Source organism: Cyclobacterium sp. (assembly GCF_014762705.1).
In the GTDB taxonomy this organism is placed as follows: Bacteria; Bacteroidota; Bacteroidia; order Cytophagales; family Cyclobacteriaceae; genus Cyclobacterium.
The window spans coordinates 1-40,676 of record NZ_JABURL010000077.1 but is presented as its reverse complement, the minus strand read 5'-3'; the positions used below and the strand labels follow the sequence as shown (position 1 = coordinate 40,676).

Here is a 40,676-nt window from a genome sequence, read left to right as displayed (position 1 = left end):
AAGCATACAACTAAAAATTACCATTCATAAAAATTGTCCATAAATAATTTTATGAGACCTTAAAAAAAAATTGATTTGTCCCTTTTCAAGGTAATTTTCTTATTGAATCAGGCACATCATAAATGAAATTTTATAAACTGATTGCCAATATATTTAAAACTTTCCTTTTTAAGTAAAACACAAAAATTTGGATCCTGGGAAATTAATTTGAAAATAGTTCTCCTTTTTAAGGAAATTGACTAAGAATAAATTTTGAATGGCAGTCTACCTCAAATTTTCCTTAAGTCAATGGTTAACTAAATAGAATCATTGATACGGACCATTTGATACCTAACCTATAAGCCAAATTGCCTCAAATGGTGGTCAACATGCATCCATACCACGCGGCCCCACTCCCTGGTATTTAAAGGACCAAAATAAGGATGAGGAGCCGAAAAAATTTTCCCTGGTTCGGTAAATTCAATCAAAGCAGTTTTAAAAAGTTCTTTTTCTTTGTCAAATGCCTCCGGATTGATTTTTCCCCTGGTCTCAAACGGAGCTGCCGTTTTGACATTTCTCGGAAAGCCAGGCATAACATACAGGACAAAAAATTTCATTAATTTTTGTTTCAAAGTTCCGGGTAGGACAGGTTTGTTCCAGGATAAAATCCTTTGATTGGCCAAATTACAATGGTGGAGCATTTCTGTGGCGTTCATCTTACCCCAAAATGGCTGTTTGTCAGGAGCCAAAGAATTTACACGTGTGATTAATTTGGTTATTGCAGTTTTATCCAGGACCGTTTGCCGCATCGCTATACTAAAACATCTTTGACCACATGACCATGCACATCTGTCAATCTAAAATCCCTGCCTCCAAAATGATAGGTAAGCATTTTGTGATCCACACCAAGCAAGTGCAGCATAGTAGCGTGCAGATCATGGATGGTGACCGGATTTTCGGCTACCCTATACCCGTATTCATCTGTTTGTCCATAAATGGTACCCCCCCTGATCCCTGCTCCTGCCATCCACATACTGAAGGCTGAGGGATTGTGGTCCCGGCCATCCTGGCCCTGAGCAAATGGGGTTCGCCCAAATTCTCCAGTCCAAACTACCAGGGTTTCCTCCAGGAGACCTCTGGATTTCAAGTCTTTCAACAAGCCTGCAATAGGCTGGTCTACGGCATGTGCATTCCGCTCATGCCCATTCTTCAGGCCATGGTGTTGGTCCCAGCGATCGATACCAGCAAGGCTTGGACAGGTCAATTCCACAAACCTCACCCCTCTTTCTACCAATCTCCTGGCCATCAGGCATTGTGCACCATAATTTCGGGTGTGGGGATCTTCATCATATAAGCCGTACAAATTCCGGGTAGCTTTAGTCTCGGATTGGAACTCAGTCAATTCAGGTACGGAAGCCTGCATCTGATAGGCCAGTTCATAATTCCGGATCGCCGCTTCCAATTCATCCGATTTATCCTGGTTTTTTTCGTCCATCTGCTGGATAAAATCCAATTTTTTTCTTTGATGAGCGGAAAGGCTGCTGTCGGACTTGATATTGGCTACAGGGGTGTCACCTGTTTTCATGATGGAGGCCTGAAAGTCAGCAGGCAAAAACCCATTTTTAAAATTATCCACCCCTCCGGGAGGCACCAAACCTCCATCCAGGACCACATATCCCGGCAAATTACTGTTTTCCGATCCCAAGCCATAATTCACCCAGGCGCCCATACTTGGCCGACCCTGCAACCCGCTTCCTGTATGTAAAAAGTAATTCGCATTGGTATGTTCAGGAAAATTGGACACCATCGACCGGATGAGGGCCAAATCATCCACACAAGAAGCTATATGAGGAAAGAGTTCGCTCACTGCCATACCTGATTCACCATATCTTTTGAAAGCCCAGGGACTTTGAAGGATTTTTCCGTTATTGTTAAACTGGGTAGCATCTATTTTGAACTTTGGATCCTGGCCATTCTCCCGGGCCAGGCGGGGCTTGGGATCAAAGGAATCCACCTGAGAAACGCCACCATCCATATATAGAAAAATGATGTTTTTAGCTTTGGGCAAATGGTGGGGAGCATGTGCTAATTTGGACAACAAATCCCGTGAACTTTTATCAGTGGATTTGCATGCCGATCCCAGAGAACCCATCATGCCCATTAAAGCCATTGACCCAAATCCACACCTGCAGATTTCGAGCATCTTTCTGCGGCTAATGGGCTGATTCATTAGGGGTTTATGCTTATTCATGGGATTACATTAAGTAAATAAATGATTTCATATTGAACAGGGCATGGCAATACTCCTTCCAAACCTGAACTTGTTTTTCATCGGGCACAATACCTTCAGCTGACTCCAGTGAATGTTCAATTTCTCCAATAAACGCCAGCCCCTCTTTCCGTTCAAAATCAGAAGCAGGCCGGGCAAATGCCCGCAAGTAAGCTTCATTAATCCGCTGCTCCGGATTTAATTCAGTTGCCGAAACCAGGTTTGTTGCCATGATCTCTGCCTGTTCTTCTACAAAAGGGTCGTTCATTAAAAAAAGAGACTGCGCCGGGACATTGGTCACGTCACGTTTTCCAAAAGTTGTAAAAGGAGTGGGTCGGTCAAAAGCCGTCATCATCCTATCCAGAAAGTTTCTTCTGACTTCAAGGTAAATGGACCTGCGACCTGCTCCGTCCAAAGGCCCTGATTTTCCCGGTCTTCCCCTACCCTGCATAAAGGAGGTTAAATATACGGGTACAGGCGGTCCGTAAAGGGTAGTGTCTAATGCTCCAGAGGCTGATAGCATGGCATCTCTTATGGCTTCCGCCTCCAAACGCCTTACCGGATAACGGGCCAAATAATGGTTATCAGGGTCTTTGATGCTGTCGGTTGTCCGCGTACTCCTTTGGAAGGCCGCTGTCATGACCATGGACTTTATCATTTTCTTTACGGACCAGTTTTCTTCCTGAAATTTTATGGCAAGAAAATCAAGCAATTCAGGATGGCTGGGAAGTTTACCCTGCAGCCCAAAATTATCCACTGTCTCTACAAGCCCCCTCCCAAACACATGGTACCAAAGCCGGTTCACCATTACCCTTGCGGTCAAAGGGTTTTTAGCATCCAGAATTGTTTCTGTCATTTCAATTCTCCCACTTCCTTTTCCTTCAATAGGTTCCTGCCATTCCAATATTTCCGAAAGAAAATTCCTGTCAACAACCTGGCTTTCTGTATCTAAATGATTCCCCCTTTTAAACACAGGGCTTTCTCTGGCAAAACCATCTGTTACCCCCTGAAAAAATAAAGTATCTTTAAAGGTAGCCAACAGGAGGTCCTTTCTCAAGATCAATTGACGTAGTTCCGGCAAATCTATTACTAATTCACCGCTTGAAATCTTTTCGTTGAGTTCGGTCACTTCCGCTACTGTACTTTTTCCAGCCTGCCAATTGCCAATCATGCCGGAAAGGGAATATGCAGGTCGTTCGCTATCCCGTACAGGTTCATACCAGGATTCATCATAAGCGATGGCATAAGCCGCTTCGATATAGGCCTCCTGGTCTTGCTGGTATTGATGGCGTACATAGCTGCCAGGTAATATCTCCAAATAGGCTTCGTGCCCCTGCCAATCCCCTACGTCAAATACGTAATTTTTCCATTCCTCTTCATTTACTTTCTGATCAAGCCCACCATAAATCGGATAACTGATCAATTGAAAATTATCCATGACAAGGCGTATACTTGCCCCCTTTCCTCTTGCCCTTACACCCAAATACTGGTGGTCCAATTTAAAATCAGGGGAACGGAGTGCCCCGAATATTCCTGTCCCATATTTCCGGCTTGAAGCCATTCCCGATTGCAAACCTGATATTTCCCTGGTTTTCTCTTGTATCATTGGGTCACCTAGCGTGGTGGTCTGCCCAAAAGCCCAACCATCTGGCATCCAACCCTGTAAATCCTGTCCTCTAAAATCTCCCAATACCTTAACAAAAGCAGCAGCTTCACTTTCTCCTGCGGGTTGATGATCATTTACCAAAAAAGCAGGGACGGAATCCTGAGATTCTGTATCCCAGGAGGCAGCCAGCATTTCCTTGATTTGGTTTTTTAACCGCTGAACTTCATTAATTTGAGTAGCTTTTTTCTGGGTATCCCCTAGCGGAACAGGGCTAAAACGGGTACTACCCAAAATCCCGTACATGGCATAGTAATCCGAAGTAGGAATGGGGTCAAACTTGTGGTCGTGACACCTGGCACAAGCGACGGTAAGTCCCTGAAAACTTTTTCCGATCACATCAATCATGTTATCAATGCGATCGGCTTCATCTTTTTTGGTATCCACGGGACTGTGGGTTCCCTCTGTCATGGTCAAAAACAGGGTGCCTAAGACAGATTCATTTTGGCCGGACTCAGGATGCAGTCTGGGTGCCGGTATCAGGTCTCCCATCAAATGCTCTTTCACCATTTGGTCATAGGGCAAATCCGCATTGAAAGCCCGGATCAAATAATCCCTGTACCTCCATGCTCCCTGTATGGCAAAATCAAATTCATGCCCTTTGGTTTCTGCATATCGGACCACATCCATCCAGTGGCTGGCCCATTTTTCTCCATAAGCAGGACTATCCAGGTAATGGTCCACCATTCTTTCATAGGCATCCGGCCTGTTATCCGAAACAAATGCTTTGATGGTTTCCGGAGCAGGAGGCAATCCTGTCAGCACAAAAGAAAGCCTTTTGAGCAAGGTGTATTTATCCGCCTTTTCGCTCACTTCCAGTCCCATGCCCTGAATTTTTTCATGGATAAATTCATCTATACGCTGATGGGTAGCTGTATTAGTAGATACCCGCTCAGATTGAGCGGGTATAAAAGACCAGTGTGGCTGATAATCTGCTCCCTGATTGATCCATTTTTTTAACAATGCAATCTCCTTCTCAGTCAACTCCATTTTGGATGAAGGTGGAGGCATTCTTAATTCAGGGTCATTTTGGGTAATGCGGTCCAGCAAAGCACTCTTCGATGCAGAACCGGGTACAATAGCTGCATGTCCGCTTTCCAACAGCTTGGTTGCCCCTTCTGCGACATCCAATCGCAGTCCGGCCTCCCTGCTGCTGGGATCCGGCCCATGGCACAAATAACATTTTTGTACCAAAATGGGCTTTATATGGAAATTGAAATCCACCTGGGCAGGGATCTCATCCTTCAATTGATTAGGTTGACAGGAAAAAAATACCAACAGTCCTGTGCATAAAATCAAAGTCAGACCAAAGACCTGCATCCACTTTTTCCATATAACATACAATAACATAACCTTCAAAACGAATTGAAACACTTTATTTTAAATTTAGTGATATTAACAACAATTTCAATAGACAGCAATAAAATTTTAAACAATTGGTGAAATTTATCTCTTTAATGCAATGGTACAAAACCTCTTATTCGGGTATCATTTATGGGTGTACCTGTTATCTAGATTTTAATTATCTTTATACCAAATAAATTATAAAATGTATATTTAATTCGTTTTTAATTACTTTTTAATTTTTTTTAATAAAAAAAATACAACAAAAATAAATATTTTTAAAGGGCTGTTGCCCTAATTTCCAAAACATATTTCGAAAGATGCTCTCAATCGGGCATCCCATTTAAAATCCTAAATTTTTCTTATAAATATTAAAAAATTAAATTTTGTATTTTCATAATTTATTGCACTATAAAAATATAATTTTTTATTGTAACCCATTATTATATTAATGAAACCGATTGCATTGTCTATAAAATATCCTTATGTTAGGCGATTATTGGCTTGAATAGGAACATTTTTCAAGCTGATATACAGGGTCAAAAGCCTGAAAACAAAACAATTATTCATTAATTCTAACCCAAAAAAAATGAAAGAATGCTTACAAATGTCAGGCGTCAAAGGGATAGGCCATTTAGGTCTTGGTCTTTGTGTCAGCCTGTTGTTTGCCGCAAACACTTTTGCGGCAAACATAGCTAAAAATGAGCCATTTGAGAAGCCCCGGGAGGAAACCCGCCTTTTGGCGAATCCCAGGGCGGAAGACGTTACCGTATCGGGTGTGGTCACCGATGAATCCGGCGAAGGAATTCCGGGCGTTACTGTTTTTATAGCCGGAACCGGAACAGGCACTGTGACAGACATTGATGGCAGTTATTCCTTGTCGGTACCCGAAGGGGCGGATTTGACCTTTTCCTATGTCGGATTTGTATCACAAACAATAACCGTAGGAAACCAATCCGAAATCAATGTCACCCTTCTGATGGATACCGCTTCTCTGGAAGAGGTGGTCGTCATTGGTTATGGTACGGCAAGGAAAAGAGATTTAACCGGAGCGGTTTCTTCTGTTACCGCTACCCGGCTGGAAAATGAAAACCCCAATTCAGTACAGGATGTACTTCGGGGTAACATTGCCGGTCTGAATGTTGGTTTGAATACGGATGCAAAAGGTGGTGGTAGCCTGGAAGTGAGGGGTAGAACCTCCCTTAATGCCGGGTCAAGTCCACTAATCGTATTGGATGGGGCCATTTATTATGGGCAGTTAGCGGATATCAACCCAAATGATATCGAAAGCATCGATGTGCTGAAAGATGCAAGCTCGGCGGCTGTGTTTGGAGCAAAAGCGGCCAACGGGGTTGTGTTGGTCAATACCAAAAAGGGAGCTTTAGGCAAACCTCAGATTAAAATCAATACCAACTGGGGAATGGCTACCATGGCCAAAAATGAGCCTGTTTACGGTCCTCAGGGCTTTTTGTCCTGGAGGGAAGATGTGATGGAAAGTATCAACGCCGGAGGATTCGAACCTTACCGCTTTTCCAATCCCAACACCCTCCCTTCTGACATTTCTTTGGAAACCTGGTTGAATTATGACGGTTCTGATGGCGACCCGGAAACAGTCTGGTTGCAAAGACTGAACATGCAACCTCTGGAAATAGCCAACTACAAAGCGGGGGAAAGTGTAAATTGGTACAATATGATGTTTCAGAATGGTCTGCGCCAGGATCACACTGTCAGCCTTTCTGGTAGAAGTGAAGACTTTAGGTATTATTGGTCCATGGGCTACCTGGACAACGAAGGGCTTGTCGTTGGGGATAAATTTACTACCATCAGAAGCCGGTTCAACATAGAGGGGAATGTCAACGAATGGTTAACCGTAGGAATGAACACCCAATTTGCGGACAGGGATGAAAGCCAGATCCCTGTAAACTGGGGAGATATGACCAACCTATCTCCATGGGGTGAACCATTTCTTGAAGATGGTGTCAGCCTTAGATTCAGGCCAAATGAAGAGGTAAGTGGAGGTCGCCATCCTTATTATACACCCAGCTTTACCGATCGCCTGCAAAAGGAAACCACCATCAACTCTACTCTTTTTGCAGCTATAGAACTGCCCTTTGGTATCAAGTTCAGAACCAATTTCACTCCCAGGTATGAATTCTATGAGCGATACAACCATGAAATGGCCGCCCATCAGGATTTTGAAAACATGGGAGGAAGGGCCAGCAGGCAACAAAGAAAAGTGTATTTCTGGCAAGTGGATAATATCCTGAGCTGGAATAAAAATTTCAACAACATCCATAATTTCGATGTGACACTTTTGGCTAATGCGGAAAAATTCCAGAGTTGGGACAATTCCATGCAAAATGTTGGTTTCGAGCCACATGACCGATTGGGTTACCACAATATCGGCGCAGGTATCAATCCCATCATTTCAAGCAATGATCAGCAGCATACCGCAGATGCATTGATGGGAAGGGTGATTTATACCTTATCCGACAAATACATCACCACCCTTTCCGTTAGAAGGGATGGATATTCTGCCTTTGGCCAAAGTAATCCAAGAGCTACCTTTACTTCAGCGGCTTTTGGCTGGGTATTTACGGATGAAGACTTCGTCAATATTCCCTGGCTTGACTATGGTAAGTTAAGGGCTTCATGGGGAGTAAATGGTAACAGGGATATAGGCCGCTATGCTGCCCTGTCCGATTTACAAACCGGAAAATATTTTTACCAAAGACCAAGTGGGGAATTGTATTTTGTCAGCCAGTTGTATGTAAACACCATGCAAAATGCAAACCTGCGCTGGGAAAAAACCACTTCCACCAACCTGGGATTGGATTTCTCCTTGTTCAACAGTATACTGGATGGTACCATTGAAGTATATGACATGTCCACCACTGACCTTTTGGTAGAAAGAAGTCTTCCGGATATTCTGGGATTTAATTTTGTGTATGACAACCTGGGTGAAGTAAGAAACCGGGGTGTCGAAGTCAGCTTAAACAGTCTCTTGGTAAACCGCTCCAATGTGACCTGGCGGACCAGCCTGAATTTCCAAATGAACCGTAACCGGATAGTAAGCTTGTATGGTGATCTGGATGAGAATGGGGAAGAATTGGACGATATCGGTAACCGTTGGTTTATTGACAGGGCCATAGATGCTGTTTGGAATTACAAAACAGACGGTATTTGGCAAACTCCCGAAGCCGATGAGGCCAGCGATTATGGGGTAAAACCAGGCGATTTTAAAATCGAAGATGTCAATAATGACGGATTATACACCAATGCCGACCGGCAGTTTCTGGGATTCTCTGAGCCCAGATCCAGATGGAGTTTTAGAAATGAATTTAAAATTTGGAAAAATTTCGATGTATCCTTTATGATGTACGCCTACTTGGGCCATATAGGTACTTTTAACCAAAGGAAAAACCGACAGGGCTTTCTGGACCGTTCCAATTCCTATATCCTACCCTATTGGACCGAGGAAAATCCCAGCAATGAATGGGCAAGATTGTATTCCAGTGAAGGCGGCGCCGGTGGTTTCAATGTATACCAAAGCAGGTCTTTCGTAAGGTTGGAAAATATTTCCATGGCCTATACGGTTCCCCAAACCATTCTGGAAAGAGCAAAAATTGAGAATTTAAGGCTGTACATGAATGTGCGTAACGTAGGCTTTTACGCCCCCGAAATGAACTTCTGGGACCCTGAGTCTGGAGGACCAACCCCAAGGATTTTTACCCTGGGACTTGATTTGACGCTTTAATGGTTGACTATTTAAAAGAATTAATCATGAAAATAAACATAAAAAGATCTTCATTTTACCTGGGCCTCCTGGCTTCAGGTATGATGCTAACTACCACAGGATGTGATGAATCCTGGTTGGAACCCAAGCCATTATCCTTTTACGCTCCGGAAAACACTTTCAACTCCGCCAGCGGACTTTGGGGTGCGCTGGTTGCCTGTGAGCGAAATATGCGCCATGAGTATACCGGGGATGGACCTCCTATCCTAACCGAACATATATTCACTGAAGTGGCCATAGAAGGTACCACGGATAAATCAGGACCTGCCCAGGACATGAACTTGCTGATCACCCCTGATGCCAACCTGAACAGTACCAACACCAATAGAATCGGGTGGTATTGGTATGAAGGTTTTAAAGGCATCAAATATGCCAATACGGTTATTTCCAGGATCGATGATCCCACAGACTACGAATCAGAAGCAGAACGCAACCACATTCTGGGTACGGCCTATTTTCACCGGGCTTTGCGCTACTACCGGCTAACCAATCAATTTGGGGATGTGCCTTTGATTCTGGAAGAGATACTGGAACCCAGACTTGATTTTTATTCCACCGACCGGGAAGTAATTCTCCGGAAGATGAAAGAAGATCTGGAATGGGCGGAACCTTGGGTGCCCGAAGTAATGGACCGCGGACAGGTTCCCAAGGGAGCCATTCAACACCTGCTAACCAAGGTAAACCTTGCTCTGGGAGAATTTGATGATGCCATTGCTTCTGCCAGCCGCCTGATTGACGGAGGTACCCATGCCCTGATGACAGAAAGATTTGGTTCTACCGGCAACGATCCGGACAGAAACCTGATCTGGGACTTGCATCGTCCTGAAAACAAATCGTCAAGTGCCAATACAGAGGCCATACTGATGGTAATGGACAGAATGGATACCGATGGAAATTCCGGTGGGATGTCATCCATGCGACAGGCTGTTCCCTTCTGGATCACCAACATCAATACACCGAATGGCAATAGAGGAACCATAGATCAACCAGGAATAGAGATTGACCATGTAACCCGTTATGGTCGGGGCATTGGACGTCTGAGAGGTACCTGGTACCATCAAAGCATGATCTGGGATGATGAAAATGACTTGCGTCATGCACCTGGAAACTGGATGGATATGACCGATCTGGTCTATAACAATCCCGCTCTGGTCGATCTGGGGGATGAGTATTATGGAAAACCCCTACAATTCAGGAATGACGAAGGAACTGTATTGGTAGTAGACACTATCCGTAGCTGGTTTTCCTGGCCACACTACAAATTATATATCCCTGATCCACAAAATATCCGGCCAAGTGGTGGACACAGTGACTGGTACATATTCCGGCTGGCAGAAACCTACTTGCTTCGTGCTGAAGCCTATGTATGGAAAGGGGATATGGCCAATGCTGCGGCAGATGTAAATGCGGTTAGGACACGTGCCGGTGCCGCCCCATATGGTCCTGAAGAGATGAACATAGGGACTATTCTGGATGAAAGAGCGAGAGAACTTTACTATGAAGAACCCAGAAAAACGGAACTGACCCGTATGGCTTATATTTTTGCCAATACCGGTATTCAGGCCTACAATGGAAAAACCTATTCCATAGATAATTTCTCCGAAGAAAATTTCCTGTACGACAGGATCATGGAATTTACGGATTATTACAACAAAGGTGTTTTTACACGTCATGGTGATACCTATACCTATAGCCCTTACCATGTGCTTTGGCCCATTCCTGCCGATGCCATCAATACCAATACAAAAGGAATCATCAATCAAAATAAGGGGTACTCAGGTTTCGAAAACAATGTTCCGCCGCTTACCACGGTAGATGGAAACCACAGCAGTACTGAAGATTAAAATCAACCAATTCACAATTACAAAAACCCGGAAATTCCTTCCGGGTTTTTTTATATATCAGCAACCATTTCCTACTATTGGTGATATGTAGTTACCTGATTTTGAACTGATTTCAGAAAAAAATATTGTTAAATTTTGTTTGAAAATACTTGTATAAGAAACATCTGCCTGGTCCCATTGGGAGCAATTCCGGGAACCAGAATGGCATCATTGGTACGGTTCCACCTCGGTGCAGGATCTATCCGGATATCGCCGCTGTAATCTCCTTTACCAATGCCTTCACTTTTGGCCCATACACCATCATTTCGTCTTAAAATGGTATAATAGTTCTTACCATTTTTTCCGAATCCGTTGGCAAACCAGTTCGCATCCGGAGAAAGGGAAATATCTCCTTCCGGATTGGGAAACAAAACTGAGTCGCCCATGTATCCCTGGATTTGCTTATGCTCCACATCGTATAACACTTGCCTTTTCTTCCCCAAATCATCAGGGGCGCTTCCTATCAGAATATTTCCTTCATCCCATTCCGGGTGTCCCCCAACAAAAATACTATGGAGGGTTAACCCTGTGCCATCTGAATTGATGGTAAATGGAACATTAACCCGATTGCTACTGTCGTCTCCCGGACCCCATCCGGCACGGGCAAAAAAATAAATACGGTCACTATTTCTGTTCCACAGCGTATGGTTAATAAAGAGACCGCTGTGCTGCAAATCCGGAATTGATTCTCTGATCTTTTCATCTAATTGATGGTAAGAAACCAATAAATTCTTTTCGCCGGTTTTCACATCAATAATAAAAATCCCATCGTTTTTTGGGGCAATTTCTTCTTCAGACCAGTCTGGTACTCCGGGATAACCAGTTACAGGCCTCAACCTGGCAAGTCTTCCATAATTTAGTCCGAGCCAGGCCGTTCCGTTGACAGCAACACCGCCGTTTGCAATAGGCGTGTCTTCATACCGGTATTCCTTTACACGTTTCCTTTCCTTAATGTCATAAATTACAGTGAAGATTTTCCCTGTTTCGAGATCCCGGTCATTGAAAAAAAATTGAGTTTCAGGAGCTAGCGGGTTCCAGTAAAACATGGTTCCCTGCTGTGGATTCCAGGCGTAGGTTTGATCAAGGGGAATAATGTTGTTTTCATCCTCTGTGTCTATTACAAAAATCATCGCAGGTTCATCTGGTCTGGGCATCCGGCTGATGGTGTCAATCTCCATTCCCAGGATGTATTGTCCCGATTCATTCCAGGGTATGGTCTGGCATTGCCCGATATAGCCAAAAAAATGATGCTTTGTGCCTGAAGTAAGTTGCTCTATTTGCAGGGAAAAGGCTGAATCTGCCTGATCTTTTTCCGTCTTGCACCCGCTGCAAAAAAAAACTACAATTGTCAGGGCAAGTAATGGAATTTCAAAGTTACCGAAGCTGGTACTGATGGATAGTTTCATGGGTTTATTGGGTCAAGGCTCCTAAATTAGAAATTATTTTTAGAAAAGGCGATTTTTATTCGGTTTTGAAAGGGTATTCATACCTATTACCGATCCATGCATTTCCATTTTAACCTGAGTTCGATTCTAGAAAAGGACGATTTGTTTATAGTTTTCCTTCCTAAGCAAATGGGTAATTTTCTGAAATCGAAAGTTGTCTAAGAATCAACTTTAAACTCATTTCCAGCTTCTAATAACAATTTATAACCATTAGAAATTTGGAGCGTTTACGAAAAAATCCCCCTAGCCCTCCGCCGCGGCGGAGGGATTTTATGAAGTCTGAGTCATTTTACAAGGATGGAATCGCTGCCCCCCTTTGTCCCCCACCCGAGTCATACTTTTTTAAAAAACTAAAAAAGCCGCTGGATAAAAATTATCCAGCGGCTTTTGATTGATTCGAACGCATTGTTATAATCCAAATAAACCGGGAAGCCACAGCGTCAGCTCCGGAACGAGTGTAATCACCAGCAATCCGAGAATCATGGCCAGGAAAAAAGGCAACAAGGGAAGAAATACCTTGGCAATACTGGTTCTGGCCACCCCTACTCCAATAAACAACACGGAGCCCACCGGAGGTGTACAGATTCCTATGCAAAGGTTTAGTACCATCATGATCCCAAAGTGTACCGGATCGATACCCAATGTAACTACAGCCGGAAGAAAAATCGGCGTAAAAATAAGTACTGCGGGAGTCATGTCCATAAAGGTTCCTACAAACAACAGGATCAGATTAATCATGATCAGAATGACGAATTTATTGTCACTAAGTGCCAATAAAGCAGCACTTATGGACTGAGGAATGTTCTCGCTGGACATGGCCCAGGACATGCTCATGGAAGTAGCAATCAGCAACATTACAATGGCGGTTGTTTCGGAAGATTTCAACAAAACCCCAGGAAGGTCCTTTATTTTGATTTCTCCATAAATAAAAGACAAGACCAGGGTGTAAATCACCGCTATGGCCGATGCCTCTGTTGCTGTGAAAATGCCAATCACAATACCTCCAATGACCACTACCAAAAGCATCAAGCTGGGAAAAGCTGCCAGGAACTTTTTTGTCAGTTCCTTCAGGCTGGTGATTTCCCCTCCTTTAAGATTGTGTTTTTTAATAAATATAGCAGCTGTGATCATCAAAAACATACCGATGAGCAATCCCGGAATATAGCCTGCCACAAATAGGGCAGCAATAGATACTCCTCCACTGGCCAGGGAATATACAATCAAAACATTGGAAGGGGGTATGATCAATCCTGTAGTGGAAGATGTAATGTTGACTGCAGCGCCCAACTCCCTTGGGTAACCCTCTTTTTCCATTCTTGGCCCCAAAATCCCACCAATAGCAGAAGCTGCCGCAGCAGCAGAACCTGCAATGGCACCAAAGAGCATGGCGGCAATCACATTCACATATAACAATCCACCAGGCAAGCGTCCAGTCATGGCTTTGGCCAGGTTAATTAACCGGTTGGCAATGCCTCCCTTGTTCATGATCTCTCCGGCAAGGATAAAAAAAGGAATGGCCAGCAGGGCAAAACTATCCAAACCCACCCCCATTCTTTGGGCGATGGTGGTGGCGGAAGGTACGGTGGCAATGGTAACGGTAAGGGTCAAAAAACTGGAAAAGCCCAGGGCCCAGGCTACCGGTACCCCAATGCCCATTAGGGTAATGAAACTGACTACTAATATGAGTATACTTAAATATTCTTCCATTTCGATTAAATTTGGGCTTTTGATTTATTCATTAAGGTTTTCAGGCCTACCAATTGGTAAAAAAATACCAAAAGACCGCTCAGAGGGATCATGGTGTAGACATAGGCCAGGGGCAGTTGAAGCGTAGCTGATTTTTGCTCCAGGGTATAGGTGATAAAAACCAGGTTAGCCCCTCCCAGAATCATGACAGGAATGACAAAAAGCACGATCACCACCCGGATCAATATCATTAATTTTCTATGTGCTTCTCCCTTCAGCTTGGTGGGCAGCAGGTCTATGGCCAGGTGATTGTCCTGACCGGCTACATAAGCAGCCCCCAGCATACCCAGCCATACCAGTAGGTATCTGGATAATTCATCTGTGAATGAACTTGGCGATTGGATGACATACCGGGAAAAAACCTGCCAACTCACATTCAATACCATGGCTCCCATAATGATCATCAACAAAATGGCAACCCCTTTATCGATTTTTACTTTATAATTCTCCATATTTCAATATTCTCTGATTTTTTCCACCAAGGCATACATTTCGGGATCATTTACTTTCATGGTCTCGTAGACCTTTTCAGCTGCCTTCCTAAAAGGTTCCTTGTCGGGATAGGAAATATTAACCCCAGCTTCCTCCAGTATCCTCATGGATTCTGCTACAGACTCTTCCCAAAGCTTGAATTGATAAACTGCTGATTCGTCAGCTGCTTCCTGAAGCCAAAGCTTTTCTTCTTTCGATAATATATCCCATACCTTGGTACTTACAATCATCATGTCCGGAATGGCCGTATGTTCGTTAAGGGAATAATACTTACATACTTCATAATGCCGGGAAGTCACCAGACTCGGCGGATTGTTTTCCGCTCCATCTACGATACCCTGTTGCAATGCGGTATAAAGTTCTCCAAAAGATACCGGAGTAGGTGATCCGCCAAAACTCTGGACCATATTTACTGCAGTAGGACTTTCCATTACCCTTACTTTGAGGCCCTGGATATCTTCAGGCTTTTCTACAGGGGTATTGATGGTGTAAAAACTTCTTTTGCCTGCATCATAAAAACAGAGCCCCTTCAGCCAGTATTTTTCTCCTGCGGCCAGTAACTGCTCACCAATTGGGCCTTCCAAAACCCTTGCCTGGTGGGCATCATCCCTGAAAAGATAAGGCTGCCCCAGGATCTTAATTTCAGGCGCAAATCCCTCCATGGCGGCTGTGGACACCTTGGTCATGGAGAGACTCCCGATTTGCAACAGCTCTACCAATTCCCTTTCCGTGCCCAACTGCTGGTTGGGGTAAACCTGCACAATCATTTTTCCGTCGGATTTTTCTTCGGCTTTTTTTGCCAAATACAACATGGCTTCATGTACAGGATGACTGGTATCCAGTCCATGCCCAAGTTTCAATATCCTTACTCCGCCTGGTTTGGAACAACCTATTAAAATAGCTGCAAGAAACAGCATCCCCAGATAACTTCCGGATTTATTCATGATAACTTTCAACATACTTATTGTGGAATTATTTTGGTTTTCAATAATTGTTCAACATACTATTTTTTACTTGGTATTTCTGGATCAGCGCAATAATCTTCCTACATTTTCCCCTTTTACCAGCTGATCCACTTCTTCAACAGATACAAAATTAGCATCCCCGGGAACAGAATGTTTTAAAACGGATGCGGCGACGGCAAATTCAAGGGCTTGCTCTTTGTTTCGGTGCATTAACCCATAAATCAGTCCTGCCATAAAAGCATCACCACCGCCAATTCTGTCCACGATATTGGGCATGTCATATGTTTTGGATTGTATCAATTTTTCCTCAGTCCATAAAATACCTTTCAGTTTATTGTGGGAAGCCGAAAGTGAATCCCTCTCCGTGGTGGCAACAAGCTGAATAGATGGACATATTGTTTTTGCTTTTTCACAGGCACATCCGAAGTCCGATTCATGGATATCCATACAGTTGGCCAAATCCGTCAAACCGGCAATGATTACCTGACTATGTGCAATCAATTCAGGCATGATATCCAATGGTGACTTCCCATATCGCCATAAATTTCTCCTGTAATTGATGTCTCCGCTGACCATCACACCGTTCCTTTTGGCGGCCTGAAGTACCCTTAGGCACAATGAAGCGGCCTTGGCAGATACGGCAGGGGTAATTCCAGACCAATGAAACCAGTCCACCCCTTTGAATACCTGGTCCCAATCCATATTTTGTCCTTCATAATGGGAAAAAACGGAGTCAAACCTGTCATAAATGATTTTTGAAGACCGTTGCATGGCTCCATTTTCCAAAAAATACAAACCCATCCGCCCCTCTTGGGTATCTATGCAGGAAGTATCAATACCAGCGGTTTTCAGATAGCGAAGTGCTGCCCTCCCCATATCATTGGTAGGTAAGGCACTGATCAGGGACACATCCTGATGCCAATACGCCAGGGAAACCCCCACATTGGCTTCGGAACCGCCAAACTCGGCATCATAATTCCTGGCCTGAATGAACCTTTCGTGTCCCGGAGTAGAAAAACGCATCATGATCTCCCCTAAAGTGACTATCCGTTTACGCATTTACCTTTTTGGTTATTTGGTATCTGTTGTTTATCCGTCAAATTTAACCGTGATTTAAAAAAAAAGAAGCCCTTCGCCTCTTTTCTTTTAATTTATTTCTAAATTGTGCAATCGATTGCTCAAGATAATCAAATATTCGAAATGTTGCATAAAGTTTTACGAATTCATCCTGAAGACAATGTTCTGGTGGCCCTAACCGACTTAAAAAAAGGCGAAAAGGTCCTGTTCGAGGGAAAAGAAATCCTGCTGGCCAGCCATGTTCCTGCCAAACACAAATTTACCATGCAAAAGATGGATCCGGAGGATAAAATATACATGTATGGCATAATTGTAGGAAAAGCAGTGATCCCAATAGCCAAAGGCGAGGTAATCACCACGGAAAACATTGCCCACCAAACAGCCCCCTACACCGGCAAAAGAAAGCCCTTTTCCTGGAAAGCTCCTGATGTCAGCTCCTGGAAAAACAGGACCTTTGATGGCTACCACCGACCTGATGGTCAGGTGGGTACGGCCAATTATTGGCTGGTGGTTCCGCTTGTTTTTTGCGAAAACAGGAATGTGGACATCATGAAACAGGCGTTTGTGGAAGAATTGGGCTTTGCCAGACCCAACCCCTATAAATCATTCGTTAAAGAAATGAAGCAACTTTATTTGCAGGGAAACAAAGAAGGTTTGCAGCAAGTGGGAATAGAGACTTTAGAACAAAGTGGAGAACAAAAGCTTTTTAAAAACATTGACGGCATCAAATTTTTGACCCACAACGGAGGATGTGGGGGTACCCGGCAAGATTCAGAAGCCTTGTGTGCGCTTATTGCAGGCTATATCAACAATCCCAATGTGGCAGGAGCGACCATTTTAAGTTTGGGCTGCCAGAATGCCCAGCCAGCCATCCTGAAAGAAAAACTGGCCAATATAGATCCTGATTTCAAAAAGCCGGTCATCATACTGGAGCAGCAAGAAGAAGGAACAGAAACCCAATTGCTTACCCGGGCCATACAGGCTACCTTTATAGGTCTGGCGGATGCTGATCAACTGCAAAGAAAACCCGCTCCACTCAGCAAACTAACCATTGGTTTGGAATGTGGAGGCTCGGATGGATTTTCAGGGATTTCTGCCAATCCAAGTCTGGGACAGGTATCGGATATCATGGCTGCCCTGGGAGGCAAAACCATCTTGTCTGAATTCCCGGAATTGTGCGGGGTAGAACAGGAACTCATCAACCGGTGTACAAGCGATGAGAAAGCAGAAAAATTTGTAAAACTCATGCGGGCCTATGCCGCATCAGCTGAAGCAGTAGGCTCCGGCTTTGACATGAACCCAAGTCCAGGCAATATCAAGGACGGATTGATTACCGATGCGATCAAATCGGCCGGCGCTGCAAAAAAAGGGGGAACCTCACCTATTGAAGATATTTTGGATTATACCGAAATAGCTACCAAACCCGGACTCAGTTTGCTCTGCTCACCTGGTAATGATGTGGAGAGTACTACTGCCATGGCCGGATCAGGAGCTAACATCATTCTTTTCACCACCGGTTTGGGCACGCCTACCGGTAATCCGGTGACCCCTGTTATCAAGGTTTCCTCCAACCATAAATTGGCCGGAAAGATGCCTGATATCATTGATGTGGATACAGGAGGAATTATTTCCGGAGAAAAAACCATTGAAGAAATGGGTGATGAACTATTGGAATACATCATTCAGGTTGCCAGTGGAAAGGTTCAGGCCAAAGCTGTTTTGTTAAACCAGGACGATTTTATACCTTGGAAAAGAGGAGTTTCTCTTTAGTCAAACACCAACAATAACGTTTTTAAATTATGTCTCAACTATTTTCAGTAAAAAACAAAGTAATCATTATCAGTGGAGGTACAGGGGTATTGGGTAAAGCCATGGCCAAACACCTGGCCAGGGAAGGTGCCCAGATGATCATCCTGGGCCGTAACCAACAAAAAGTGGACGACCTGGTAAAAGAAATAAAGGATGAGGGAGGCTTTGCCTTTCCAGCAGTAGCCGATGTTACCAATGAAGCAGAAGTCATCCAGGTCAAAGAGCAATTGGAAAAATCCTTCGATCAAATTGACGGGCTAATCAATGCGGCAGGTGGCAACATGCCGGGAGCCACGGTAATGCCAGATCAATTTTTTACAGATCTTTCTTCAGAGGCGGTAAAGTCCATCATGGATCTGAATTACATGGGTACTTTCTTGCCAACCAAGGTTTTCTTACCGCTATTGATCAAAAATAAAAAAGCTTCTATTATCAATATCTCTTCCATGGCGGCAAGCCGCCCCATGACCAGAGTGATGGGTTATGCCTCGGCCAAAGCGGCCATAGACAACATGACCAAATGGATGTCGGTAGAATTTGCTAAAAAATACGGAGAAGGGATTCGTGTCAATGCAGTGGCTCCGGGATTCTTTTTAACCGCACAAAATGAGCGACTGCTGACCAATAAGGACGGTAGCCTGACTGAGAGAGGAAAGCTGATCAAGGACCACACTCCCATGGCCAGATTTGGTAAGCCAGAAGAACTATTCGGGGCTGTACAATGGCTGAGTAGTGAAGCATCAAAGTTTGTAACAGGAACCATAATCGAAGTGGATGGGGGCTTCAGTGCATTTTCAGGAGTATGAGCAAAGTTAATCAACCCATAATGATGGAGCAGACCATGCGTTGGTATGGTCCCAAAGACCCGGTAAGCCTGGCAGATATCCGGCAATCCGGTGCCACAGGCATAGTAACTGCACTGCACCAGGTTCCCAACGGGGAAGTATGGTCCCGAGAAGCCATTCGGGAACGGAAAGAAATGATCGAGCAAGCAGGGCTCACCTGGTCTGTGGTGGAAAGTGTACCCGTACACGAAAACATCAAAACCCGATCGGGTAATTTCGAACAATACATTAAAAACTATCAGGAAAGCATCCGCAACCTGGCAGCAGAAGGGATCCATACCGTTTGTTATAACTTTATGCCCATCCTGGACTGGACCCGAACCAATCTGGCCTATCTGCTACCTGATGGATCCAGGGCTTTGCGTTTTGAAATGAAAGCCATTGCTGCTTTTGATGTGCACATGCTGCAACGTCCGGGAGCAGCCGGTGATTATAGTGAAGAAATGCTTGAAATGGCAAAAACCCATTTTGACTCATTGAGTAATGAGGATAAGGATAATCTGGTAAACACCATTATTGCCGGACTACCCGGAGCAGAGGCAGGGTATTCGGTAGAAGATTTTCAGGAAGCCTTGAATACTTATGATGGCATAGATGCCGCCGCACTTGGGAAAAATCTGGATTCGTTTTTAAGCGAAATTGTGCCTGTGGCTGAAGAAAACAAGGTTTTTCTTTGTATACATCCTGACGACCCCCCCTACCCCATATTTGGGCTACCCAGGGTGGTCAGCACTGCTGCTGATTATGACCGTATCCTAACATCCAATGACAGTCCATACAATGGATTCACCTTTTGTACCGGTTCACTGGGGGTGAGGGCTGACAATAACCTGCCGGAAATGGTAGAAAAATATGGAGATTACATACACTTTATTCACCTCAGAAGTACCCAAAGAGATGAAGAAGGTAACTTTTTTGAAGCCAATCACCTGGAAGGAAATGTACCCATGGCAGCAGTGGTAGAAGCCATTATCAAGTTGCAGCAAAAACGAGGAAAATCGCTTCCCATGCGGCCGGATCACGGCCACCAGATGTTGGATGATTTGGGAAAAGTGACCAACCCTGGCTATTCTGCCATAGGCAGGCTGAGGGGACTGGCCGAATTGAGGGGTTTGGAAATTGGCATCGCAAGAAGTATTTTTGGTTAATTATTAAGCAATAAACAAAGTCAACATATCAACTAACCTGAAAATAATTATGAGTGAGAAAGCAAATGGCAGAAGAGATTTCATCAAAAAATCCGCCATGACCACCATGGGTATTTCCGCCCTTGGAGCTGTTGGATTTTCTGCCAAAAGTTATGGCAAAATTCTGGGTGCAAACGACCGGTTAAACATTGCCATAGCCGGATTGGGCAGAAGGCTGGGTGCCTTTTACAATCCCATTGGTTTGAAATCCAGTAACGTCAACCTGATGTATCTCTGTGATGTGATGCAGTCCCAAAGGGAAAAAGCGGCGAAGAACTTTGAAAAACACATTGACTACCGGCCTAAACTGGAAAACAGCATTCTGAAAGTCATTGAAGATCAGGAAGTGGATGCACTGATCAACGCTACCCCGGACCACTGGCATGCTCCCGGAACCTGGTTGGCATTGGAAGCTGGCAAGCATGTGTATGTAGAAAAACCTTGTAGCCACAATCCCTATGAAGGTGAATTGTTGGTCGCTTACCAAAAGCAATACGGGAAGGTGGTACAGATGGGTAACCAGCAGCGCTCCGCTCCGGAAAGTATTGAAATCATCAAAGCCATACACGATGGAGCCATAGGGGATGTGTACAAGGCGACTGCCTTCTACAATTCTGCCAGAGGCGAAGTACCTAACCAAACCAAAGCCGCCCCACCGCAGGGCTTAGACTGGGAACTTTTTCAGGGTCCGGCACCCAGAAGAGAATACACCGACGATACCTGGAACTACAACTGGCACTGGTATGGCTGGGATTATGGAACAGCAGAATCCGGTAACAATGCCACTCACGAGCTGGATGTAGCCCGATGGGCCCTGCAGGTAGATTTTCCAGAGAGGGTAATGGTCGACTCCGGCAAATACCACTGGCCCAATGATGGATGGGAAATGTATGATACCATGGACGCAGTGTTTAAATTTTCCGGAAACCGCACCATACAATGGGACGGAAAAAGCCGAAACGGCCACAATACTTATGGTCCTGGCAGGGGTACCATTATTTATGGTACCGATGGCTCGGTATATGTTGACCGAGGTGGCTACAAGCATTTTGACAGGAATGGAAAAGTAGTCAAAACCAATGAATCTGGCGGATCTGAAGCTGGCACAGCGCTAGGCGGAGGTGGAGACATGTCCACCCTTCACGTGGTTAACTTCTTTGAAGCCATTCGAGGCAAACAAGAGCAAAACAGCCCCATTGACGAAGGAGCCAAAAGTGTGCTGCTTTGCCACCTGGCAAACATTGCTTCCCGTACCGGTGAAGTACTGGAATGCGATGCCTCCAACGGACACATTAAAAACAGTAAAAAAGCCAGCAAACTTTGGAAAAGAGAATATGAAAAAGGTTGGGAGCCAAAGTTAAAAGCATAAAATTAAACACTTAAAAAACCACCAATTAGCCCCGGCATTCCTGCCGGGGCTTTTTTATTGCTTGCTGGATGAAAAAGCGCATTCCGATTTGGACCTGACCCTACCAGTATGCCCATGGAAGACTTCAGAGATAAACCTGATGATAAAGTTTGATCATAAATAAAAATGCCAGCCTATTGCAAAAAAAAAAATTATATAGCATAAACTGGCGGAACCACCACATTTGATCGCCTTTTTGAAAAAGCAATATATCATCGTTTTTTAAATCCCTTCAGGTATTTACCATACCTGTTCATGACCCAAAGATGGATACGGGCCTGGGTATTCACATACAGGTACCAGGGTATTTTGGGTACAAATTCATGTATGGCAGTAATGATGTATTTCCCACACAACACCTCCCTGAATTCCAACCAGCCATAATCAGCTCTCCCTACCAGCCAGCCCCCACTGATGTAAAATAATTGCCGCTTCTTATCACTCCTGACCTTAACCCAACTCAGCTCCAACATGGGTTTTTGAAAGAAAAACAAATAAAAACAAACCCTTCCTTTTTGGTCCTCTTTGGCAGTAATGATCGCTTTGAAGAAAGTTGGTAACCACACTTTGTACCTGTTTGCCGCCCAATAGGCGGTTTTACCCATGGTATTGGGTAGCCGTTGAATACTTCTTACCGTGTTTTTCTGCCTATCCAGTGGTTTAAAATCAGGCATTTGGGGTTCCCTGTTCTTACTCAAAGCATGCCTTACAGCCTCCTCATAACTTTGATAGTCAATAGGTATCTCCTGAAAGGACTGATCCTCTGATACCGTCATGGTGTGTTTCAAACTTTCTACCAGAGGGGAGACCAATTGGGCAGGGCTTTCTCCAAAATATCCAACCCATAGTTTGGAAAGGCCCGCAGAAAAAAACGGAACAGAGAAAATCAGTCTTTTCTTTCCCATCACCTGGGCTGTTTTGACCAGCATTTCCTTATAGGTCATCACTTCCGGACAGCCAATTTCAATAGAACGGTTATAAGCATGCGTATTACCCAGGCAAGCATCTATAATGGTAAGTGTATCTCTGAGTGAAATGGGTTGGGTTTGGGATTCCGTCCATTTGGGACAAATCATTACCGGTAATTTTTTTACCAGGTTTTTGATCATGTCAAAAGAAGATCCACCGGGACCTACAATGATACTGGCACGGACTGCGGTAAGGGCCGCCGAACCCGATGAAAGGGTTTTCTCAACTTCCAGCCTACTGCGCAAATGCCTGGACCAGGAGCTTTTTGCTTCGTTTTTTGGCAATATCCCTCCCAGGTAAAGGATTTGCTTTACCCCATTTGCTGTGGCTGCACGGGCAAAATTATCAGCCAACAACAAGTCGGTATCTTCAAATCCTCCCTGATTGAGTCTGGTGGAAGCATTCATGGAATGTACCAGATAAACCGCATAATCCACGCCCTCCAATGCCTTTGTGGTGGAAGAGATGGAATATAATTCTACCTGCCGCCAGGATATCTCAGGTTCAGGGTTGGAGGCCAGGTTTCTTCTGCTTAACCCAATGAGCTGATATTCCTCCTTAAAGCGGTCCATAAACCACCTGCCGATATATCCTGTGGCACCGGCGATGGCAACCACTTTTTTATTTTTGTTATTCATTGGCAAACTAACTGCGTTCTTATCAAATTGTTGGTTTCCATAGCATGCCAGACAGCTTATTCGCAAATCCTTCGCAGGTATTATCGCTATTCGATGGTATTTCTTCCTAAGCTTTTTTGCCCTTAAACTACCAATTCTCCATATCTTTACACCTCAAATTTGTAAAGCAGGAATACATGAAAACCAAATTTATCAAAATAACTTTCATTCTTTTAATGCTGGCATCCCCTATCCTCGCCCAGGAAGAAAAGGAATGGATAGTAGCTGATCCTGAAGGAGATTGGGACTTTAAAGAGGTAACCTTTACAACCGATGAAGGAACCTGGATGAACCTGGATGTCAGTCCTGATGGAAAAACCATCGTTTTCGACATGTTAGGCGATATTTATTCCATACCGGTTTCAGGGGGAAAAGCTGCAGTTCTGAGATCCGGTCTGCCCTTTGAAGTGCAACCCAGATTTAGCCCGGATGGGGAATGGATTTCATTTACCTCTGATGCCGGTGGAGGTGACAATATCTGGCTGATGCGCAAAGATGGCACAGAAGCCCGACAGGTTACTAAAGAATCCTTTCGCCTGCTCAACAATGCTGTCTGGATGCCCGATGGCAATTTTTTGGTGGCCAGAAAACATTTTACCTCAGGCAGGTCCCTTGGCGCCGGTGAAATGTGGCAGTACCATACTTCCGGAGGAGAAGGGTTACAGCTTACCGAAAGGAAGAATGACCAGCAAGATGTGAACGAACCCAGTGTATCCCCTGATGGCCGGTACCTCTATTACAGTGAAGACATGTCACCCGGGGGAAGCTTTGAATACAACAGGGACCCAAATGGTCAGATTTATGTGATCAAACGATATGATTTCGAAACGGGAGAAACTGCCATCATCACAGGTGGTCCCGGAGGTGCCGCCAGGCCACAGGTTTCACCAGATGGGAATAAACTTGCTTTTATCAAAAGGGTAAGGACCAAAACCGTATTGTACATCCACGACCTGAAAACCGGTGAAGAATGGCCGGTTTTTGATCAGCTCAACAAAGATCAGCAGACGGCCTGGGCCATTTTTGGGGTTTATCCGGGGTTTTCCTGGATGCCGGACAATGAAAACCTGATCATTTGGGCCAAAGGAAAAATTCAAAAAGTCAATACCAAAATCCCTGACCATGCTGAAATTCCCTTCACAGTCGATGTAGCAATTCCTGTGGCTGACAGGGTACATTTTGAACACCCGGTGAAACGAGAAACTTTTACCGCAAAAATGATCCGGGACGCCATCACTTCTCCGGATGAGAAAAACCTGGTATTCAGGGCACTGGGTTATTTATGGATCAAGGCTTTACCGGATGGAACTCCCAAAAGGCTGACCCAGGGAAAGGATTTTGAAGCGGAGCCGGCCTTTTCACCCAAAGGAGATAAAATCGTATTTGTCACCTGGAATGACCTTGAGAAGGGAAGCATTCAGGAAATTGATCTCAAAAGCAGAAAAATTGAGGTGCTTTCCCAGGAAAAAGCCATTTACAGGCAACCCTCCTATTCTCCTGATGGAAGAAAGATCGTCTACAAAAAAGAATCTGGCAATCTGGACCAGGGCAGATCCTTCACCAAGGACCCTGGCCTTTACCTGATGGATAGGGCAAGCCTTGGGACCAGCAGGCTGACCGAAAACGGAGATTTCCCTTCCTTTACCAAAGATGGAAACCGTATTTTCTTCCAGACAGGGGGTAAGTTTTTTGGGAATTTGACCAAAAGCCTGAAATCGGTGGACCTGAATGGACAAGATGAAAGAACTCATATAGAATCCAAATATGCAAATCGGCTGGTACCCAGTCCTGATAATGAATGGGTGGCTTTTATTCACCTTCACAAAGCATATGTGGCACCTCTGGTGCTGAATGGAAGAACTGTTAACCTGGATGACAAAAGCAAATCCCTGCCGGTTTCTCAATTGACCAAAGATGCCGGAATAAACCTGCATTGGTCAGAAGACAGCAAGACCGTTTACTGGACCATGGGAGATCGGTATTATTCCAAAAAGCTTGCTGAAAAATTTGATTTTCTAAGCAGCAATGCGCTTTCCGGGGATGATAATGAAGATAAGGGCCTGCCAATCCAATTAACGGCAGAAGTTGACCAACCTGAAGGCACCATTGCCTTTACAGGAGCTACACTGATCACCATGGAAGGAGAAGAAATCATCGAAAATGGTACCTTACTGGTGGAAGGATCAGTTATAAAAGCACTGGGTGAAGCGGGAGAAATCAGTATACCACAGGGGGCTATGGTTTACGACATGACCGGAAAAACCATCATGCCCGGAATAGTAGATGCACATGCCCACATTGGCGCCTTCCGGGACGGCCTTACTGTACAGCAAAACTGGCAAATGTACGCCAACCTGGCCTTTGGAGTTACCACAGCCCATGACCCCTCTGCCAATACCGAAACGGTATTTACCCTTTCAGAAATGGTCAAAAGCGGAGCCCTTACAGGACCACGGATTTTTAGCACAGGTTTTATCCTGTATGGGGCAGATGGGGATTTTAAAGCGGTGATCAACAAACTGGAGGATGCCCGCTCTTCGGTACGGCGTACCAGGGCCTTTGGAGCCACTTCAGTAAAATCCTATAACCAACCCAGAAGGGATCAACGACAACAGGTATTGCAGGCGGCAAAAGAACTGGGGGTCAATGTAGTTCCGGAAGGCGGCTCTACCTTTTTCCACAACCTGTCCATGATACAGGACGGTCATACCGGAATTGAACACAATATCCCCATTGCTCCGGTTTATAAAGATGTATTGGAAGTCTGGAGCCAGACAGCAGTAGGTTATACTCCCACCCTGATAGTCAATTACGGCGGTTTGAATGCAGAATATTACTGGTATCAAAAAACCAATGTTTGGGAAAACGATAAATTATTGAGATTTAGTCCCCGAGGTACCATAGATGCCCGCTCCAGACACCGCACCATGGTACCTGATGAAGAGTACGAAAACAGCCATATCCTCACTTCCAAAACCGTCAATGACCTGGCAGAAAAAGGCGTTAAAGTCAATTTGGGAGCGCATGGCCAATTGCAGGGATTGGGGGCTCATTGGGAATTGTGGAGCATGGTGCAGGGAGGCATGTCCCCCCATGAAGCCCTTCAGGTAGCTACGATTAACGGTGCCCAATACATTGGCATGGATAAAGATATCGGTTCCCTGAAGGAAGGAAAATTGGCTGATTTGATCATTCTGGATAAAAATCCCCTGGAAAATATCCGCAACTCCCAAAGCATTAGCCATACCATGGTGAACGGCCGCCTGTTTGATAGTGAAACCATGAATGAAATAGGTAACGAACCCAAAGAGCGGAAACCATTCTATTGGGAAAACAGGTTGTTTCAGGAAGCCTTTCCCTGGCATGAGAGCATACAAACCTTTATGCACAGCGGCTGTGGCTGCGGATTGGGTCAGCCTTAAACCTTATCCACAAAGTACAGGGGATCGGCCTGCAATTGGCGGATCCCCTTTTCCCACATCTCCCGGGCATCCAATACCAGCGTATCGGCCTCCAGGACCATTCCCTGATGTAAGGCATTTGGATCCATTAAGGGCAAAAGTCTTTCATACCGCTGTTCATACCCATCAAATCCATGCCTTCGGTAGGTTTTATTGATCCGGCTGCCGTCTTCAAATTGCAGTTGATAGGTGATTTTTTTACCGAATAAATAAGGCGGCAGAATTTTTTCTTCCAGGGCATGCATGGAAGTATTGGGCCTGCCACCACAGCCCAGAAACATGACCTTACCCTGCACCTCAGGTAACCTGGCAAAAGGTGAAAATGGCCCGCATGGGGTATGGTCCTTGTAGTGATCTCCTAAAAAAAAGGCTGCCAGGCGACCTTTTGCGGATACCGAATGGGTGGGATGTATGCTCCTGCTGACTCCCTCAGAAGTGCGGAAATATTCCGTAAGCGCCCCTACACAGGAAGGAGTGGCCATTACATCGAATTTCGGATGTTCAGCCGTTACTGTTTTATAGGAAAGAGCTGGCATCAATAAAGTACCGGAGGGACCCAAAGCCTCCATAAAAGCAGCAACCAAAATCCGGGCCCTGTCCGTAAACCTGCCTACGGCATTCAATGAAGCATGCACCAATAAGTGGTCCCCTTCATTTATTCCAAGTCTTCGCAAATCCTGAATAAGCTGTCTGGCTTGTTCCTGCACAAAGCAATTTTTTAATGTTTGCTGAAATGGTCCATAATCCTATCGTAAAGGAATTTCCTTAAAGGATCGGGTAAGGTTTAGCAGGGATTGCTCCACTCCCATTCGTTCCAGGGAAGATGCACCCACAAATCCATGTGCACTAGTATGCTTCAACACTTCCCTGACATCTTCGGGTGTATTTACCGGCCCCCCATGGGCCAGGAAGATCAAATCAGTATTGATATCCTTGCAGGCATCTATGATCGCCTGTGTACGGGATATGGCATCCTCCATGGTACAGGATGCTCCTGTGACTCCTACCGAGCCACCGACTGTAGTGCCCACATGAGAAATAATGGCATCCGCTCCGGCTTCCGCCATCTGTACTGCTTCTTCCGGTTTTGCGACATAGACGATGGAAAAAAGATCCATTTTATTGGCGATACGTACCATTTCCACTTCCTTTTCAAAGCCCATACCCGTTTCTTCCAAAACCTGCCTGAAATGACCATCTACAATGGCATGGGTTGGGAAATTATTGATGCCCGAAAAGCCCATTTCCTTAACCTTCAGCAGGTGGTGCCAGATTCTTCTTCTAGGGTCTGAACCATGAACCCCGCAGATTACCGGCGTTTCTTCGACCACCGGCAAGACTTCAAATTCCCCGATTTCCATGGCCACTGCATTGGCATCCCCATAAGCCATCAGGCCTGCAGTGGAACCATGGCCGGACATACGGAAGCGGCCGGAATTGTAAATGATAATCAAATCGGCTCCTCCCTTTTCAATAAATTTGGCGCTGATACCAGTTCCGGCGCCGGCAGCTATAATGGCTTTTTTATTATCAATGGTTTTCTTCAGGCGATCCCTTACTTCTTGTCGGCTGTAAGGGTTGCCCTTTCCTGTCCAGGGGTTAGGCATGGTGCTTAATTATTTTAAAATTTGGTTTAAAAAAGCAAGTTACCTCAAAAGCTCCTTTGATTCAAGGAACTTATTGGCTTTTGAAAGGTAATATTCCATCTTTTTGTTTGGTTTTTTAAAATTGATTAAATTATATGAAATTTCTCTATAGCGTTTTTTGACAATAGATTAACCCAAATATTACTATGGAATCAAAAGAAAGCATTTACAGACAGACAGAATACCATCCTTTAAAAATAGCAGTTTTTCTATTATTCCTTTTGGCATTGCTGGCTTGTCAGGAAGAAAAGGAAATTGTTCCCAGGGGCGAAATGGACATATCGGGTGTAGTTACCGGAGCCAACGGACCGGAGGCGGGGGTTTGGGTTATCGCAGAAACGCAGGACCTGCCTACCCGTTATGCCAAAATCGTGGTCACAGATGATGCAGGCAGGTACCTGATACCCGAGTTACCGGATGCAACCTTCGATGTTTGGGTAAGGGGCTATGGTTTGGTGGATTCACCCAAAGAAAAAGCCAGGCCGGGTCAGTCATTAAATCTTAATGCTACGGAGGCACCGAGCCCGGAAGAGGCTGCGCAATATTATCCTGCCGGGTATTGGTTTTCATTATTGGAAGTTCCGGATAAAAGTCATTTTCCGGGAACCGGGCCGGAGGGAAATGGCATAGCTCCAAGCATTACCAATCAGGCCCAATACCTGCGAAACATCAAAAATGGCAATTGCCTGGCCTGCCACCAACTGGGTAGCAAGGGAACCCGGGAGTTTCATCCCTCATTAAGAGAAATAGAAAGTTCAGAGGCTGCATGGGAAAGAAGATTACAATCCGGGCAAGCAGGAGGAAGCATGACATCTTCCTTACATCAGTTGGGAAAAGAGGGTTTTTTAAAAATGTTTGCCGACTGGACGGACCGGATTGAAGAAGGTGAAATTCCGGAAATGCCCAAAAGGCCGGAAGGGCTGGAAAGAAATGTGGTCATCACCCAATGGGACTGGGCAGACCCCAAGGCATATTTACATGATCTGGTGTCCACTGACAGAAGAAATCCAAGGGTGAATGCCAATGGTCTGATATATGGTGCCCTGGAAGCCAGTGCAGATTACCTTCCCGTACTTGACCCCGTAAACCACACCACTTCAAGGGTTCCACTGACCGTAAGAGATCCCAATACACCGGTTGCCTCCGGTCCGGAAATGCCTGCCGCTTCTCCCTACTGGGGGGAAGAAGCCATCTGGAATAGCAAAGCCAATGTGCATAATCCCATGTTGGATGAAGAAGGCAGGGTATGGATAACCGCAGCAGTACGTCCTTTTGATAATCCTGAAGCATTTAAAGAAGGCTCAGATCATCCGTCTGCCAAAGTTTTTCCCCTCAACCGGGCCAGCCGCCATCTTGGCGTTTATGATCCCGATACGGAAACATACAAACATATCAGTACCGGATACAGCACCCATCACCTGATGTTTGCCGAAGACGAAAACAATACCCTTTGGACCAGTGGTGGCGGGCAGGTAGTAGGCTGGCTGGATACCAAACAATACCTGGAAACCGGTGATGAAATTGCCTCCCAGGGATGGACCCCGCTGATCCTGGATACCAATGGCAATGGAAAAAGAGATGCTTACGTGGAGCCCAATGAAGCCATAAATCCTGAAAAAGACAAAAGAATTACCAATGGGCTTTATGCGGTAGCTCCTGCTGTAGATGGATCTGTTTGGGGTTCTTCCCTGGGTTATCCAGGAGCTGTCGTACGTATAGTTCCCGGTGATAATCCTTCTGAAACTGCGCTGACCGAATATTATGAATTGCCTCTGGATGAGGCCGGTGAACCCATAGAAGGCTGGTCACCCAGAGGAATGGATATTGACCGAAATGGGGTGGCCTGGGTGGCTCTGGCCAGCGGGCACATGGCCAGCTTTGACAGAAGTAAGTGTAACGGACCTCTAAATGGACCTGATGCTACCGGACAGCATTGCCCCGAAGGATGGACCTTTTATCCGGAACCTCTTCCCCAAATGAAAGGTGTAGACTATCCTGGCAGTGCCGAGTCCAGCTATTATACCTGGGTAGATCAGTTCAATACGCTGGGTCTGGGTGAAAATATTCCTATCAACACAGGAAATGAATCGGAAGGTCTGCTGGTGTTAAAAGACGGAGAATGGGTAGTCTTGCGGGTGCCATATCCCATGGGTTTTTATACCAAATGGATGGACGGCCGCATCGATGATCCCGATACAGGTTGGAAAGGAAGAGGAATCTGGGCTACCATCAGTACCCGTACACCTTTTCATATGGAGGGAGGAAAAGGTACCACCAGCAAGGTGTACCATTTCCAAATGCGACCAGATCCGCTGGCCTATTAATAACAATCAAGTCTTTCAATCAAAAAACTCTTCCAAAGTTTAAAACTTTGGAAGAGTTTTTTGCTTTTTTGGAAGAGTTATTTGAAAATAGACCTGTCAGGTTTTAAAAACCTGACAGGTCTTTATATTTAGGTTTAACCCTTTCTAAAATCTCCAAAAGCTGCTCAACGGCTGCTTTGGCAAATACCTGCTCATTGATATTGGCGGCTATTTGGGTTGTTGCTATCTCCGGATCCAGGTGCCTGGATAGGGTATCTTCAAATGCAAGCGTAGTTTTCTTATCAAAAAAAACATTGCCAGGCGCATCCAGTTGGGAAAAGCCATTCTTCGGAGTGATTACCCTTATTTTTGATTTATCCCGGCTTTTATTCAATTTTACTGCAATTTGCTTTGCCATAGCAACATTTTCTCCTTCGTTGGTTCGCATCAGGGTCACATCCGGAGCCCATTGATAGAAAAGCCTGTCTTTGTACTTCCCCGGTACAGATGATTTGGAACCAAAATTAACCATATCCAGACAGCCCGGTGCCAGCACCAAAGGCAGGGTCATTTCCACAGCTGCATGCAACCTTTCCGGACCGGCACTCAAGATTCCACCGCAAAGTTCATCTGCCAATTCGGTAGTGGTCAGGTCCAGGACACCATCAAACACCCCTTCTCTGATCAGGGCTTCCATGGTCTTCCCGCCCAAACCATTGGCGTGAAAAGCCATTACCTCAAATCCCTTGTCCTGCAATATCCGGGTGCATTCATTGACACATTCTGTGGTATTGCCAAACATGCTGACGGCAATGATGCCTTTCTCTTGTTTCAATGAGGTAACTTTCACCCTGCCCATGGCCACTATGGCTGCCGCTGCCTGGTCAATAATGGGCAAAATTATACTGTTTAGTCCGGCCACATCCACCACAGAAGGAATGAGTACAATATCCTTCAGCCCCACCATGGCAGAAACATCCTTCGTAGCAAGTGTAGAAATACATAGCTTTGGCAGCCCAAGGGGCAATACCTGCATGGCAGAAAGCGCCAGGAAGGTCCCTCCTCCACCACCCATGGCAATCACTCCTTTGAGCTTGTTTTGTTCCGAAAAGGCGGAAAGAATTTTTCTCAAACCCTTAGCCATCACCTCCAGGGCAAGTCCCCGGTCTTTTTTGTTTCTCAATTCCTGAAGTGTCAATCCGCCATATTCCGCTACAATAGCTGCTTCCAGGTCTACAGGAAACATATCCGTAGTACCCATGATACCGGCATTTATGCAAAAAACATTTTCTCCGGAAGCCATGACTTGTTCCCGGAGCCGGGAAAAAACCGCTGCTTTGGTATCAAAACAACCCATTATCAAAATTGCCGGTGCTTCAGGAAACTTCATTTGATGAATTTATTTATCCAAAAGAAAATAACAATTGAATGTAGGTATTTTAGTTAAAATAAGTAAAGCATCAGGGCAATTAAAAATATTTTGAAATCAAAAGCATTGGCCTGGCTTTGATTTTTATCCCATGACACTAAGGCTTATCTTTATAAGATCAATTCAAAACACTAATTGACGTTCAATGATGACTACTAACAGCCCCCTTTTCCAAAAAATTACCCGAGACATGAATTTTCTGACCAACTGTTTTCAAAAGGTCTTGCAACAACTTGGTGAGCATGATTTGGAAAAAATGGTCGTCCAAAAAACGGGAACCATGGAAATCGAACTGGAAGCCGGAGAGTTGGAGGAAAAGCATATTCAGGTACTCAGCATTTACCTTCAGTTGATGAACCTGGTAGAGGAAAATGCAGGGGTTCAGATGCGCAGGAAGATGATCAATGAAAATGGTTGTGCTTCTATCAGGGGATCATGGGGAGAAACCTTTCAACGTTGGAAAAAACAGGGATTGACAGCCAATCAAATGGCAAAAGTCGTTCGGCAAATCCAGGTGTACCCGGTATTGACTGCTCACCCTACAGAGGCCAAAAGAAAATCCATTTTGGAGCTTCACCGGGAAATCTATTTGAACCTGGTAAAACTGGAAAACAATGCCTATTCCAAATTTGAAAGAACCGGTATGGAGCGGGAAATCGTTGCTTTATTGGAGCGTTGGTGGAGAACTGGCGAAGTGTACCTGGAAAAACCCACTCTGGAAATGGAAAGAAACAATGTCATGCATTATTTTTCCAAAGTTTTCCCTAAAGCCCTACTTAAAGCTGACCAACAATTGATGGACAGCTGGGCAGCCATGGGTTTTGATCCTTCCGTTTTTAATGAGGCAGCTGCCTTTCCTGATTTCCAGCTGGGCAGTTGGGTTGGCGGAGACCGGGATGGTCATCCCTACGTAAGTGCCGAGCTTACCCAAAACACCTTGTTGGAGCATAGAAAAGCGGCCTTGTCCCTGATTCTGGGAAACCTGGAATTGCTGGGATCAAGAATGAGTTTTTCTGCCATCAGGAATCCAGTACCAGAATTTTTTAAAGAAAAAATACAAGAAAAAGCCAGGGCAATCGGCCCGGAAAGCGAACCGGCCCTTGCCCGCAACCCCATGGAGCCCTGGCGGCAATTTATAAATTTGATGCTGCTAAAGGCTAAAAACACATCCTCACAACTCTGGGAGCAAGTGACCTATGGCAATGCTGATGAATTACTGGAAGACCTGCACATACTCAGAAAAAGCTTATTGGAAATTGATGCCGGCCATGTGGTTACTCAATTTATCCTACCCCTGGAAAGGCAGATCAAATGTTTTGGATTTCATCTGGCCCGACTGGATATACGGCAAAACAGCAGCTTTCATGAGAAAGCCATGGAGCAGATCATTGCGGGCACTTTTACTGGTTTGAGCGCCTATTCTTCCTGGTCAGAAGCAGAAAGAATTCAGTTTATCAGTAAAGAACTTCAAAGCAACAGGCCTTTTGCTTATCCTGGTAAATCCTTTGGTGCAGAGGCCGATCAGGTATTGGCTTGCTTCCAGGTAATCAGAAACCATATCGACCGGTTTGGACCCGATGGAATAGGGTCTTTTATCGTCAGCATGACCAGAAGCTTAAGTGATCTTTTGGTGGTGTATTTATTTTTGCGTGAATCCGGTTTGGACAGAAACCACTTTCAGGTAGTCCCGCTGTTTGAAACCATTGAAGATTTGCAGAAAGCCAGCCGAATACTGGAAGACTTCCTCAGCCATCCTGCCTATCCCAAAAACAGCGGTTTACAGGAAATCATGCTGGGTTACAGTGACAGCAACAAGGATGGTGGCATCATGGCCAGCAGGTGGAACATCTATCAGGCCGAACAAAAGCTAACCCAAACCGGCCGCAAGCATGGGAAAGAACTTCGGTTTTTTCATGGTATAGGCGGAACCATCAGCCGCGGAGGTGGAAAATACCATCGCTTTCTCGAAAGCATGCCTCCGGGAAGCTTGCAAGGCTCACTAAAAATCACTGTTCAGGGTGAAACAATTTCCCAGCAGTTTGCCAACCTACTGACTGCAGGTTATAACCTGGAAATGCTATTTTCAGGTACTGCCCTTCAAACCTCCTATTCCCTCTTTCCTGAGAAAATTCCGGATTTTCCAATGGATGCCTTGGAAAAGTTGTCCTCCATTGCTCAAAACCATTATCAGGAATTGGTCCGGCATCCGGATTTTCTGGAATTCTATAGCCAGGCAACTCCCATTGATGTTCTGGAACTCAGCAAAATTGGTTCAAGGCCATCCCGAAGAAGTGGGAAAAGGTCACTGGATGACCTGAGAGCCATCCCCTGGGTATTTAGCTGGAGCCAGTCCAGGTTCAATCTTACTGGATGGTATGGCATAGGAACAGCCTTTGAACAATTAAAAAGGAACCAATTGGAAGCTTTTGAACAATTGAAATCAAATGCGGAAACATGGCCTTTATTGAGGTATATCCTGATACAGGTGGAAACAAATTTATTGAATGCAGACGAAGAAATCATGAACCAATATGCCGGATTGGTGGCAAACAGAGAAACGGGAGTGAAATTCACCAAAAGCATCATGGAGGAACATAAACTTGCACTTCAACATATAGGCGAGTTATTGGGTAAAGAAAGAGAGGAAAGAAGAGTCGGCCTGCTGGACAGTATAGTCCGGCGAAAAAATGCCCTTCACGGCTTGCACCAATTACAACTGAAGAATCTCAAAAACTGGAGAGCTTCCAAAGAAATCGACTCGCCTTTAGTAACCCGACTGCTCAAAATAACCACGGCTTTGGCCAGTGGCTTGAAGAATACGGGTTAATCAATGTCGTAAATCCTTAAATTTAAGCAGGTTCCAATAAAGAAACTCTTCCTCTTTACTGCTTATTCTCTCAGCCAGCCGTTTGTAGGGTTTGTGCTGATAAATCCTCGCTGCAATAGATAAAGGTGCTGCCAAACGGGCATCGTTCTTATCATGGATTTGTTCATAGGGCCAACCTTTCCCGGAATCCAAGTAGGGTACCATAAAATTCAGAGCCTTTCGGATGCTCCCTCCCTTGGGGTTATCATAGGCCCAAAGATCCAAACCGGTATGCCGGCTTGCTTTGGCGTAGCTCATGATACCCAATAAATTCATGGCACTGTAATCCCAGGAGCGGGTACGGGCTAATTCTTTGGGTTGAGACCCGTCCGCCTCAATCATTTCATCCAGTATCAAAGGAAGCCCTGCCCGGGCCAGGCTATCCGCTGTTTCCTGCTGATCTACATAAAGGGCAAGTGGAATCGCCTGGGCAAAATACCAGGTGGTATGGTTATTCCCATGGATGGCCTCATCTTTTCCATGTTCACTATTGATCAGCCAATCCAGGTATTGAGCAATCCAGTTCTCCATTCCATTTTCAATTGCTTCATTCCAGTGTTCCGAATCCGAAAGCAGGTAAAGCATATCCGGCAGCTCTGAAAATGAGCGGGTATCGATGATCCCTATACCCCTGCCTTCTGTCCTTCCCGGAATACGCTGGGCATAGTTCAGGTTAGGGTTCATTTTGGTCTCGGAATCTAAAAACCAAGCGCGGAGCAACTTGATGGCATGTTCAGCGTAAGCTTCTTCCGCTGAAAAATAGAATGCCTCGCTCAATGTTTTCAGGGCATCCATCAATTTTCCCAATTCCTCTTTGTCCTTGTATTCGTAATATTCCGGATTGATTTCCCCATCCCTGCGGATATAAGGCAGGCCATCCTCTTTTTCAGGATCCGGCCACCAGTAAGGCCCCATACTGGTGTAGTCGTTTTTGTCCCCGCTGGGAGGCAATTGGGTTTTATGGGTGACAGAAAAAGGCCCTTCCTGTAATTTTTGATCAGCTTCCCTGAGAAGCGCCTGCACTTCCGGAAATATGGTCTGTTGGGATCCGAAGGAAATGCGCTCTTTTACCTTTTGCATGATTTCATCATCCAACAAGATAAAGTGCTTGTCTGCGGTTTCAGCTACCTGCCCAAATACAGATGGGGCAATAAGCAGGATCATCATAAAGACCCACATGCATGGATAAAATTTCAAAATAACTTTTTTATATTTTGGCAAAACCACCGGAATGTATGTTTTTTGCTTGCAATTATTAAGTCAAACTAAATAAAATTTTCGGTCCCTAACACAAACAGGTTTTTTTGGAATATATTGAATCACTTTTTTCCTCTGCTGCTCAGGACCAAACCAATAACGAGCAGAATGACACTGATAATGACAGGGGTCCAATTGGCTGTACTAACCGCAATATCCATCCCCAATAGACTGAAGCTCTCTGAATCCTGCATGGCTTGGAGGCCAAACATGATGGTTCCAATAACTCCTAAAATCAATAAAATAATACCTACAGTTTTCATAGTGTTTGGTTAAATGGTAAATTATGTAAACAAGAAGTAAATAATTGGTTATCAATTTAAAAAAATCCATTGATAATTGGTACTATTTGATAGCAAAGAATTTGAAAACATACTTTCCAATCAATAATGCTTTTGCTACAAAAGAACCTGACAATGAAATATAGAAAAGACTAATCCAGATCCTTAAATACATATTTCAAATCCAATTGAAATCCGGAAATACTCACAGATCGAATGACATCCCCTGATGTCATAAGTCTGGAAGGAATGTATTTACCTTCCTTCAGGGTATAGGCCATGACTGTCTGCTCATCAGGGTGTATGACCCAATATTCCAATACACCACTTTCTTCATAGACTTCATATTTGTTCTTCAATTCTTTTTTATTGCTTCCGGGAGATAAAATTTCCACTATCAGGTCCGGAGCTCCGATGCAACCCAAATCATCCAATTTACTTTTATCGCAAATGACGCAAATATCCGGTTGGACTACCGTATCAATATCTTTATTCATCTTGGATTTTACGGGCAATCTTACATCAAATGGTGCTTCATAGACTTTGCAAGAATGATTCTCCAGAAAATTAAACAATTTGTTAAACACTTTTCCGGATATCTCCTGATGAATCCTTCTTGGCGCAGCTGCAGCAGACCGGAATACTTTGCCCTTTATTAACTCCACCATTTCATCCATCTGCCATGTCAGGTAGTCGGCATAAGAATACGTGCCATACTCGGTAAATGGCTCTTTTGTTTGATCTTTTGTCTCTTTCTGATCCATGCTAACAATTTACGAAAAAAAGCTTGTTCTCTGAAAATGTCCCGGGTATCGCCAACAAGGTTTTATTTCACAGGTATCACCACACTTTTTTCGAAAAAGCCATAACCATAACTTACTTTGAGCTGTTCATTTTCTTCCAGGGGAAGTATCTGCCCTTCAGCTTCCAATCCGGAATCATTTTTTTCCATTCTCCCCTCTAATTCCAAAGAGAAAGCAGACAGCTCTTTTAGGCCAAGTGAAATGCTATTTCCTGCCTTGTTAGCTACCTGCACATTTGCTTGTTCCTCCTGATCCGGATAAAAATTTAACGGAGCTTCTAAACGGATCAAAAGATTTCCAGATTCATCCTGGTTGCATTCCAGACGGGTATAATAATTGGCCAGATAAGCCATACTGATATTGAAAGCTGTATTGAACTGGACCCAGCCTTCGGTCCATCCCACATCTCCGGCTTCGGGGTAATTGGGGTAATGAAAAGATTTGGGAGATCCATCAAATACAAAGGGAACCTCATCCAGCAAGCCTATTCCTCCCCTATGTCTGCTGTACCATCCCAACTCCACTCCCTCGATTTCCTGCGGAGCCTTGAAAGAAAAATGTCTTCCTGTTGGATTTCTTCCAAATGCATTCTCCAAATGAGACCAGGCCAAAACCTCCAGCCTCCGGATCAGGTCCTTATCTTCCAACAGGGTCATGGCAGCCATGGCAGCGGCTGGAAAACCTAAAATATTGCCTGTTTCATTCCATCCCGGAGGTGTCCATTCGGCTGCATCATATTTTCTGAAATCCCACATATTGTCAGAACGGGACAATGCGATTTTTGCCCAGTCAGCAACCTTTTCCTTCAAACCGGCAGGGGATCTTTCCGGGTATTGGGTATAAAAATAAGCAAAAGCCCGCATGGTCATGTGCTCTGACATCCTTTGGCCTTTGGTGGTCATGGGGTCCTGCCAATCCAGATTTTGGATCATCCAATCCATTTGTCGGTAGGCTGCATCAAAATATTTTCCCGCCTGCGGGTCATTTTCGCGCTTACTTACTTCATACATCATCAGGTTAGGAATGACTGAAAAACCCGGAGGCATTTCCCCTTTGGTAGTTCCCAGTTGGGTTTTAAGGTGTAACAAGTTGTGCTCCGGACTCATATTGTACTGGGATAAGGAGTGTTCGGATACTTCAGCCTTCTCCCAAACCGAGACGGCATATTGGTAAACCTTATCAAAATTTTGTTGGGGTAGCCATTTCTTCAGGTAGGGCCAGGCATACAGAAAATGCGCCAACTCCGCTTTTTGCATTTCATGGTCCAGCTGCTGGCTGACCTTTACATCCGCATCCCAATGCATCAATTGAATGATATCAGGCGTACCTGCATCGAAGGGCAACAATTCCCCCCACAAGCCCCGGTAGGCTTCCGGGAAAGCTTCATTGGGAACGTACTTTCCCTTTACCTCCATCCGTTCATAGGCAAGAGGATTGCTGAGGTACATGGCTACCAGACTCTGCATGGACCAATTGAAAAAATCCCCATCCCGCCAGGCAAAACTTATAGGCCTTATTTCATTGACATTACCTACATAGTGCCGGGCATCCAGCATAAAATCCACCATATTCCTATAGGTTACCCTTTCCATCCAGTAAGGACCTATGCGAAAAGGATAAGAGGCCTTACCGTTAATCTGTATCTCAAATGCATCAGTGGTCCGGGGATCGAAAGCCGAAAAATCTCCTTTCTCTCCGTTTACCTTACCGGTAAAAACAGTTTGTTTGTTTTTTATATTTACCACCTGAAATGCAGTACCATCCGCTACACCGGGTGCGGTAAAGCGCTTTGGCCTGTTCAGGTTGTATCCACTTAGATTGACAAGAATGGGTTTGGCTGCCAGGGTACTGATATCCTTGTATTGCTGGCCCAATAAAATAAACTCCCCTACCTGCATGGGCTTTTGATCAGCAGCTGCCATCCGAATGCGATCCACCAATAAGGGCTTTTCCAGGTCCACTTCCACCCTTTGGGATTCATTATCCGCTACCTTATGAAAAGTCCTCCATTCCCCATTTAATAAATATTGCAGGAGCAATGAACTGTTGGGTTTATGATCTGACGCAAAGTCTATGGTAGCTCCCACCACTTCAGTGGCTCCGGGCAAACGGACCGTTAACCATGCCTGCTCATCGGCCGGTGCACTACTCCAATAACTTTCCGGCTTTCCGTCAATAGCCAATTCAGCATTATTACCGCCCTCCACTGAACTGGCAGTTGCAGACCCGGAAAGACTCAGGTTTTTTTGTCCTTTTGCCGAAAATATAGCAGCAACTGTCAGGGCTATCAGGAGAAATAAATCAGAAGGTTTTTTATTGATCATTTTTATCAGGCTTAATAACAAAGGATACCAAATAAAGCTGCCGGTACCGAGGCAGCAGGATGTTGTAATATGATTTTAATGGATTGGGTAGAAAGGGGTTTTACCAACTTTAGCCGATAACGGGTCTGGTGGTTGTCACGGACTTCTGTGAGGCAATTACCCCTATCGTCAAGTACTTTAAAATGCTTGACACAAAATGGGATTTCCGACTCGGGATGCCCCATTAAAGTAGACTCCAGGGCATGGTCAAAATCAGTGTCAAAAAATATATTTATTTCATTGATATTCTGTACTTTATCCCATTTTAACTCAATGTATGGTTCGCTATCGTTCAGGGAAGCTGCCCAGGCATTTGAAGTAAGATATGGCCTGAAAATGCCATTGAACAAATACTCCCTGGCATACAGGTTTAAAGGCTGCTGAAGAATAAACGACAGGTTTTGCCCCTCCGGTCTACGCTCCGGCAACCAAAAGTCAAAAGAATCCATGCCTATTTCATCAGGCGCTTCCTGCCGGCTACTGGTAGCCACTGCCTTATTATACTTTTGAAACACCGTCAGTAAGCCTGTCAAGCGATGTTCAGAGTACCTGAGCTGCACCTGTTCGTTGGGATAAAATGCCACAAAATAATATTCTGTTTCTTTTATAGTATATTCAAAATCAATGTATAAAGGTTGTTCACTGGAGTTTATTTCGAATACTTTTTCGACAAACAACAGTACAGGATTAAAATTACTTTTTTGATTTTTTTT

At 44.8% G+C, this 40,676-nt stretch carries 25 protein-coding genes and 1 pseudogene; 9 read left to right on the top strand and 17 right to left on the bottom strand.

All coding sequences use genetic code 11. From position 1 onward, the window contains the following. Positions 1 to 335: 335 nt before the first annotated feature. Genes HUJ21_RS14615 through HUJ21_RS14605 form a run of 3 tightly spaced genes read right to left on the bottom strand, consistent with a single transcriptional unit; the run spans position 336 to position 5,159 of the window. Positions 336 to 788 (bottom strand): DUF1569 domain-containing protein, encoded by a 453-nt coding sequence (locus HUJ21_RS14615; RefSeq protein ID WP_291371010.1) that lies wholly within the window; start codon positions 786 to 788, stop codon positions 336 to 338. Positions 789 to 790: 2 nt separating this feature from the next. Further along, positions 791 to 2,230, bottom strand: coding sequence for a DUF1501 domain-containing protein (locus HUJ21_RS14610; RefSeq protein ID WP_291371008.1), 1,440 nt, complete (start codon positions 2,228 to 2,230; stop codon positions 791 to 793). 4 nt (positions 2,231 to 2,234) lie between these two features. After that, a complete protein-coding gene (locus HUJ21_RS14605) occupies positions 2,235 to 5,159 on the bottom strand; it encodes a PSD1 and planctomycete cytochrome C domain-containing protein (protein WP_291371006.1) in 2,925 nt (974 codons plus the stop codon). A 685-nt stretch (positions 5,160 to 5,844) separates the two neighbouring features. Here HUJ21_RS14605 and HUJ21_RS14600 point away from each other — a divergent pair. Then, positions 5,845 to 9,012, top strand: a complete 3,168-nt coding sequence (locus tag HUJ21_RS14600; protein WP_291371004.1) for a SusC/RagA family TonB-linked outer membrane protein — start codon at positions 5,845 to 5,847, stop codon at positions 9,010 to 9,012. 26 nt (positions 9,013 to 9,038) lie between these two features. Further along, positions 9,039 to 10,895 carry a RagB/SusD family nutrient uptake outer membrane protein gene (locus HUJ21_RS14595; protein ID WP_291371002.1) on the top strand — a complete coding sequence of 619 codons (1,857 nt, stop codon included), beginning with the start codon at positions 9,039 to 9,041 and terminating at the stop codon, positions 10,893 to 10,895. A gap of 128 nt (positions 10,896 to 11,023) precedes the next feature. Here HUJ21_RS14595 and HUJ21_RS14590 read toward each other — a convergent pair whose 3' ends face one another. The 5 genes from HUJ21_RS14590 to HUJ21_RS14570 all read right to left on the bottom strand — a co-directional run bounded on the left by HUJ21_RS14590 (position 11,024) and on the right by HUJ21_RS14570 (position 16,641). Beyond that, positions 11,024 to 12,340 (bottom strand): hypothetical protein, encoded by a 1,317-nt coding sequence (locus HUJ21_RS14590; protein ID WP_291371000.1) that lies wholly within the window; start codon positions 12,338 to 12,340, stop codon positions 11,024 to 11,026. A gap of 447 nt (positions 12,341 to 12,787) precedes the next feature. Continuing rightward, positions 12,788 to 14,086: a TRAP transporter large permease gene (locus HUJ21_RS14585; protein ID WP_291370998.1), complete on the bottom strand. Its 1,299-nt coding sequence runs from the start codon at positions 14,084 to 14,086 to the stop codon at positions 12,788 to 12,790. 5 nt (positions 14,087 to 14,091) lie between these two features. Then, complete coding sequence (locus tag HUJ21_RS14580) at positions 14,092 to 14,577, bottom strand: TRAP transporter small permease (RefSeq protein WP_291370996.1); 486 nt, start codon at positions 14,575 to 14,577, stop codon at positions 14,092 to 14,094. 3 nt (positions 14,578 to 14,580) lie between these two features. Beyond that, the gene (locus tag HUJ21_RS14575) at positions 14,581 to 15,576 is read right to left on the bottom strand and encodes a TRAP transporter substrate-binding protein (protein ID WP_291370994.1); all 996 of its coding nucleotides are present in this window, start codon (positions 15,574 to 15,576) and stop codon (positions 14,581 to 14,583) included. Positions 15,577 to 15,645: 69 nt separating this feature from the next. After that, entirely contained in the window at positions 15,646 to 16,641 is a 996-nt protein-coding gene (locus tag HUJ21_RS14570; protein ID WP_291370992.1) for a sugar kinase, read from the bottom strand. A 141-nt stretch (positions 16,642 to 16,782) separates the two neighbouring features. Between HUJ21_RS14570 and HUJ21_RS14565 the strand changes: the two genes are divergently transcribed. The 4 genes from HUJ21_RS14565 to HUJ21_RS14550 are packed head-to-tail and all read left to right on the top strand — an operon-like array spanning position 16,783 to position 21,869. Then, positions 16,783 to 18,429: an altronate dehydratase family protein gene (locus HUJ21_RS14565; protein ID WP_291370990.1), complete on the top strand. Its 1,647-nt coding sequence runs from the start codon at positions 16,783 to 16,785 to the stop codon at positions 18,427 to 18,429. 29 nt (positions 18,430 to 18,458) lie between these two features. Further along, the gene (locus HUJ21_RS14560; protein ID WP_166143510.1) at positions 18,459 to 19,274 is read left to right on the top strand and encodes an SDR family oxidoreductase; all 816 of its coding nucleotides are present in this window, start codon (positions 18,459 to 18,461) and stop codon (positions 19,272 to 19,274) included. A 23-nt stretch (positions 19,275 to 19,297) separates the two neighbouring features. After that, the gene (gene uxuA, locus HUJ21_RS14555; RefSeq protein ID WP_291371012.1) at positions 19,298 to 20,461 is read left to right on the top strand and encodes a mannonate dehydratase; all 1,164 of its coding nucleotides are present in this window, start codon (positions 19,298 to 19,300) and stop codon (positions 20,459 to 20,461) included. Between the two features lie 49 nt (positions 20,462 to 20,510). After that, positions 20,511 to 21,869, top strand: coding sequence for a Gfo/Idh/MocA family oxidoreductase (locus HUJ21_RS14550; RefSeq protein ID WP_291370988.1), 1,359 nt, complete (start codon positions 20,511 to 20,513; stop codon positions 21,867 to 21,869). Between the two features lie 251 nt (positions 21,870 to 22,120). Here HUJ21_RS14550 and HUJ21_RS14545 read toward each other — a convergent pair whose 3' ends face one another. Next, positions 22,121 to 23,515 (bottom strand): NAD(P)H-binding protein, encoded by a 1,395-nt coding sequence (locus tag HUJ21_RS14545; RefSeq protein ID WP_291370986.1) that lies wholly within the window; start codon positions 23,513 to 23,515, stop codon positions 22,121 to 22,123. 176 nt (positions 23,516 to 23,691) lie between these two features. On the opposite strand from HUJ21_RS14545, the gene HUJ21_RS14540 reads away from it, so the two are divergent. Continuing rightward, a complete protein-coding gene (locus HUJ21_RS14540) occupies positions 23,692 to 26,976 on the top strand; it encodes an amidohydrolase family protein (RefSeq protein ID WP_291370984.1) in 3,285 nt (1,094 codons plus the stop codon). On the opposite strand, the gene HUJ21_RS14535 is transcribed toward HUJ21_RS14540, so the two are convergent. After that, positions 26,973 to 27,722, bottom strand: a complete 750-nt coding sequence (locus HUJ21_RS14535; protein ID WP_291370982.1) for an AAC(3) family N-acetyltransferase — start codon at positions 27,720 to 27,722, stop codon at positions 26,973 to 26,975. The two genes, HUJ21_RS14540 and HUJ21_RS14535, sit on opposite strands and share 4 nt — an antisense overlap. A gap of 39 nt (positions 27,723 to 27,761) precedes the next feature. Continuing rightward, the gene (locus tag HUJ21_RS14530; RefSeq protein ID WP_291370980.1) at positions 27,762 to 28,622 is read right to left on the bottom strand and encodes a phosphoenolpyruvate hydrolase family protein; all 861 of its coding nucleotides are present in this window, start codon (positions 28,620 to 28,622) and stop codon (positions 27,762 to 27,764) included. Positions 28,623 to 28,807: 185 nt separating this feature from the next. Between HUJ21_RS14530 and HUJ21_RS14525 the strand changes: the two genes are divergently transcribed. After that, the gene (locus HUJ21_RS14525) at positions 28,808 to 30,985 is read left to right on the top strand and encodes a carboxypeptidase-like regulatory domain-containing protein (RefSeq protein WP_291370978.1); all 2,178 of its coding nucleotides are present in this window, start codon (positions 28,808 to 28,810) and stop codon (positions 30,983 to 30,985) included. Positions 30,986 to 31,088: 103 nt separating this feature from the next. On the opposite strand, the gene HUJ21_RS14520 is transcribed toward HUJ21_RS14525, so the two are convergent. Continuing rightward, positions 31,089 to 32,354: a Tm-1-like ATP-binding domain-containing protein gene (locus HUJ21_RS14520; protein ID WP_291370976.1), complete on the bottom strand. Its 1,266-nt coding sequence runs from the start codon at positions 32,352 to 32,354 to the stop codon at positions 31,089 to 31,091. Positions 32,355 to 32,583: 229 nt separating this feature from the next. Here HUJ21_RS14520 and HUJ21_RS14515 point away from each other — a divergent pair, with 229 nt between their 5' ends. After that, positions 32,584 to 35,220, top strand: a complete 2,637-nt coding sequence (locus HUJ21_RS14515; protein ID WP_291370974.1) for a phosphoenolpyruvate carboxylase — start codon at positions 32,584 to 32,586, stop codon at positions 35,218 to 35,220. Here HUJ21_RS14515 and HUJ21_RS14510 read toward each other — a convergent pair whose 3' ends face one another. The 5 genes and pseudogenes from HUJ21_RS14510 to HUJ21_RS14490 all read right to left on the bottom strand — a co-directional run. Continuing rightward, the gene (locus HUJ21_RS14510; RefSeq protein ID WP_291370972.1) at positions 35,221 to 36,438 is read right to left on the bottom strand and encodes an alginate lyase family protein; all 1,218 of its coding nucleotides are present in this window, start codon (positions 36,436 to 36,438) and stop codon (positions 35,221 to 35,223) included. A gap of 140 nt (positions 36,439 to 36,578) precedes the next feature. Further along, complete coding sequence (locus HUJ21_RS14505) at positions 36,579 to 36,779, bottom strand: hypothetical protein (RefSeq protein WP_291370970.1); 201 nt, start codon at positions 36,777 to 36,779, stop codon at positions 36,579 to 36,581. 170 nt (positions 36,780 to 36,949) lie between these two features. After that, positions 36,950 to 37,561: a Uma2 family endonuclease gene (locus tag HUJ21_RS14500; protein ID WP_291370968.1), complete on the bottom strand. Its 612-nt coding sequence runs from the start codon at positions 37,559 to 37,561 to the stop codon at positions 36,950 to 36,952. A 62-nt stretch (positions 37,562 to 37,623) separates the two neighbouring features. After that, a complete protein-coding gene (locus HUJ21_RS14495) occupies positions 37,624 to 39,924 on the bottom strand; it encodes a discoidin domain-containing protein (protein ID WP_291370966.1) in 2,301 nt (766 codons plus the stop codon). Positions 39,925 to 39,935: 11 nt separating this feature from the next. Continuing rightward, a pseudogene (locus HUJ21_RS14490) lies at positions 39,936 to 40,676 on the bottom strand (FAD-binding dehydrogenase); the annotation flags it as partial.

Bases quoted from the DNA above. Each gene is read 5' to 3' on its own strand.
- HUJ21_RS14505 (WP_291370970.1), bottom strand. From the start codon at position 36,779: ATGAAAACTGTAGGTATTATTTTATTGATTTTAGGAGTTATTGGAACC.
- HUJ21_RS14515 (WP_291370974.1), top strand. From the start codon at position 32,584: ATGAATTTTCTGACCAACTGTTTTCAAAAGGTCTTGCAACAACTTGGT.
- HUJ21_RS14570 (WP_291370992.1), bottom strand. From the start codon at position 16,641: ATGCGTAAACGGATAGTCACTTTAGGGGAGATCATGATGCGTTTTTCT.
- HUJ21_RS14575 (WP_291370994.1), bottom strand. From the start codon at position 15,576: ATGTTGAAAGTTATCATGAATAAATCCGGAAGTTATCTGGGGATGCTG.
- HUJ21_RS14540 (WP_291370984.1), top strand. From the start codon at position 23,692: ATGAAAACCAAATTTATCAAAATAACTTTCATTCTTTTAATGCTGGCA.
- HUJ21_RS14500 (WP_291370968.1), bottom strand. From the start codon at position 37,561: ATGGATCAGAAAGAGACAAAAGATCAAACAAAAGAGCCATTTACCGAG.
- HUJ21_RS14590 (WP_291371000.1), bottom strand. From the start codon at position 12,340: ATGAAACTATCCATCAGTACCAGCTTCGGTAACTTTGAAATTCCATTA.
- HUJ21_RS14530 (WP_291370980.1), bottom strand. From the start codon at position 28,622: ATGCCTAACCCCTGGACAGGAAAGGGCAACCCTTACAGCCGACAAGAA.
- HUJ21_RS14585 (WP_291370998.1), bottom strand. From the start codon at position 14,086: ATGGAAGAATATTTAAGTATACTCATATTAGTAGTCAGTTTCATTACC.
- HUJ21_RS14510 (WP_291370972.1), bottom strand. From the start codon at position 36,438: ATGTGGGTCTTTATGATGATCCTGCTTATTGCCCCATCTGTATTTGGG.
- HUJ21_RS14610 (WP_291371008.1), bottom strand. From the start codon at position 2,230: ATGAATAAGCATAAACCCCTAATGAATCAGCCCATTAGCCGCAGAAAG.
- HUJ21_RS14550 (WP_291370988.1), top strand. From the start codon at position 20,511: ATGAGTGAGAAAGCAAATGGCAGAAGAGATTTCATCAAAAAATCCGCC.
- uxuA (WP_291371012.1), top strand. From the start codon at position 19,298: ATGGAGCAGACCATGCGTTGGTATGGTCCCAAAGACCCGGTAAGCCTG.
- HUJ21_RS14615 (WP_291371010.1), bottom strand. From the start codon at position 788: ATGCGGCAAACGGTCCTGGATAAAACTGCAATAACCAAATTAATCACA.
- HUJ21_RS14525 (WP_291370978.1), top strand. From the start codon at position 28,808: ATGGAATCAAAAGAAAGCATTTACAGACAGACAGAATACCATCCTTTA.
- HUJ21_RS14495 (WP_291370966.1), bottom strand. From the start codon at position 39,924: ATGATCAATAAAAAACCTTCTGATTTATTTCTCCTGATAGCCCTGACA.
- HUJ21_RS14560 (WP_166143510.1), top strand. From the start codon at position 18,459: ATGTCTCAACTATTTTCAGTAAAAAACAAAGTAATCATTATCAGTGGA.
- HUJ21_RS14600 (WP_291371004.1), top strand. From the start codon at position 5,845: ATGAAAGAATGCTTACAAATGTCAGGCGTCAAAGGGATAGGCCATTTA.
- HUJ21_RS14595 (WP_291371002.1), top strand. From the start codon at position 9,039: ATGAAAATAAACATAAAAAGATCTTCATTTTACCTGGGCCTCCTGGCT.
- HUJ21_RS14565 (WP_291370990.1), top strand. From the start codon at position 16,783: ATGTTGCATAAAGTTTTACGAATTCATCCTGAAGACAATGTTCTGGTG.
- HUJ21_RS14520 (WP_291370976.1), bottom strand. From the start codon at position 32,354: ATGAAGTTTCCTGAAGCACCGGCAATTTTGATAATGGGTTGTTTTGAT.
- HUJ21_RS14545 (WP_291370986.1), bottom strand. From the start codon at position 23,515: ATGAATAACAAAAATAAAAAAGTGGTTGCCATCGCCGGTGCCACAGGA.
- HUJ21_RS14580 (WP_291370996.1), bottom strand. From the start codon at position 14,577: ATGGAGAATTATAAAGTAAAAATCGATAAAGGGGTTGCCATTTTGTTG.